48 protein-coding genes, 1 tRNA gene and 1 pseudogene (1 of these 50 only partly in view) are annotated in these 57,671 nt (G+C 69.8%); 12 read left to right on the top strand and 38 right to left on the bottom strand.

Annotation, left to right across the window (positions count from 1 at the left end):
• From ACYVK3_RS13980 to ACYVK3_RS13925, 12 genes are all read right to left on the bottom strand, one after another.
• A protein-coding gene (locus ACYVK3_RS13980) for a CTP synthase (RefSeq protein WP_460497942.1) crosses the window boundary here: on the bottom strand, window positions 1-66 show its 5' end (the start). 1,635 nt of this gene lie to the left of the window's left edge; only the first 66 of its 1,701 coding nucleotides appear in the window; the start codon lies at window positions 64-66; its stop codon lies beyond the left edge, outside the window.
• 91 nt (window positions 67-157) lie between these two features.
• A complete protein-coding gene (locus tag ACYVK3_RS13975; RefSeq protein ID WP_460497941.1) occupies window positions 158-2,386 on the bottom strand; it encodes a hypothetical protein in 2,229 nt (742 codons plus the stop codon).
• A 7-nt stretch (window positions 2,387-2,393) separates the two neighbouring features.
• Entirely contained in the window at window positions 2,394-3,491 is a 1,098-nt protein-coding gene (locus ACYVK3_RS13970; protein ID WP_460497940.1) for a glycosyltransferase family 4 protein, read from the bottom strand.
• Window positions 3,488-5,116 (bottom strand): murein biosynthesis integral membrane protein MurJ, encoded by a 1,629-nt coding sequence (murJ, locus tag ACYVK3_RS13965; RefSeq protein ID WP_460497939.1) that lies wholly within the window; start codon window positions 5,114-5,116, stop codon window positions 3,488-3,490. The genes ACYVK3_RS13970 and murJ overlap by 4 nt, the downstream gene beginning before the upstream one ends.
• A complete protein-coding gene (locus ACYVK3_RS13960; RefSeq protein WP_460497938.1) occupies window positions 5,113-5,997 on the bottom strand; it encodes a hypothetical protein in 885 nt (294 codons plus the stop codon). The genes murJ and ACYVK3_RS13960 overlap by 4 nt, the downstream gene beginning before the upstream one ends.
• A 10-nt stretch (window positions 5,998-6,007) precedes the next feature.
• Complete coding sequence (locus ACYVK3_RS13955; protein ID WP_460497937.1) at window positions 6,008-6,940, bottom strand: copper transporter; 933 nt, start codon at window positions 6,938-6,940, stop codon at window positions 6,008-6,010.
• Complete coding sequence (steA, locus tag ACYVK3_RS13950; protein ID WP_460497936.1) at window positions 6,937-8,133, bottom strand: putative cytokinetic ring protein SteA; 1,197 nt, start codon at window positions 8,131-8,133, stop codon at window positions 6,937-6,939. The genes ACYVK3_RS13955 and steA overlap by 4 nt, the downstream gene beginning before the upstream one ends.
• Before the next feature lie 98 nt (window positions 8,134-8,231).
• Window positions 8,232-9,968, bottom strand: a complete 1,737-nt coding sequence (gene recN / locus ACYVK3_RS13945) for a DNA repair protein RecN (protein WP_460497935.1) — start codon at window positions 9,966-9,968, stop codon at window positions 8,232-8,234.
• Between the two features lie 38 nt (window positions 9,969-10,006).
• Complete coding sequence (locus tag ACYVK3_RS13940; RefSeq protein ID WP_460497934.1) at window positions 10,007-10,900, bottom strand: diacylglycerol kinase catalytic domain-containing protein; 894 nt, start codon at window positions 10,898-10,900, stop codon at window positions 10,007-10,009.
• Window positions 10,901-10,918: 18 nt separating this feature from the next.
• Window positions 10,919-11,704: a TlyA family RNA methyltransferase gene (locus tag ACYVK3_RS13935; RefSeq protein WP_460497933.1), complete on the bottom strand. Its 786-nt coding sequence runs from the start codon at window positions 11,702-11,704 to the stop codon at window positions 10,919-10,921.
• A gap of 24 nt (window positions 11,705-11,728) precedes the next feature.
• Window positions 11,729-11,926 carry a hypothetical protein gene (locus tag ACYVK3_RS13930; protein ID WP_460497932.1) on the bottom strand — a complete coding sequence of 66 codons (198 nt, stop codon included), beginning with the start codon at window positions 11,924-11,926 and terminating at the stop codon, window positions 11,729-11,731.
• On the bottom strand, window positions 11,923-12,351 hold the full coding sequence (locus ACYVK3_RS13925) for a hypothetical protein (protein ID WP_460497931.1): 429 nt from the start codon (window positions 12,349-12,351) through the stop codon (window positions 11,923-11,925). Before ACYVK3_RS13925 ends, ACYVK3_RS13930 begins: the two co-directional genes overlap by 4 nt.
• Window positions 12,352-12,514: 163 nt before the next feature.
• Here ACYVK3_RS13925 and ACYVK3_RS13920 point away from each other — a divergent pair, with 163 nt between their 5' ends.
• Together ACYVK3_RS13920 and ACYVK3_RS13915 are read left to right on the top strand one after the other, a co-directional pair.
• A complete protein-coding gene (locus ACYVK3_RS13920) occupies window positions 12,515-12,853 on the top strand; it encodes an SCP2 sterol-binding domain-containing protein (protein WP_460497930.1) in 339 nt (112 codons plus the stop codon).
• Window positions 12,854-13,055: 202 nt separating this feature from the next.
• Window positions 13,056-13,403 carry an SCP2 sterol-binding domain-containing protein gene (locus ACYVK3_RS13915; protein WP_460497929.1) on the top strand — a complete coding sequence of 116 codons (348 nt, stop codon included), beginning with the start codon at window positions 13,056-13,058 and terminating at the stop codon, window positions 13,401-13,403.
• Between the two features lie 51 nt (window positions 13,404-13,454).
• Here ACYVK3_RS13915 and ACYVK3_RS13910 read toward each other — a convergent pair whose 3' ends face one another.
• From ACYVK3_RS13910 to ACYVK3_RS13875, 8 genes are all read right to left on the bottom strand, one after another.
• Window positions 13,455-14,486, bottom strand: coding sequence for an HAD-IIA family hydrolase (locus ACYVK3_RS13910; RefSeq protein WP_460497928.1), 1,032 nt, complete (start codon window positions 14,484-14,486; stop codon window positions 13,455-13,457).
• The gene (locus tag ACYVK3_RS13905; protein ID WP_460497927.1) at window positions 14,461-15,315 is read right to left on the bottom strand and encodes a tetratricopeptide repeat protein; all 855 of its coding nucleotides are present in this window, start codon (window positions 15,313-15,315) and stop codon (window positions 14,461-14,463) included. The genes ACYVK3_RS13910 and ACYVK3_RS13905 overlap by 26 nt, the downstream gene beginning before the upstream one ends.
• A 1,066-nt stretch (window positions 15,316-16,381) precedes the next feature.
• Window positions 16,382-17,638, bottom strand: coding sequence for a tyrosine--tRNA ligase (gene tyrS, locus ACYVK3_RS13900; protein ID WP_460497926.1), 1,257 nt, complete (start codon window positions 17,636-17,638; stop codon window positions 16,382-16,384).
• 160 nt (window positions 17,639-17,798) lie between these two features.
• On the bottom strand, window positions 17,799-19,649 hold the full coding sequence (locus ACYVK3_RS13895) for an RNB domain-containing ribonuclease (protein WP_460497925.1): 1,851 nt from the start codon (window positions 19,647-19,649) through the stop codon (window positions 17,799-17,801).
• Between the two features lie 56 nt (window positions 19,650-19,705).
• A complete protein-coding gene (locus ACYVK3_RS13890) occupies window positions 19,706-20,425 on the bottom strand; it encodes a cupin domain-containing protein (RefSeq protein WP_460497923.1) in 720 nt (239 codons plus the stop codon).
• 2 nt (window positions 20,426-20,427) lie between these two features.
• Window positions 20,428-21,342 (bottom strand): DUF6807 domain-containing protein, encoded by a 915-nt coding sequence (locus tag ACYVK3_RS13885; protein ID WP_460497922.1) that lies wholly within the window; start codon window positions 21,340-21,342, stop codon window positions 20,428-20,430.
• Between the two features lie 44 nt (window positions 21,343-21,386).
• Complete coding sequence (locus tag ACYVK3_RS13880) at window positions 21,387-22,484, bottom strand: Gfo/Idh/MocA family protein (protein WP_460497921.1); 1,098 nt, start codon at window positions 22,482-22,484, stop codon at window positions 21,387-21,389.
• 54 nt (window positions 22,485-22,538) lie between these two features.
• Window positions 22,539-24,848: a beta-glucosidase family protein gene (locus tag ACYVK3_RS13875; RefSeq protein WP_460497920.1), complete on the bottom strand. Its 2,310-nt coding sequence runs from the start codon at window positions 24,846-24,848 to the stop codon at window positions 22,539-22,541.
• A 272-nt stretch (window positions 24,849-25,120) separates the two neighbouring features.
• Between ACYVK3_RS13875 and ACYVK3_RS13870 the strand changes: the two genes are divergently transcribed.
• Window positions 25,121-26,149, top strand: coding sequence for a LacI family DNA-binding transcriptional regulator (locus tag ACYVK3_RS13870; RefSeq protein WP_460497919.1), 1,029 nt, complete (start codon window positions 25,121-25,123; stop codon window positions 26,147-26,149).
• Here the strand turns inward: ACYVK3_RS13870 and bioB are convergent.
• Entirely contained in the window at window positions 26,146-27,249 is a 1,104-nt protein-coding gene (gene bioB / locus ACYVK3_RS13865; protein WP_460497918.1) for a biotin synthase BioB, read from the bottom strand. The genes ACYVK3_RS13870 and bioB overlap by 4 nt on opposite strands.
• Before the next feature lie 221 nt (window positions 27,250-27,470).
• On the opposite strand from bioB, the gene ACYVK3_RS13860 reads away from it, so the two are divergent.
• The gene (locus ACYVK3_RS13860; protein ID WP_460497917.1) at window positions 27,471-28,418 is read left to right on the top strand and encodes an NlpC/P60 family protein; all 948 of its coding nucleotides are present in this window, start codon (window positions 27,471-27,473) and stop codon (window positions 28,416-28,418) included.
• On the opposite strand, the gene ACYVK3_RS13855 is transcribed toward ACYVK3_RS13860, so the two are convergent.
• Window positions 28,378-29,415: a TerC family protein gene (locus ACYVK3_RS13855; protein WP_460497916.1), complete on the bottom strand. Its 1,038-nt coding sequence runs from the start codon at window positions 29,413-29,415 to the stop codon at window positions 28,378-28,380. The two genes, ACYVK3_RS13860 and ACYVK3_RS13855, sit on opposite strands and share 41 nt — an antisense overlap.
• Window positions 29,416-29,686: 271 nt before the next feature.
• Between ACYVK3_RS13855 and ACYVK3_RS13850 the strand changes: the two genes are divergently transcribed.
• Window positions 29,687-29,977 carry an antibiotic biosynthesis monooxygenase family protein gene (locus tag ACYVK3_RS13850; protein ID WP_460497915.1) on the top strand — a complete coding sequence of 97 codons (291 nt, stop codon included), beginning with the start codon at window positions 29,687-29,689 and terminating at the stop codon, window positions 29,975-29,977.
• A gap of 27 nt (window positions 29,978-30,004) precedes the next feature.
• On the opposite strand, the gene ACYVK3_RS13845 is transcribed toward ACYVK3_RS13850, so the two are convergent.
• The gene (locus ACYVK3_RS13845; protein ID WP_460497914.1) at window positions 30,005-30,700 is read right to left on the bottom strand and encodes a hypothetical protein; all 696 of its coding nucleotides are present in this window, start codon (window positions 30,698-30,700) and stop codon (window positions 30,005-30,007) included.
• Between the two features lie 33 nt (window positions 30,701-30,733).
• Window positions 30,734-32,788, bottom strand: a complete 2,055-nt coding sequence (gene uvrB, locus ACYVK3_RS13840) for an excinuclease ABC subunit UvrB (RefSeq protein WP_460497913.1) — start codon at window positions 32,786-32,788, stop codon at window positions 30,734-30,736.
• A 78-nt stretch (window positions 32,789-32,866) separates the two neighbouring features.
• Between uvrB and ACYVK3_RS13835 the strand changes: the two genes are divergently transcribed.
• Window positions 32,867-34,267: a hypothetical protein gene (locus tag ACYVK3_RS13835; protein ID WP_460497912.1), complete on the top strand. Its 1,401-nt coding sequence runs from the start codon at window positions 32,867-32,869 to the stop codon at window positions 34,265-34,267.
• Window positions 34,268-34,327: 60 nt separating this feature from the next.
• Here ACYVK3_RS13835 and coaE read toward each other — a convergent pair whose 3' ends face one another.
• The 4 genes from coaE to ACYVK3_RS13815 all read right to left on the bottom strand — a co-directional run bounded on the left by coaE (window position 34,328) and on the right by ACYVK3_RS13815 (window position 40,781).
• Entirely contained in the window at window positions 34,328-35,518 is a 1,191-nt protein-coding gene (gene coaE, locus ACYVK3_RS13830; protein ID WP_460497911.1) for a dephospho-CoA kinase, read from the bottom strand.
• Window positions 35,519-35,586: 68 nt separating this feature from the next.
• Window positions 35,587-37,086 (bottom strand): 30S ribosomal protein S1, encoded by a 1,500-nt coding sequence (gene rpsA, locus ACYVK3_RS13825; RefSeq protein WP_460497910.1) that lies wholly within the window; start codon window positions 37,084-37,086, stop codon window positions 35,587-35,589.
• 250 nt (window positions 37,087-37,336) lie between these two features.
• Window positions 37,337-40,036, bottom strand: a complete 2,700-nt coding sequence (gene polA / locus ACYVK3_RS13820) for a DNA polymerase I (protein WP_460497909.1) — start codon at window positions 40,034-40,036, stop codon at window positions 37,337-37,339.
• A 127-nt stretch (window positions 40,037-40,163) separates the two neighbouring features.
• Window positions 40,164-40,781 (bottom strand): ANTAR domain-containing response regulator, encoded by a 618-nt coding sequence (locus tag ACYVK3_RS13815; RefSeq protein WP_460497908.1) that lies wholly within the window; start codon window positions 40,779-40,781, stop codon window positions 40,164-40,166.
• A 195-nt stretch (window positions 40,782-40,976) separates the two neighbouring features.
• Here ACYVK3_RS13815 and ACYVK3_RS13810 point away from each other — a divergent pair.
• From ACYVK3_RS13810 to ACYVK3_RS13800, 3 genes are all read left to right on the top strand, one after another.
• Window positions 40,977-41,050: transfer RNA gene (locus ACYVK3_RS13810), tRNA-Leu, on the top strand.
• A gap of 370 nt (window positions 41,051-41,420) precedes the next feature.
• Window positions 41,421-42,341, top strand: coding sequence for an NAD(P)-dependent alcohol dehydrogenase (locus tag ACYVK3_RS13805; protein ID WP_460497960.1), 921 nt, complete (start codon window positions 41,421-41,423; stop codon window positions 42,339-42,341).
• Window positions 42,342-42,516: 175 nt separating this feature from the next.
• The gene (locus ACYVK3_RS13800) at window positions 42,517-43,836 is read left to right on the top strand and encodes a jacalin-like lectin (RefSeq protein ID WP_460497907.1); all 1,320 of its coding nucleotides are present in this window, start codon (window positions 42,517-42,519) and stop codon (window positions 43,834-43,836) included.
• Window positions 43,837-43,906: 70 nt separating this feature from the next.
• On the opposite strand, the gene ACYVK3_RS13795 is transcribed toward ACYVK3_RS13800, so the two are convergent.
• Entirely contained in the window at window positions 43,907-45,850 is a 1,944-nt protein-coding gene (locus ACYVK3_RS13795) for an acid phosphatase (protein ID WP_460497906.1), read from the bottom strand.
• The gene (locus ACYVK3_RS13790; protein ID WP_460497905.1) at window positions 45,847-45,984 is read right to left on the bottom strand and encodes a hypothetical protein; all 138 of its coding nucleotides are present in this window, start codon (window positions 45,982-45,984) and stop codon (window positions 45,847-45,849) included. The genes ACYVK3_RS13795 and ACYVK3_RS13790 overlap by 4 nt, the downstream gene beginning before the upstream one ends.
• Before the next feature lie 70 nt (window positions 45,985-46,054).
• Between ACYVK3_RS13790 and ACYVK3_RS13785 the strand changes: the two genes are divergently transcribed.
• Window positions 46,055-46,798, top strand: a complete 744-nt coding sequence (locus ACYVK3_RS13785; RefSeq protein ID WP_460497904.1) for a class I SAM-dependent DNA methyltransferase — start codon at window positions 46,055-46,057, stop codon at window positions 46,796-46,798.
• Between the two features lie 44 nt (window positions 46,799-46,842).
• Here the strand turns inward: ACYVK3_RS13785 and ACYVK3_RS13780 are convergent, their stop codons facing one another.
• Together ACYVK3_RS13780 and ACYVK3_RS13775 are read right to left on the bottom strand one after the other, a co-directional pair.
• Window positions 46,843-47,808, bottom strand: coding sequence for an anti-sigma factor RsbA family regulatory protein (locus tag ACYVK3_RS13780; RefSeq protein ID WP_460497903.1), 966 nt, complete (start codon window positions 47,806-47,808; stop codon window positions 46,843-46,845).
• The gene (locus tag ACYVK3_RS13775; RefSeq protein ID WP_460497902.1) at window positions 47,805-48,212 is read right to left on the bottom strand and encodes an STAS domain-containing protein; all 408 of its coding nucleotides are present in this window, start codon (window positions 48,210-48,212) and stop codon (window positions 47,805-47,807) included. Before ACYVK3_RS13775 ends, ACYVK3_RS13780 begins: the two co-directional genes overlap by 4 nt.
• Before the next feature lie 684 nt (window positions 48,213-48,896).
• Here ACYVK3_RS13775 and ACYVK3_RS13770 point away from each other — a divergent pair.
• Window positions 48,897-50,456 (top strand): RICIN domain-containing protein, encoded by a 1,560-nt coding sequence (locus ACYVK3_RS13770; protein WP_460497901.1) that lies wholly within the window; start codon window positions 48,897-48,899, stop codon window positions 50,454-50,456.
• 50 nt (window positions 50,457-50,506) lie between these two features.
• Here the strand turns inward: ACYVK3_RS13770 and ACYVK3_RS13765 are convergent, their stop codons facing one another.
• On the bottom strand, window positions 50,507-50,794 hold the full coding sequence (locus ACYVK3_RS13765) for a hypothetical protein (protein ID WP_460497900.1): 288 nt from the start codon (window positions 50,792-50,794) through the stop codon (window positions 50,507-50,509).
• Window positions 50,795-50,846: 52 nt separating this feature from the next.
• Here ACYVK3_RS13765 and ACYVK3_RS13760 point away from each other — a divergent pair.
• A pseudogene (locus ACYVK3_RS13760) lies at window positions 50,847-51,089 on the top strand (winged helix-turn-helix transcriptional regulator); the annotation flags it as partial.
• Between the two features lie 50 nt (window positions 51,090-51,139).
• Here ACYVK3_RS13760 and ACYVK3_RS13755 read toward each other — a convergent pair.
• The 5 genes from ACYVK3_RS13755 to ACYVK3_RS13735 all read right to left on the bottom strand — a co-directional run.
• Complete coding sequence (locus ACYVK3_RS13755) at window positions 51,140-53,017, bottom strand: glycoside hydrolase family 127 protein (protein ID WP_460497899.1); 1,878 nt, start codon at window positions 53,015-53,017, stop codon at window positions 51,140-51,142.
• Entirely contained in the window at window positions 53,014-53,835 is an 822-nt protein-coding gene (locus ACYVK3_RS13750; protein WP_460497898.1) for a carbohydrate ABC transporter permease, read from the bottom strand. The genes ACYVK3_RS13755 and ACYVK3_RS13750 overlap by 4 nt, the downstream gene beginning before the upstream one ends.
• A complete protein-coding gene (locus ACYVK3_RS13745) occupies window positions 53,835-54,704 on the bottom strand; it encodes a carbohydrate ABC transporter permease (protein WP_460497897.1) in 870 nt (289 codons plus the stop codon). Before ACYVK3_RS13745 ends, ACYVK3_RS13750 begins: the two co-directional genes overlap by 1 nt.
• Before the next feature lie 28 nt (window positions 54,705-54,732).
• Window positions 54,733-56,040 carry an ABC transporter substrate-binding protein gene (locus ACYVK3_RS13740; RefSeq protein WP_460497896.1) on the bottom strand — a complete coding sequence of 436 codons (1,308 nt, stop codon included), beginning with the start codon at window positions 56,038-56,040 and terminating at the stop codon, window positions 54,733-54,735.
• Window positions 56,041-56,114: 74 nt separating this feature from the next.
• A partial coding sequence (locus tag ACYVK3_RS13735) for an Ig-like domain-containing protein (protein WP_460497895.1) occupies window positions 56,115-57,671 on the bottom strand: 1,557 nt, incomplete at its 5' end.

Raw genomic sequence — 57,671 nt, 5'->3', positions numbered from 1 at the left:
AGTGACCCCGCCGGTGACGAAAAGGTGCTTCGTGGAACGGACCTGACCGTTGGCGGCGCTGGCCAAAGCGAACTCCCGTGGTTATCGTGCCGATCGAGCGGTTGCCGGGCCGTTCTCTGGCTTGTGAGCCCTGGCCGACCACCGTCGGTGGATCGCATCATCCACGGGATTCCACACTAACACTTTCCCCGGTGTTGCCCTCGTCGACCCACGAAGGTGCGTCGACGATCATGGCCGAATATTCGCCGTCCTTGACGTGGGCGCGGGCGAGCACCCGGTGGCTGACGATGATCGCGAGCGGCACCATCACGGCCAGAGCGGAGCCGACGCTCATCAGGCCCTTGCCCAGCAGCAGGCCGGCGATGGCCGAGCCGACGACGGCGGCCGAGAACGCCGCCCGCAGCGGCGGGTAGAGCCCGAAGGCGCGCCGCAGGCCGCCGCCGGGGCGCAGGAGGATGAGCCAGCAGTACAGGCCGGCCATGACCGTCAGGAGGCTCAGCGGCGAGGTGAACACGGCGACGATGTTCGAGCCGACGCCGGAGCTGATGACGCCCCTGCTCTCGCCGGTGAGACCGGCCAGGAACGAGCCGAGCGCGCCACGTTCGGCCTCGGGCCGCTGATAGTCGATCAACGACAGGCCCAGCAGGACCGCGACGCCGGCCAGACCGGACCACGCCAGCCGCGCGAAGGTCACCCAGCCGCCGGTCGCCAGGGCCGCGGCCAGGCAGGTGCCGACGGTGAGGGCGACGGCGGCGGGGACGGAGTCGCCGAGGAAGCCGACGGAGACGACCAGGACGCCGAGCGCGCCGATCCCGGCCATGACCGGGGCCTGGAAGTGGCGCGGCAGGCTCCAGGCCGCGGCCGCGGCGAGCAGCCACAGCGAGGCGATGAACATGCCGGTGGCGACCGGGCCGAGCTCATTGGAGGCCGAGTCGGCGACGGTGTAGTCGCCCAGCAGCGTCCCCAGCGGCGCGGAGGCGTGGATGAGCATGGCCAGGAAGGTGACCAGCAGGCCGAACGCGGAGACGGTGACCATGAGTCCGGCGGGGCTGTGGCGGCGGGGCAGGATGATCGCGGCGATGGCGCAGACGACGCTGATCGCCAGCGCGGTCGCCGGGCCGACGATGCCCGGACTGGAGGCGGTCCACCATCCGAAGAAGTCGGCGAGGATGCCGGCGGCCACGAACAGGGCGCACACGAGCGCGAAGAGGATATTGGCGCGCATGAGCCACAGCGGCGGCGGTTTGACGCCCGGCTGCCCGGCACGGCGCAGCAGGTGCAGCAGCGGCCAGGCCACGAAGGTCAGCGCCAGGAACAGGAGCACTTGGAGCCACTGGGTGGCGGGCGCGGCGACGGCGGCGGCGAGGAGCCGCTGGTCGGTGTCGTCGAAGATCGCCTGGCGTTCGTCCAGCGGCATCGTGTCGGACACGGCCCCCGCCGAGATGCCGGTGACGTTCTCGGGGAGCGGGGCGTCCAGCAGCGTGAGGATCGTGGCGGTCAGGTCCGTCAGGCGCAGGTAGCCGGGCCGCTCGGTGGGCAGGTCCAGGAGGTTGTGCTGGTCCTGGCCGCCGAAATCAGCGACGGCGGCGAGGAGCCGGTTGGGCTCGACGGTCTGGCTGATGCCGGTGACGATGAGGGCCGAGTTCTCGGTGCGGGCTTCGCGGAGCTCCCCGATGGTCTCGTCCAGGTCGGCCAGGGCGGCCTCACGTTGTGACTCGTCGGCGGGCAGGATGCCGCCGTCGACGACCGTGAGAGGGCATTCGCCGAGGGTCTCGACGAGTTCCTCGCCTTCGGGGACGGTCGGCTCGTAGTCGGCTACATTGCCGACCGAGTTGGCGGTGGCGTAGGCGGCGCCGGGGCCGATCGCGGTGGCGCATGAGGTGCCGGCGGCGAGCATGCCGAGTTCGGTGCCCTCACCGAGGTCCCGGTTGAGCTGGACGAGCTCGGTGAGGCCACCGACGGTGGCGCTGTCGCCTTCGTCGATGATCTGGTCCGAGTCGACCGCGCCGCAGTCAGCGGTGTCGCCGAAGGTGGTGCTGACGGCGGGCGCCCCGGCCGAGAGGGTGAGCCAGCCGTCGAGGGTGCAGGTGAAGTTGCGGGCGGAGTTGGTGTTGAGTTCGGCGAGGGAACCGGTCGAGGCCAATTCGCTCAGGTTGGGCGTCGTCTCCTCGTCGATGTCGGTCCAGGTGAGCCCGCCGACGCCGACGACGGTGACCGACTCGACGGAGCTGGGGACGCGCTCCTCGGTGGGCGGAGGCAGGATCTGCCAGGCGGCTATCGCCGCGAGGACGGCGACGGCCGCCCAGGCGGCGACGGTGGCGCGGTGGCGCGCCACGAATCTGCGAAGCCGCCGGGCGAGGCGCCTGATCTCGAACTTCTCCAGCACAGGTCGACTATCTTCCGGTCAGTTCCATATAGAGCGCGTCGAGCGCATCGAGCATCTGCTCCTCGTTGGGCCAGGTCGCGGCCTTGGCTCGGCCGGCCTCGCTGAGCTCTCCGAGCCGTGCGGGCTCGGTCAGGAGGCCGCGGACGGCGGTGTCGAGCGCGTCGACATCGCCGACCTCGAACAGGACGGCGGCGTCGCCGACGAGTTCGGGGATGCCGCCGGTGCGGGAGGCGACCAGCGGGACGCCGGCCTGGAGGGCCTCCTGGGCGAACAGCTGGCGGGCCTCCCACTGGCTGGTGACGACGGCGAGGTCGGCGGCGGCGAGGAGGTCGGCGACGTCGGTGCGGTGGCCGAGCAGGCGCACGTCGGCGCCGGTCGCGTCGATGAGGTCCTGGAGACGGTCCCGTTCCGGGCCGTCCCCCGCGACAGCGACGACCGGTGCGGGATCGAGGTCGCTCCAGCGCCGCGCGGCGGCGATGAGGGTGTCGTAGTCCTTCTGGACGTGGAGGCGACCGACCGAGAGCACCAGCGGGCGCGAATCGAGGCCGAGTTCCGCGCGGATGGACGCGGCGTCGCCCTCGGCGCGGCGGGGCGGGGCGGCGACGGGCGCGAGTCGGGCGTCGGCCGCGCCGAGCGCGATGAGGTGGTCGTGGAGGTCGGAGGAGGCGGCGAGGGCGACGTCGACGCCTCGGGCCAGGCGCTTCTCGATCTGGTCGGCGAGCTTGCGTTTGGCCCCCGAGGTGATGAGCTGGTTGTGCCAGGTGGTGACGAGTGCGGCGTGGCGGGGGCGGGCGGCCAGCGCGGTGATCCCGGCCGTGAGGCCGTGGGCGTGGACGACGTCGACGCCGCGGCCGGTCGCGCCGCGCAGGGCTCCTCGCGCGGCCCACCAGGCGAGCGGGAGTTCGGGCGAGGGTTTGGCGGTGATCGGCGCGGGCGCGAAGCGCGCGCCACGGGAGCGGAAGCCGAAGCGCTCCTCCGTCTCCGGCGGGCCTATCACGAGGACGGCGTCGCCGCGTTCGACCAGGCCGGAGGCCATGGAGGCGACGTGCGTGCCGATGCCGCCGGTGGAGGGGCCCAGCACCAGTGCGATGCGTCGGTGGCTCACTGGTCTTCTCCGCTCTCTTCTGGTTCTTCGGTCGGTCGTATTCTGCCAGTGCCGCGTCTGAGCGCCCGGAGTATGTCGCGGCGGTCGACGGCGACCGCGACACCAACGTAGACCAGGACGGCGAGGGCGCCGACCCCGATGCCCTCGACCACGGCCGAGCCGATCGAGCCCGCCGGTCCCCACCAGGCGATGAGGCCGCGGGCGGCGGCGACGGCGGCCGCGGTGGCGCACAGCGCGGCGGCGAGCGCGCGGCCCAAGCCCTTGAGGCTGGCGGCGCCGGTGTTGACGCCGATGGCGACGGTGAGCGCGAGCCCGGTGACGGTCATACCGATCGACCAGCCGATGGCGAGCGCGAGCGTGCGATGCTCCACGGGCATGACCGCCGAGAGGACGACGGCGGCTATCGCCGCGGAACCCCACCCGGCGGCGGTCGCGCCCGCGGCGGCGTAGGCGCGGTCGACCGCGTACAGGCCGCGGGAGTAGACGGCGAACATCGAGTAGCCGAACAGGCCGAACGCGAGCCCGGCGAGCGTCATGCTGATGTCGCCCTTCGGGGCGGTGTCCTGGACGCGGTCGAGGACCGCCGCGATGGGCTCGGCCAGGCCGGCCAGCGCGGTGACGCCGAGACCAGACAGGACGAGCACGACGCGGCCGGTGCCGGCGATGGTGCGCTGGTAGACGCGGGTCTGCCCGAGCGCGTGCGCCTCGGACAGGTTGGGGTAGGCGGCGGTGGCGAAGGGGACGGCGAGGACGGCCCACGGCAGCAGGAAGAACGTCTGCGAGACGGTGAACACGACCACCGGGCCGTCGCCGGCGTTGTTCGCGAGGCGCAGCAGCACGAACTGGCACAGCTGCTGGGCGCCGAGCGTGATGATGCCGGCGATCGCGAGGGCCTTGACGCTGGCGGTGAGATGGGCGTCGAAGCGCCACGTCGGTTTGAGGCTCAGGCCGAGCCGCCGCAGCGGGATGAACAGGCACCCGGCGAGGACCGCGACGCCGAGGGTCGTGCCGAGCGCGAGGAGCAGCAGCTCGTTCTGGGTCACCCTGGACGCGTTGCCTTCGTGCCCCGAGATCGCGGCGTAGGCGACGTAGACGGCGATCATCGTGACGCTCGACAGTAGCGGCGCCAGCGCAGGCCAGGCGAACTTGCGGTGGGCCTGGAGGACGCCGGTGAGGACGACCGCGATGCCGTACAGCGGCAGCTGCGGCGCGAACAGCACGAGCATCTCGGTGCCGGTGTCGATCGTGGCGGGGGCGACCTCGTCGCCGGCGACGAGTTCGACCAGGGGCCTGGCGAGTAGCGCGACGGCGAGCGCGATCGGGATGAGGGCCGTGAGTGACCAGGTGAGCAGCGCCGAGGCGATCCGGTCGACCTGCTCGGGCTGGCGGCGGGCGAGCGGGGCCGACAGCAGCGGCACCGCCAGCGCGGCGAGCGCTCCCCCGGCGACGAGCTCGAAGATGAGGTTCGGGATGGTGTTGGCGCTCTGGTAGGCGGTGCCAAGCGTCACGTACCCGACGGCCCAGGTGAACACCAGCATCCGCCCGAACCCAGCCAGGCGGGAACCAATGGTGATCGCACCGATGAGGGTGGCGGCACGACCGACTTCTCGTCGGGTGTCGGTCACGCCTTGGTCCGGCCCAGCTCGTCCAGTCCCCGGAGCACCGGTGTGTCGGCGATGACCTTGGTGAAGCTGACGCGCTCGCTGGCGGCGATGAGCGCGCCGACGCCGGCGAGGGCGATGTGGCGGCCGACCGGGCCGGTGCGGGCGATGTAGGACAGCCCGAGGAGGGCGCCGAGGGCGTTCGCGCCGCAGTCGCCGAGCATCGTCTTGCCTTCGAGGTCGTCGCTCATCGCGGCCGCCGCGGCCGCCGACACGGCGATGGCCGTGTTGGCGCCGCTCGCGGCGGTGCCAGGCGCCTTCGGCCCCGGGGGGCGCGACAGCGGGGCGGAGACGACGGCGACGACTTTGAGCGCCCGCCCGGGACGCAGGTCGAACAGGTTGATGAGGTTGGCCGTGCCGGCGATGACGCCGCCGCCGACGCCGATGTTCCACAGCCGTGCGAGCCAGTGCGCCGGCCGCCGCTCGCTGACGGCGTCGACGAGTGCGGCGCTGGCGAGTCCGGCGGTACTGATGCCGACGACCTTGACGAATCCTGCGGAGACGCGGCCCTTGAGCAGGGCGGTGAGGTGGCCCTTGAAGCCTTTGGCCTTCTCGCCCTTGGTGTCGGCCATGTCGTCGTAGAGTCCGAGTCCGCCGGCGGCGAGCCCGGCGGTGGCCGCGGCGGCGGCGTAGGCCGGCGAGGTGGAGCCGGCTACCGCGGCCACGGTCGCGCCGACGGTGACGCCGGGTCCTTCGGCGAGGCTGACCGTGTCGCCCCGGTGGTTGACGCGGTCGAGGTGCTTCGACCATTTCGAACGACGGACGGCGCTGATCGCGGCGATGGTCCCTCCGGCGGCGACACCGCCGAGGAACGCCCGCCCAACGGTGCGGCTCAACTCGCTCATGGGCGGAATCCTAGGCCGCTTCCGGGAGCAGGCCTTCAGCGCCCTCCCCGGTGCCGAGGTGGTGCACCGTCCCCTCGGTGATGAGGTCGGACAGGGAGACGACGGCCGCGATCTGTCCCTGCGGCGTGTTGGCGTTGTCGACCGTGGAGATCGTGACCTCGGTGTCCTCGCCGCGAAGCACGGCGATCGGATTGCCGTCGCCGGCAGAGGAGGTCGTGGCGTAGACGGTGGGGTCGTCGGCGGCGAAGGCGCTCGCGATGCTGACCACGCCCTCGTTGCGCTCCTCGGCTTCGGAGTCGGTGGCGGTCGCCGAACCGAGGACGAGGACGGCCTCGGCGGCGCCGGTGGGCTCTTCCTCGACGGTGAGCATGCCGAGCTCTTCGAGGCCGGTGGTGACGGTGGTGATGTCGGCCGGAGTGACCTCGACGGGCTGGCCTTGCGAGCTGCCGGTGGTGACGGCGGCCAGGACGGTGCTCATGGCCTCGACGCCGTCGTAGGTCACGGGTGCCTCGATGGTGTCGGGGGTGACGGTGTCGACGAGGTTGGCGAGCGCGCCGTTGTTGGCCGGGTCGAGGTAGTCGTCGAGGAGGCTGATCTGCCCGGCGCTGGCCGCGCCCCCGTAGTCGAGCATCTGGTGGACGGACTCGACGACCTGGGTTTCGACGCCGGGCAGGACCACGACGAGGACCGGCCGGTCGGTGAGCATGCCGTCGAGGTAGGACGGGGCGATCTCGGAGGCGAACGACTGGTCGTCGTTGAGCTCTTCCTCCAGCTTCTCGATCTCCTCGCGCAGCGCGTTGTTGCTGTCCCGCAGGCTCTGGCTGTTGGCTTCGAGCACGGCCAGCGCCGGCTCGTTGAGGGCGGCGGTGCCGAGGATGAGGCCGACGGTGAGCGCCAGGAAGACCGCGGTGAGCGAGACGAGGTGGTACCGGAAGTTGATCACGAGAAGAGCCTTTGGATTTGGAAGAGCAGACCGTCCCACCAGTCGGCGATGACGTCGATGAAGGATCGTCCGACGGTGGAGATGGCGATGGCGGTCGCCATGGCGGCGAGGGCGGACACGATGAGCAGCAGGAGCGCCGAGATCGACATGTCCTGCCGGTAGAGGCGCGAGACGCCCTTGGCGTCGACGAGCTTGCCGCCGACGCGCAGACGGGTGAGGAACGTCGAAGCCATGCCGCCGCGCCCCTTGTCGAGGAATTCGACCATGGTGACGTGGGTGCCGACCGCGCAGATGAGCGAGGCGCCCTTCTCGTCGGCCATGAGCATGGCGATGTCCTCGGAGGTGGCGGCCGCGGGGAACGGGATGGCGGGCACGCCGAGTTTGTGCATGCGCTCCATGCCGGGGGCTCGTCCGTCGGCGTAGGCGTGCACGACGATTTCCGCGCCGCAGCGCAGGGCGTCGTCGGAGACCGAGTCCATGTCGCCGACGATCATGTCGGGCGTGTAGCCGGCCTCCAAGAGGGCGTCCGCACCGCCGTCGACGCCGACCAGGACGGGCTTGAACTCGCGGATGTAGGGGCGGAGGACGTCGATGTCCTCCTTGTAGTTGTAGCCGCGGATGACGATGAGGGCGTGGCGGCCGTTGAAGTCGGTCTTGACGTCGGGCACGCCGACGCCGTCGAGCAGGAGGTCCCGCTCGCGCTTGAGGTACTCCATGGTGTTGGCGGCGAACGCCTCCAACTGGACGGACAGGCCCTCGCGGGCGGCCTCCATGTCGGCGGCGACGCTCTCGGCGGTCTGGAGCGTGCCTGCGCCGATCTCCTCGTCGCCGAGGAGGATCCGGTTGCCGTCGACCGCCACGCTCCGACCCTCGCGGACCCGGTCGAAGATCTCGTCGCCGACGTCGTCGATGAGGACGATGCCGCCATTGATGAGAACCTCGGGGCCGAGGTTCGGGTAGCGACCGGAGATCGATTTGGAGGCGTTGACGACGACGGCCACGCCGGTGCCGACGAGCGAGTCGGCGGCGACCCGGTCGAGGTCGACGTGGTCGATTATGGCGACGTCGCCGGGTTCGAGGCGGCCGCACAACCGCTTCGTCCGGCGGTCGAGTCGGGCGGTGCCGACCAGCCGGTCGTCCCCGGGGGACGACTCCGGGTTACGGCCGGGCAAACGCAAGCTAGGTACACGCATCGTGCATCATCATGCCACTCGTCTTCCATCACGAGGCAGCGGCGCGCCCTCTGAGCGAGATCGGGCGGGGTAAATTCCGCCCGACGAGCCGAGGAGCGCTATGCCTTCATTTTCGCGGCTTCCGCCAGCAGTTCTTCGGCGTGGGCGACGCCCAGGTGGGAATCGGGCATTCCGGCGAGCATGCGAGCAAGCTCACGTGCCCGCTCGGCGTCGTCGACGACGCGGACGCCCGAGACGGTGACGGCCCCCGAGGTGTCCTTGCTGACGACCAGGTGGCGGTCGGCGAACGCCGCGACCTGTGGCAGGTGGGTGACGACGAGGACCTGATAGCGGCGGGCGAGCTTGGCCAGGCAGCGGCCGATCTCGACGGCGGCGCGGCCGCCGACGCCGGCGTCGACCTCGTCGAAGACGAGCACGGGCGGCCCGCCGATCTCCGCGAAGACCACTTCGATGGCGAGCATCACACGGGAGAGCTCGCCGCCGGAGGCGCCTTTGTGCAGCGCGGCGGGCACCGCGCCGGGGTGCGGCCGCAGGAGCAGCTCGACCTCATCGGCGCCGTCCTCGTTCGCGCCCGAGATCGCGGTCTCGATGACGAGGTCGACACCGCCTCGGCCGGCCGGGCGCGGCTGGACCGAGGCCGTGACCGAGGCATGCGGCATGGCCAGGCCCTTGAGCTCGGCCGAGACGGCATCGGAGAAGCGCTCGGCGGCGGCCAGGCGCGAGGCGCGCACCTGCGCGGCGAGATCGCCGGCGCGCGCCGACAGTTCGCCGTGGCGGGTCTCGAGTTCGGAGACCCGCTCATCGGAGACATCGAGCTCGCCGAGGCGTTTGCGGGCGTGCTCCGCCCAGGCGAGCACGCCCGGCAGGTCTTCGGCGTACTTGCGGTAGAGCGACTTCAGGGCCGCTTGGCGGCCGTAGATCTCCTCGAGTCGGGTCGGGTCGGCGTCGAGCTCGTCAAGGTAGCTGGAGAGGTCGACGGCGGCCTCCGACAGGAGCGCGCCCGCCTCCGACAGACGCTCGGCGAACTCGGCGAGCTTCGGGTCGTCGGCGGCGTCGTGCTCGAGGGCGCGGGCGGCGGCGCCGACGGTGTCGGACGCTCCCCCGTCACCGGTGGTCGGGTCCCCGGTGATCGCCGCGTGCGCGGTGGCGGCGGCCTGGCGAAGCGTCTCGGCGTTCTGCAGGCGCCGGGCCTCCTCGGCGAGCTCGCCGTCCTCGCCTTCCTGCGGGTCGACGGCGGTGATCTCCTCAAGCCCCAGGCGCAGCATGTCGGCCTCGCGGGCCATGTCGCGGGCGCTGGTGCGCAGGCGCGACAGCTCGGCGGCGCATTCGCCCAGTTCGGTGTAGGCGGCCTTGTAAGCGTCGAGGAGCTTGCCGTGATCGGCGCCGGCGAAGCGGTCGAGCGCGGCCCGCTGCTCGGCGGGCTGAAGCAGCCGCATCTGATCGGACTGGCCGTGGACCGAGATGGCCAGCTCGCCGAGTTCCGCGAGCACGCCGACGGGCGCGGCCCTGCCGCCGACCCAGGCCCGCGAGCGGCCCTCGGCCGACACGGACCTCGACAGCAGCAGCTCGCCGTCCTCGAGTTCGGCGCCGGCCTCGATCGCCCGTTCGCGCAGTTCGAGAGCGCCCTCACCCACCATGAAGCGGCCCTCCACAAGGGCCTTCGCAGTGCCGATGGGGGCGCGGGAGGCGCGGCCCCCGAAAAGGAGGCCGAGACCGGCGACGACCATGGTCTTCCCAGCGCCGGTCTCGCCGGTGATGCAGGTGAGGCCGGGAGCGAGCGGAAGCGTGGCATCGGCGATTACGCCCAGGTTCTGGATCCGAAGCTCGTCCAACACGTTCCCGAGCCTATCCGGTCGATCCGACACGCGCTGCCTTACATGCGGCCGTGACGCCAACCGTCTACGGGCAGAGAGAGTTTCGAGACCAGACGCGATGCGAAGGAGCGCGCGGACATGCGTACGAGCTTCACCGGCCGGGAAGATCGGCGGATCGTCACCGTCGCGCCGGCGGTCAAGCGCGTGATCTCCTTGCCGTCGGCGATAAGCGCCCCGGCCGTGCCGACCGACTCGACGCCGATGCGGATCTCCGAGGAGGAGTTGACGACCATCGGCTTGGCGAACACGGCGTGCGCGTTCATCGGGACGACCACGAGCGCGTCCACATCGGGCCACACCACCGGGCCGCCGGCCGACATGGCGTGCGCGGTCGAACCGGTCGGCGAGGCGCACAGCACGCCGTCGCAGCCGTAGCGGGAGATGCGGGCGCCGTCGATCTCGATGAAGAGCTCCAGCATGCGGGCCGGCTCGGCCTTCTCGACGGCGATGTCGTTGAACGCCCAGGAGGAGGCGCGCTCGCCGTCCGCGAGGGTCGCCTCGACCTCGAGTGTGGTGCGCTCCTCGACGGAGTACTCGCCGTCGAGCAGGTGCTGGACGACGGTCTCGAGTTCGCCGGTCTCGGCCTCGGCGAGGAAGCCGACCTTGCCGAAGTTCACGCCGAGCAGCGGAATGTCCGCCTCGGCGGCCATCTTCGCCGAGCGCAGGACCGTGCCGTCGCCGCCGAGGGCGAGCACGATGTCGGCCGCGCCGCTGCAGTCGTCGTCGGGGACCAGGATCGCGTCGGGACGGCACAGCGAGCGCACCTCACCGGACATGATCCGCGCGGCGACCCCGGCTTCCCGGAGGGCGGCGGCGATCTTCTCGGCGAGTTCGGCCACGTCCTTGCGCAGCGGGTGCGTCACCACCAGGACACGACTCGGCTTCTGCTGCACTCGGCTCGACCGCCTTCTCTACTCGGACGCCACGGCTTCGACGACGGCGCCATGGGCCAACGTATCCGCGCCGTGTCGCATACGGCAGAAGAACTCTACATTCCCCTTGGGGCCGGCCAGGGGGCTCGGGACCACGGCTGTGGTCCCCCACCCGAGTTCGCCGGCCGCGCGCACGACCTTCCAGACCGCCTCGGCCCGCTGAAGCGGATCGGTGACGACGCCGCCCGCACCGACTTGTCCCTTGCCGACCTCGAACTGGGGCTTCACCATCGGCAGCATCGTGCCGCTCGGGGCGGTGCAGGCCGCCAGCGCGGGCAGCACGAGCTCGAGCGAGATGAACGACAGGTCGCCGACGGTCAGGTCGACCGGGCCGCCGAGCTGCTCGGGCGTCAGGTGGCGGACGTTGGTGCGGTCGTGGACCCGCACCCGCTCGTCGGTCTGGAGCTTCCAGGCCAGCTGCCCGTAGCCGACGTCGACCGCGCGGACCTCGGCCGCGCCGCGGCGCAGCAGGACGTCCGTGAAGCCGCCGGTGGAGGCCCCGGCGTCGAGGCAGCGCATGCCGGTCGGATCGACGCCGAACGCGTCGAGCGCGCCGATGAGCTTGTGGGCGCCGCGCGAGACGTAGTCGTCGAGGTCGCCGACGAGGCGGATCGAGTCGTCGCCGGTGACACCAGTGGCGGCCTTCGTGGCGGGGATGCCGCGCAGGTGGATGCGACCGGCCGCGATCAATTCGCGGGCGTGCTCGCGGGAGCGGGCGATCTTGCGGCGGACGAGTTCGACGTCGAGTCGTTTGCGGGCGGGCATGCGGCGGCGGCGGTCTCTCTCGGTTCAGGCGTCGTCGACGTCGCTGAGGATGTCCGAGAGGCGCTGCTGGACGCCCTCGAAGACGGCGACGTGGTCGGTCACGGCCAGGTCGGGCAGCGTCTCGAGCTGCCCGAGGGCGGTCTCGACCTCCTGCTCGACCTCTTCGGCGTCGCCGCCGCTCAGTCTCGCCGACAGGTTCGCCGGCGTCGGCGCGTCGCTCATGGGCGCTCGTCGCCGCTCGGCTCGCCGGTGGACGGCATTGGGACTTCGGCGGGTTCGGCCGCGACCGGCGCGGGGGTCCTGGCGGCGCGGGCCTCCGCTTCGGCCAGGCGCATCCGCAGGTCCCGGATCTCCTCCTCGGAGTGCTCGAGGCGGAGGTTGATGTCGTCGAGGTCGGCCTGGGTGGCGACGCCGAGGCGCGTGAGGCCGGCGTCGACCTCGGCGCGGACGAGGCGGCCGATGTCGGTGACGGTGCGCGAGCCCTGGCTGCGGAACTGCTCGGCGCCCGACCGGACGTCGGTGCGGAGCCGCTCGGCGCCGGACCGGAGGTCTTCTCGAACCCTCCCGGCGAATTCGCGGGCTCGCTGGCCGGAGTCCCCGGCCATGCTGAAGACGGTGTCGAAGTAGCCGCGAGTGGTGTCTGACATGGCGCTACTCCCTCCTACTCTGATGGTGGGGGTCCGGACGTGCCATTGCAACGGTACTGCCAAGTTACCTGAGGCGGGCCGCCGCGCCGGAGCTCTACCGGCCGGTAACCTTCTGGTGGGGCGCACTGCCGCGTCCTCGCTCGATTTCGAACAGGAGGGCACCATGGCCACCGTCGACGAATGCCGGACCGCTTTGGAGCAGTTCGCCGCCAATCTCGCCTCGAACCCGAAGTCCGTACGCAAGCTGACCGGTTTCCAGCGGACGCTGGCGTGCGACATCACCGACTTGGACGTGTCCTTCCACGGAAGGTTCGACGGCGGCAAGTTGGTCGACATCACCGACGGGGACGAGCCGGACGCGCAGATCCGCATGATCACGTCCTCGGACGACCTGGTGAAGCTGGTCGACGGCGAACTGGACTTCATGAAGGCGTTCCAGTCCGGGCGCGTGAAGATCAAGGCGAACATGATGGACCTGATGAAGCTGCGCGGGGTGCTCTAGACCGTTCCGCGTCGACCGCCGAGCCGGCCGCCGCATGGCGTGCCGGCTCGGTCCGTCCTGTCCTCATTGGCCCGGTGCCGATCGTCACCCTCCGTCGTCGGATTGTTGACTCCCGGTCGGGCGCAAGGGCTTACCGCGCACGTTGTAATCTTCTGCCAGCCGAGCCCATCGCGCTGAAACTGAACTAACTCGGGAGGACCGTATGGCCACTGTTGACGAATGCCGCAACGTACTGGAGAAGCTGGCGGGCAAGGTCGCCAAGAAGTCGGGCGACTTCGACGGACTTGACGGGTTCGAACGCACGCTGGCCTGCGATATCACCGATCTCGACACGTCGTTCAACGCGAAGATCTCGGGCGGCAAGCTCACCGATCTCATGGACGGGGACAACCCGGACGCCGAGGTCCGCGTCTCGGTCGCCTCGGACGACCTCGTCGCGCTCTCGAAGAAGGAGCTCAAGCCCGCCAAGGCGTTCCTGACCGGCAAGATCAAGGTCAAGGCGAGCGTCAAGGACCTCGCGAAGCTGCGCAAGGCCCTCAAGGTCGACTAGCGAGCAATGCGATTCGAGCCCGGGCCCGCCCTTCGCGGCCCGGGCTCTTCGCTATTTCAGGAGCTTCTCGGCGGCCGGGCCGAGCGGCTTCGGCGGGCTGGACGGGTCGCACTGGCGCATGTCGGTTGCGGCCCAAGTCAGCTCGCAGAGCGCACGCCACCCGTCCAATTCGGCGCCTTCGCCGCTGAGCGTGACGCCGCCACCGTCGAGGGCCGCCGTCCAGCCGCCGCACTCGGCGCGGTCGACCTCCTCGTTCCATTGCGGCTCGAGGTGGGTCTCGGTCAGTGCCGCGAGGCTCCAGCCGAGGTAGTCGGGCCGCTGCTCGGGCGGGAGCGTCAGCGCGTCACGCGGTGAGCAGACGCCGGTGAACACCAACAGCGAGTCGATGCCGGCGCGGTTGGCGCCCGCGATGTCCGAGTCGGGGCGGTCGCCGACCATGATCGCGCGACCGCCCGGCTTGCGGGACAGGGCGGCTTCGTAGATCGGCTGTTCGGGCTTGCCGGCGACGAGGTCGGGCCCGCGCCCGAGCGCGGTGGCGACGGCATGGGCGAGCGCACCCATGCCGGGCAGCGGACCGTCGGGGGTCGGCAGGGTGGCGTCGAGGTTGGCTACGGCCCAGAACGCGCCCTGGCGGGCCGCGATCGTCACCGCGGCGAGGTCGCGCCAGGTGGTGTCGGGGGTGTACCCGAACGCCACGGCCTCGGCCTCGCGCGGCTCCTCGGTGAGGGCGAGACCTTCGGCCTGCACGGCGGCGCGCAGCGCCGGAGAGCCGGTCGACAGGACGGTGCCGCCCTCGCCGATGTGCTGGACGATGGCGGAGGCCACCACCTGCGCGGAGGTGAGCACCTCACTCGCCTCGGCCGGGATGTCCATGCCGCGCAGGGCTTCGGCGACGGTCTCGGGGCTGCGCGAGGCGTTGTTCGTGACGAACACCGGCCGGCAGCGCAGGCCCGGGAGCGCGCCGACGGTTGCGGCGGCCTCGGGGATCGGCTGATGGAGCAGGTAGACGACGCCGTCGAGGTCGAGCAGCGCCAGATCGTATGCGGCGGCGAGCGCCTCAGTCGCGGCGTTCAGTCGCGTCATCGGACTCCTTCGGGGCGGGGATGGCGTCTCCCTCGTCTTCTTCCACGTCCTCGTCATCTTCGTCGAGGTCGTCTTCTTCGTGTTCGTCCCGGTCGCTGTCGAACTCCTCGTCGAGTTCGTCTTCGAGCTCGTCGAAGTCGACGCCTTCGAGTTCGAGCAGGCGCTCGGCGGCGCCGGTCTCCCCCGTGACGTCGGCGGCGACGGCCTTGGAGAGCCACTCGCGGGCCTCGTCCGGGCGCCCGTCGGCCAGCAGGCCTTCGGCGTAGGCGTAGCGCAGGCGCGCGACCCATGGCTCGGTCTTCGGGGAGTTGAGGGCGGCGACCTTGAGCATCGCGGTGGCGGCCTCGCCCATGCCCATGTCCCGGCGGGCGCCGGAGGCGACGATGAGCAGTTCGACGCGGACCTCGGGGTCGATGCTCTTGTCCTCCCCGAATTCGCGGTAGAGGTCGATGGCGCGGTCAGGATGGCCGGCGGCGCGCTCGCAGTCGGCGATCATCGCGACGTGGTCGCGGGTCCCGCCGAGCCGCTGGGCGGCGCGGAGCTCGTTCATGGCCAGCTGCCATTCGCCCGCGCCATAGGCGGCGACACCGGTGACCTCGCGGACGATGGCGACGCGGGAGGCCTTTCGGCGGGCGTAGCGGGCCTGTTCGAGGGCGCCTTCGATGTCGTCCTCTGCCAGGAGCGCGGCCGCGGCGATGAGCCGGTTGCCGACGGCCTCGGCGAGCTGCTTGTTCAGGCTGCGCAGGCCGGCCTTCGTCTCCTTGTCGAGCTGGTCGAAGCCATACTCGATGCCCTCGGGGAGGTCGGGGGCCTGCTCGCTCTCGCCCATGCGGATCGGTCCTTCATGGCCCGCCTCGCGCTCCTCGAGCGGACGCAGGGAGTCCTTGCCGCGGCGGGGCCTGCCGTCGCGGCCGATCTCGTCTCGGGAGCGGGCCCGGTCGTCGCGCCTTGGGCGGTCGTCGCGCCGGGGGCGGTCGTCGCGCCTTGGGCGGTCGTCGCCGCCCCGGTAGCCACCGCTCCGGCCGCCGCGGTCGTCGTTGTAGCGCTTGGGACGGTCATCGCCGTCACGGCGGGGACGGTCGTCGCGGTTGTAGCGCGGACGGTCGTCGCGGCGGTCGAACTGGCGACGGTCACCGCGGTCGTCACGATCCCGGTTGGAGCGGTCGTCCCGGTTCTCGTACCGCCTGGGACGGTCATCACGGTTGTCATAACGGCGAGGACGGTCGTCGCCGCCACGATAGCCACCGCTCCGGCCACCACGGTCGTCGCCGCCACGGTAACCACCGCTCCGGCCACCACGGTCATCGCCACCCCGGTAACCACCACTCCGGCCGCCGCGGTCGTCGCCGCCACGGTAACCACCACTCCGGCCACCACGGTCATCGCCACCCCGGTAACCACCACTCCGGCCACCACGGTCGTCGTTGTAGCGCTTGGGACGGTCGTCGCGGCGGTCGAACTGGCGACGGTCACCGCGGTCGTCGCGATCTCGGCTGGGGCGATCGTCCCGGTTCTCGTACCGCCTGGGACGGTCATCACGGTTGTCATAACGGCGAGGACGATCGTCGCCCCCCCGGTAACCACCGCTCCGGCCACCACGGTCGTCGTTGTAGCGCTTGGGACGGTCATCGCCGTCACGGCGGGGACGGTCGTCGTACCGGCCGCGTCCATCGCCGCTGCGAGGACGGTCGTCGCGGTTGTAGCCGCGATTCGGGCGCCCCTCGCGGTCGCCGGACCGACGCTCGCCGCCACGACCCTGCCGGTCGCCGCCCTCCTGGCGTCCGTAGCCGCCGGGGCCACCCCGTCGGTCGTCTTCGCCCCTGCGGGCGCGGCCCTCGTCAGCCACGTCGTCCTCCCCCTATGTTCACTTCGGCAAAACCAATCAAGTGTATGCCTCAGGCGAAGACTTCCACTCCGGCGACGGTCTTTTTTCCGCGCCGGATCACTGCGTAGCGGCCGTGCAGCAGGTCAGCGGGGTCGATCGCCGCGGCAGGGTCGGTCACGCGGACGTTGTTGACGTACGCACCGCCCTCCTTGGCGGCCCGGCGGGCCTCGCCGAGGCTGGCGACGACGCCGGACTCCTTCATCGCCTCGGCGACGGTCACCTCGGGCTTGTGGATCTCGGCCAGCCCGGCCTCGACCAGCGCGGCGCGCAGCGTCGGCTCGGGCAGCTCACCGAGCTCACCGCGCCCGAACAGGGCCTGAGACGCGGCGATGACGTGCCCGGTCTCGTCCGCGCCGTGGAGCAGCGTGGTGAGCTCCTCGGCCAGCGCCCTCTGGGCGAGACGGGCGGCGGGCTTTTCGGCAGTGGCCTGTGCCAATTCCTCGATCTCCTCGTGGCTCTTGAACGAGAAGTACTTCAGGAAGTTGACGATGTCGCGGTCATCGACGTTGTACCAGTACTGGTAGAACGCGTACGGGCTGGTGAGCTCGCCGTCGAGCCAGATGGCACCGCCGGCCGTCTTGCCGAACTTGGTCCCGTCCGCCTTGGTGACCAATGGGGTCACGAAGGCGTGGACCTGCTCTCCGGCGCGGCGCCGAAGGAAATCGACCCCGGCGGTGATGTTGCCCCACTGGTCCGATCCTCCGAACTGGAGAGTACATCCGTGGCGGCGGTGAAGCTCGAAGAAGTCGTTCGACTGGAGCAGCTGGTAGGAGAACTCGGTGAATGAGATGCCCGACTCCAACCGGGCCTTGACGACCTCCCGAGCGAGCATCTTCGAGACCGGGAAGTGCTTGCCGACATCGCGCAGGAAGTCGATCACATTGAGCTCGCCGGTCCAGTCGAGGTTGTTGACCGCGACTGCGGCGTTCTCGCCGTCGTAGGTCACGAACGGAGCCAGCTGCGCGCGGATCTTCTCGACCCATCCGGCGACGACTTCCGGCGGGTTCAGGACGCGCTCACTCGTCTCGCGGGGGTCCCCGATCTGGCCCGTGGCGCCGCCGACGAGCAGCAGCGGCCGCAACCCGGCCCGCTGGAGCCTACGGGCGGTGAGCACCTGCATGAGGTGGCCGTGGTGCAGACTCGCCGCAGTCGGGTCGAATCCGACGTAGAACGTCACCTGTCCCGAGTCCAGGTGCTCGCGCAGAGCGTCGAGGTCGGTCGAGTCTTGGATGAGGCCGCGCCATGCGAAGTCGTCGAGAATATGCACGTCCCCATTGTGCCTTAGCGCCCATACCGAATTTTTCGTCGTCGGCTCCCCGACCGGGCGGCCCGCTCGATCGTCGTGGCCTCTGTCCGCGCGCGGCGAGGTCCGGTACCGCTTCGCACTCGACATGTCCGACCTGCCGCGACGAGGCGCTGATTCGCGGTCAGCCGCCTTCCGCGCTCATGGTCCCTCTCATGCGGATCGCGGCCTCGATGTGCACGCGCGTGGCCTCGGCGGCGGCATGCTTGGCGGCCTGCTTGGTCGGGCCGGTGCCCTTGGCGGCGACACGGACGCCGCTGGCATCGAGCTTGGCCGAGGCCTCGCAGGTGAAGAGCCGTTCGTGCGAAGGGCCTTCGGCCTGGAACTCCCATTGGAGGCCGCGGACGACGCCGCGGGCGGCGTAGATCTGGACGGCTTCGACCGGGTTGAGGTCCGGGTCGACGAGGACCGTTCTGGGCCGTTCGCTCGCGGTCGGGACGGGCGCGTCGTCGCCTGAGACGTCGGGCAACTCGGCGAGCGCCGCGGCGAGGGCGAGCGCGGCATGGTTGCGAGCGTCCTTCTTGGTGCGCTGCGTGCGTTCGGGCGAGCGGCGTGCCTCGCCGTTGAAGCGGATCTCGAGGGTGGCGGTGAAGGCGGGCGCGCCGACGCCGCCGGCCGGCCGCAGCTCCCAGATCATGTTCTCCGGCCCGATGGGGCCGCCGAGGCGGTCCTGGAGGTACTTGTTGACCAGCGAGATCGCCTGGTGCGGTTCCTTGGCCAGGCGCCGGTTCAGGCGGCCCCGGAGCGGGGCGAAGCCGTCGGCCTTGGCGTAGAAGTAGATCTCGCCGAACTCGCGCAGCTGAAGTTCCTCTGCTTTGAAGCGGCGTTCGGCGTCGTCGGCGAGCCCGGCGGGGGCCTCGCCGCGTTCGACGGCGACGCGCAAGACCTTCGCGAACTCCGGGTAGGTCAGGGCGGCGAAGTCGGCCTGTTCGAGACGCCGCTCGGCTTCCTCCTTGGCGCGTTTGCGGAAGTGCTCGGAGACGAGTTCGCGTTCTTCGGCGATGCGCCGATTGAGCTCCTCGGCCAGCGCGGCGAGTTCCTCGGGCGTGTACGGGCTCGGCTCTCCGGCGACGGCGGCCAGGAGGATCCGCTGCGTGACCAGGTCGGGGTAGCGGCGGATCGGGCTGGTCGCGTGGGTGTAGACGGGCAGCTGGAGGCCGTGGTGGCCGTGGACGGTGGGCCCGTAGGTGGCGGAGCGGGCGACCATGCGCATGCGGGAGCGGAGCATTTCGAACGCGGCGGTGTCGGCCGTGGCGGCGACGGCGTCGAGCTCCTCGCGCAGTTCGGCCGGGTCGCCGGCGACGGCGGCGAGCCGGTGGTTGCGGAACAGGATCGGCAGGTCCCGCCCGGCGGCCCAGGCCGCGATCTGCGCGTTGGCGGCGACCATGAACTCCTGGACGATGATGTAGCCGGAGTTGCGCTCGGCGGTCTGGAGCCGCACGAGATGGCCCTCTTCGTCGGTGGCGAAGCCGCTGAGCAGGTCGTAGAAGGCGAGGGCGCCGGTGGCGCGTCGGGCGGCGAGCGTGGTCTGGGCGAAGCGCAGGGCGAGGGCGAGCGTCGAGTGGAGCGGGTGGGCCGGGTCGGCGGCGGCTTCGGCGGCCTGCCCGTGGGTGAGCGCCCAGGAGCGGGTCAGGCGGCCGGGCCCGAGCTCGACGTCGAGGACGCGTCCTTCGGCGTCGACGTGGAGGTGGACGGCGAAGGTCTCGTTGACGCGGCCCGCTTCCAGGGAGGCGAGGTCCTCGACGGGCTTGGGCAGCATGCGCTTGGTGTGGTCGGCGCGATAGCGGGTGTGGACCCGGTTGCGTGCCTCCAGGTCGGCGCGGCGTCCGGTCGGGACGTGGTCGGCGACGCGGGCGATGTGGACCCAGACGTCGTAGCCGTCGCCGCGTGGTTCGATCCAGATGGCGTCGTCGCGGTCGACGGTGGTCTCGGCGTCGATCATCACGCCGGTCTCGGCTGGGCTGTAGTCGGCCAACTGCGCTCCTTCGGTGTCCAGCGACGATGGTAGTCGCCGCCGGACACCGAGTGTGATCACGGGCGCAGGTCCCACGCCTCCAGTCGTCCGCACATGCCCCAGCGGCGCGCCGGCGTGCCCGCGTCGGAGACGTGCGCGTCGCACAGGTGCGTCGCGTCTGCCGCGGCCAGCGCGGTCAGGTGGGCGCCGGTCGCGTCGGCCTGTGCCTTCGGCCCGGCCTCCCAGAGCCCGCGCCAGGTGTCGACGCGCCCGGACACGAGTGCGGCGGCGGAGGCCCACAGTGGCTCCATCGCGGACGCGCCTTGGGACTTGACCCGTTCGCGCAGTTCCAGGTAGCCCTCCACGGCGAGGTCGCGGCGGCGGCGTGCGGCCGCCTCGCGTTCGACGTCGGTGAGCCCTTCGGCGGCGGGCGCGCCGGTGACGGCGGCGTAGGCTTCGGGGTCGCCGAGCGTGTCGGGCGGAACGGTGAGGACGGCGTCCCCGGCTTCGGGGATGCCGGCGTTCTGCATGACGACGGTGACCTCGAGGTCGCCCGAGCCGTTGATGAGCCGGTGGACCGTCCCGGGTGTGAACCACAGGATGGTGCCGCGGGCGAGCTCGCGGCGTTCGAAGCCGTCGCGAGAGAGCGTCTCGACCGCGCCCGTGCCGCGCGTGACCACATAGCCCTCGGTGGAGGCGGTGTGGAGGTGCGGCGAGCCGCCGGCCTGGTCGTCGACGGTCGGCCAGTCGTAGACGGTGACGATGGAGACGGCGGTGCCGCCGGGGAAGCCGCTCATGGCTATCCCAGTTTGGCGAGTTCGGCGCTCGCGGTCTCGGCGGCCTTGGCCGCGCCTTCGACGCCGGTGTCGCCGTTGCAGACGGCGACGGCGTGGCGCAGCGTGACGGTCTGGCCCGGTTCCATCGGCAGCTCGGTGTCGAAGAACGGGGCCGGGCAGACCGCGGCGAACGGCGTCGATCGCACGAACCACTTGACGGGCGCGCCGGGGTTCTCGGCGTGGTCGGTGAAGACGAGCGTGGAGGCGGCGCTGGTCTCGTCGTGCTGGCCGCGGAAGGCGAGCCAGTCGCCGCGCACGCCCATCAGCTCGTCGCCGCCCTCGCCGTCGGCGGTGTAGACCCGGCCGTCGGTGAAGGAGCGGGGGCCGCGCCAGAAGAATCCGCCGTAGCCGGCGTTCTCGCGGCCCTCCGTGGTGGGGCTGCCCATGACGACGACCTGGTCGGTGTCGTTGGTGAACGCGGTGGAGAAGGACATCACCCAGGTGTCGTCGGAGGTGACGGTGGCGGCGAAGGAGCGCTGCTCGCTGAAGAAGTGCCGCCCGTCCTCGGTGATCCACTCCAGGTCCTCGTCGGCGCGGACCGTCTCGCCCTCGGTCTGGAGTGCGGTGAACCGCCGGTGTTCCATCGAGCCGTCGTTCTTCTCGTCGACGTAGCCCTTGCCGCGCCGAAAGGTGCGACCGCCCCAGAAGTTCTCGGGGCCGGCGTTCGGCAGCGACAGCGCGATGCCCTTGTGCCAGACGTGGTCGTGCGGCCGGTAGAGGCTCACCCGGTGGCCGGCGAGGTCGCGGATCGGCTCGAAGTAGGGCCGGGGCGACTCGAACTGGTCGTTGTCGGGACGGTAGACGTAGCGCAGGAGCTCGAGCTCGCCGTGGGTGATCGAGAGTTCCTTGTCCTGGACGTCGTTGAGTTGCAGCGTCATCGGTGTTCTCTCCGGTTGGTCTGGTGTTCGGAAGCTCGGGATCGTCACTTGCGGTCCGGCCAAGGAGTGCCGGTGCCGTCCATGCGTTGATAGTACGGAGAGGTCGGGTCGATGTCGCCGGCTCGGACGGGCCTGCCGGTGAACGCCGAGGCGTACATCGCGGTGATGAGTTCGAGGGTGCGGCGGGCGTCCTCGGCGGTGACCGGCGGCGCGGCCTTCTTGTCGAGCGCGTCGGCGACGGCGGCGAACTGGGCGCCGTGGCCTGAGGGGACGCCGCGCGGTTTGGAGTACCAGGCCTGCATGACCTCTTCGACGTGCTCCTCGAGCGGACTGACGGTCCAGTGCTGCTCGCCGTAGCCGTAGAGGTGGTCCAGCTCGACGGTGGCGCAGTCGAAGTCGAGGCGGATCTGGGAGGTCTCACGGGGGCTCAGCAGGGAGTTGGTGATCGAGACGCTCGCGCCGTTCTCCAGGGTGACGATGGCGTGCGAGACGTCCTCGGTGTTGGTGGCCCTGCGGTGCCGGTGCGCGGTGGCGACGACCTCGGACCAGGGACCGACCATCGACAGGAGCGTGTCGATCTGGTGGATGCCGTGGCCCATCGTGGGTCCACCGCCCTCGGTCTCCCAGCGGCCGCGCCATTCGACCGCGAAGTACTCCTCGGGGCGGTACCAGAGCGTGTCGCACTTGGCGACGGCGAGGGAGCCGAGCACGCCGGAGGCCATCATGTTGCGCACGCGCTGGGCGGCCGAGCCGAAGCGGTGCTGGGAGATCACGGCGAAGTCCCCGTCCGAGACGGCTGCGGCGGCCGCGATGCGGTCGAACTCGGCGAGGCTCAGCGCCGGGGGCTTCTCGCAGACGACGCCGACGCCGGCCTTGAGTGCGGTCACGGCGCCGTCGGCGTGGACGCCGGGCGGGCTGCACAGGTCCACCAGGTCGAGTTCCTCGGCGGCGAGGAGTTCCTCGAGGGAGGCGTAGCCGCGCTCGAGGCCGAACTTGGCGGTGAACGCCTCCAGGCGCTCGGCGTCGGGGTCGACCGCGGCGACCAGTTCGATGCGGTCGGCGACGTGCGCGCGGAGATTCTCCGCGTGGAGGTGGGCGATGCCGCCGGTGCCGACGATCGCGAGGCGGTAGGTGGAGGACACAGCAGAGCTCCTCTATGAGTCTTGTGTAAGCGTTTTCTTGCCATCTAGAGCATACTAACGGACTGTGGCCTCGGTCTCCAGGCGGCGGGTCCCGGGCTCGAGGCGGCGCGCCTCGGTCACCTCGACCGACACGGTCCCGGCGATGTCGGCCGCCGACCGCGCCAGGCGCAGTTCGAGCGTCCCGGCCTCGACGATCCACTGCTCGTCGACGCCGATGAGCGCGGCCAGGTCGACGGGCATGGCGAAGCGCACCTCGCGGGCCTCGCCCGGTGCGAGCCGGAGTTTCGTGAAGCCCACCAGCCGCTGCACGGGCCGTACGGTGGAGGCCACGGGGTCGTGAAGGTACAGCTGCACGACCTCGACGCCGGAGCGATCGCCGGAGTTGCTCACCTCGACGGCCACCTCGACGACGCCGTCGGGGCCGACCTCGGGCTCGGAGAGCAGTCGGGGCTCGCCCCAGGTGAACTCGGTGTACGAAAGGCCGTGCCCGAACTGGAACAGCGGGGTCGGATCCACCGAGGAGACCTCGCTGCGCCGCGCCAGTTTGGGCGTCAGGTAGGTCGCCGAAGGCGAGTCGGGCCGCGCCGGGATGCCGACGGGGAGCCGGCCCTCGGGATCGGTCGCGCCGGTGAGCACCTCGCTGATCGCGACGGCGCCGTTCTCACCGGGCAGGAACGCCTGCACGATCGCGGCCGCCCCCTCGGCGGCCGCGCCGAGCGCGTACGGGCGGCCGGAGATCACCACGACCACGGTGGGCGTGCCGGTGGCGATGACGGCCTCGAGCAGTTCGGTCTGGCGTCCGGGCAGGGCGTGCGAGGGCGCGTCGCAGCCCTCGCCGGAGGTGCCCTTTCCGAACATCCCCGCCCGATCGCCGACGGCGACGAGCGCCAACTCGGCGCGGGCGGCGGCGTGGACCGCGGCCTCGATGTCGACGTTCTCGGCGTCGAGGACGGTGCCTCCCGCGGCGTGCTCGATCTCCGTGCCGGGCAGATCGGCGCGGAGCCGCTCGAGGAGGGTCGGGACCTCGATGCCCATGTCGATGTACGGGTAGCGGTCGTCGGGGCCGCGCGACTCGGCGTCGGGACGGGCGTGGTGATTCGGGAAGGAGTAGCAGCCGAGCATGACGGCCTTGTCGTCGGCCACCGGCCCGACGACCGCGATCCGCTGCGGCGTCCGGAGCGGCAGGACCCCCTCGTTCGACAGCAGCACGATCGAGCGGCGGGCGACCTCGGCGGCCAGCTCGCGTCCTTCGGGCGGGTCGAGGTCGATCTCGGTGGGCGGCTCGAGCTGATCGTCGAGCAGTCCCAGCTCGATCTTCTGCGTCAGGACGCGCTCGGCGGCGCGGTCGACGACGTCCTCCTCGAGGGTGCCGGAGCGCACCGCCTGGAGGAGGGGATCGCCGTAGCAGTCCATTTGGGGCAGTTCCACGTCGACGCCGGCCGACAGCGACAGGCGCGCCGCTTCGGCGCGGTCGGCGGCGACGCCGTGCAGTGAGTTGAGGAAGTTGACACCGAAGTAGTCGCCGACGACGGTGCCCTCGAAGCCCCACTCCTCGCGGAGGATGCCGGTGACCAGGCGGTGGTTGGCGTGGGAGGGGACGCCGTCATTGGCCGCGTAGGAGGGCATGACGGACTTGGCGCGGCCGATGCGCACGGCCATTTCGAAGGGCGTCAGATAGGTCTCGGCGAACTGCCGCTGCCCCATGTAGACCGGTCCGAAGTTGCGGCCCGCGAGCGAGGCGGAGTACCCGGCGAAGTGCTTGAGGGTGGCCACGATGCCGGCTTCCTGCATGCCCACGACGTAAGCGGTGCCGACCGCGCCGGTGAGATAGGGGTCTTCGCCGATGGTCTCCTCCGTGCGGCCCCAGCGGGAGTCGGAGACGACGTCGAGGACCGGCGCGAGACCCTGGTGAATGCCGAGGCCCCGCATGGTCGAGCCGATCTGGTGGGACATCGCGCGCACCAGCTCCGGATCGAAGGTCGCGCCCCAGGCCAGCGCCGTGGGAAAGACGGTGGCACCATAGGCCATGAGACCGGCGAGGCACTCATCGTGGACGAGCGCGGGGATGCCGAACCTGCTGGATTCCCTGATGTGCCGCTGGCGGGCCGCGAGACGGGCGGCACCCTCGACCGGATCGACCGCCGCCGATCCGAAGGGGCGGGTCAACTGGCCGATCCCGTGCGCGATGACCTCGGCGTCGGAGACGGCCGTGTTCTGCTCGCTCTGGTGGGGCGCCATGTCCCCGGCGTCCGTGTCGACGCCACGCCACAGGCTCGCCAATTGCGCGCATTTCTCCTCGAGCGTCATCCGCTTGACGAGCCCGGCCGCGCGCTCGGCCGCCTCTTGGGGGGTGTCGGTGTCCATGCCACTCCACTCAACGACCCGCATGGTGCTACCTTGGGGGGCTACTCCGGGCCGATAGTTTCTGAAAATTTTCTGATCGATTTCGATGCAGATTTGGACACCATAACATTGATTACGCGGGAGTTCTAGCGCTTGCCAGCGCTTGAAATCCGCAGTTTTCGCGTTGAACAGGGCAGGACCGCTCCGAAAGTTTCGGGCGGTCCAGGGAGGGTCCGGGCCTCGCTATAGGATGTCGGCGACTACCTTGGAAGGTACCGACCACGGGAGGACCCTTGACTGAAGCCGAACACGGGCGCGTCACGATCCGTGCCATAGCCGATGAGGCCGGCGTCAGCGTGCCCACGGTCTCCCGCGTCATCAACGGCCGATCCGACGTCGCCCCCGAGACGCGCAAGCGCGTCGAGGAGCTGCTGACCGAGCGCGGTTACCAGCGCCGCCGCTCCACGCGCTCGGCCAACCGCAACGCGCGACTGGTCGACCTCGTCTTCAACGAGCTCGACAGCCCCTGGGCCGTCGAGATCATCAGAGGCGTCGAAGACGCGGCCCACTCCGCGGGGGTCGGCACCGTCGTCTCCGCGGTCCACCGCCGCCGCGCCTCCACCGAGCAGTGGCTGGACAACCTGCGCACGCGCGCCTCCGACGGCGTCATCCTGGTGGTCTCCCAATTGTCCTCCCCCATTCTGGAGCAGCTGCGGCACCTGCGCGTGCCGATGGTCGTGCTCGATCCGGCCGGTGGACCGACGATGGACGCGCCCACCATCGGGGCCACCAACTGGGCCGGCGGCCTGGCCGCCACCGAGCACCTCATCGAGTTGGGCCATCGGCGCATCGGATTCGTCCACGGCCCCAAGCAGGTCTTGTGTTCCAGAGCCCGCTTCGACGGCTACCGCGCCGCCCTGGAGGCCGCCGACATCCCGTTCGACCCGGCGCTGGTATACAACGGCGACTTCTACCACCAGTCCGGCTTCGACGCCGCCAAGGAGCTGCTCGGTCTCAACGACGCGCCCACGGCGATCTTCGCGTCCTCCGACCAGATGGCGTTCGGGGCCTATGAGGCGATCCGGCAGCGCGGGATGCGCATTCCCGAGCACGTCAGCGTGGTCGGCTTCGACGATCTGCCCGAGTCGCGCTGGACCTCCCCGCCGCTGACGACGGTGCGCCAGCCGCTCTCGGAGATGGGTTCGCTGGCCGCGCGCACGGTGCTCGACATGGCCGCCGGCAACGACGTCGACTCGCCGAGGCTGGAGCTGGCCACCGAGATGGTGGCGCGGGAGTCGACCGCTCCCCCTGGCCGAAGCTAGGCGTTCGGCGCCTGGTCGGTGCCCGCGCCGCGGCGGCGGACCTTGACCGCCTCGCGCACCGGCTCGGGCCGGTCGAGGGCGCCGCGGGCGTCGCCGTGATCGGGCGCCTCGTCCAGGCCGAGCGGCACCATGCCGGCGTCGGCGATGAGCGCCAGGTCGTCCTTCGCGGCCTGTCCTTCGCTGGTGAGGTAGTCGCCGAGGAAGATCGAGTTGACGATCTGGAGCGCCAAGGCCTGCATGTGCCGCAGGTGGACCTCGCGTCCGGCGGCGAGCCTGACCTCGGCGGCCGGGTTGGCGAGCCGCACCATGGCGAGGATGCGCAGGCACCGGCGCGGATCGAGCTCCCAGGTCCCTTCGAGCGGGGTCCCGTCGAACGGCAGCAGGAAGTTCACCGGGATCGAGTCGGAGCCGATCTCGCGCAGGCCCAGCGCGACCGACACCAGGTCGGCGTCGGACTCCCCCATGCCCGCGATGAGCCCCGAGCACGGCGACATGCCGGCCTCGCGGGCCGAGTTGACCGTGTCGACCCGGTCGGCGAAGGTGTGCGTCGAGCAGATCTCGGCGTACGTCTCCTCCGAGGTGTTCAGGTTGTGGTTGTAGGCGTCGGCGCCGAGCTCGGCGAGCCGAGAGGCCTGGCCGTCGCCCAGCAGTCCCAGGCAGGCGCAGACTTCCACGCCCGGGCTGGCGTTCTTGACCGCGGCGATGGTCTTGCCGACCCGCTCGACGTCCATATCGGTGGGTCCCCGCCCGCTGGCGACCAGGCACACCCGCGAGGCGCCGCCCGCCACGCCCGCGGCGGCCTGCCCGGCGGCCTCCTCAGGGGACAGCCACGTGTACTTGAGCACCTCGGCCTTCGAGCCGAGCCGCTGCGAGCAGTAGTTGCAGTCCTCGGGGCACAGTCCGCTCTTGAGGTTGACGAGGTAGTTGAGCTTGACTCGATTCCCGAAGTGCCGGAAGCGAAGCCGGGCGGCGGCGGCCACCACGTCCATCAGCTCGGCGTCCGTGCTGGCCAGGACCGCTTCGAGGTCGGCGGCGGCCGGAGACGCCCCGGCGTCGGCGGCGGCTGCGAGGCGGTCGAGAGCGGCGGTGACTGCTGGCATGGCAAGATCCTGCCATATCCGCGCCGGCGGTGTTCTCCGGCCGCTTTGGCGGCCGCCGCGCCGATGCTCCCGCGAAGGACTCCGTGAGGCCGAGCCCTCCCGTTCCCCGCCGTCTTGCTACATTGGTGAGTCGGTGCTGCGAAGAACGCGGCGGGCTGGTGGAGATCCCCCTGCTCGCGTCTTGACAAGTCAACCGTCCGACCATTCCGGAGAGAACCAACGTGCCGATCGCACCAGGACAACCGGCGTTGATCGCCGTGGCAGTCGCCACCCTCTGGGCCGGGTCCTCGGCCCCCGGCCCCGACGACCGGCTGGCGCTCGGCGTCCCGTCGGCCATCAGGGAGTGGGTGGCCCGGCTGACCAGCGACGTGCGCGCCCACGGACTCAAGGGCCGCGCCCGCACCCAGTGCCTCTTGGGCACCGAGGTCCACGTCGAACGCATCGAGGACCGCTGGGCCGAGGTCGTCTGCCCCGCACAGGAGACGTCCGGTTGGGTGCCGCTCGACCAGCTCGTGAATCCGGCCGAGGGCGATGCCAAGGGCCCCGAGCACCTCGTCAGCGCCACGGCCACGGCCATCCGCGATGAGCCCGGGGGCGACGTCGCGATTCCCGGCGTGACGCTCGGGACACGGCTGCGCGTGGTCGGCCCCGGTTACCGCGGGTGGCTGCCGGTGGCGCTCCCGGGTCCGCAGCAGCCCGGGTGGGTGCCGCAGCGCGACCTGAGCTCCGAGCCGATCGGACTCCGCGAGGACGGGCCGCCGGCCACCACGATGATCGCCGGCGGCCTGGACGCGGTGAAGCTCGCGCAGCAGCTGCTGGAGGTTCCTTACCTGCACGGCGGCATCAGCGCCTACGGGATCGACGCGCCCGGCCTGGTGTGGATCGTCTACCGCCAGTTGGGCATGGAGACGCCCCGGTTCAACGAGAAGCTCATCGAGACCGGCGAGCAGATCGAGTTCGACTCCGTGCTGCCAGGCGACCTCGTGTTCCTCGAGCACGGCGGCGACCCGCGCACGCCGGCCATCGTGGCCGAGCGCGGGCGGGCCGACCTCCCCGAGGTGATCTTCTCCTCGCCGGTCTACGGCAAGGTCGTTATGGAGTCCATCAAGGACTCCGAACTCGGTCAGATCACTGCTTGCCGGCGCTTGCCGTCTCGGGCTCCGGCGTAGTCGACGACTCGGCGAACAGCTCCGCCCACGTGCGTCCCTGACGGCGCAGCATGATCCAGTTGGCGCACACCACCGCCGACAGCACGGCGGCGATGAAGCCCAGTGACAGCCACGTCGGGATGTGCGGCAGGTGGAGCGGCTCGCCCGAGTTGATGAACGGCAGCCGGTTCTCGATCAGGCCCTCGAAGACGAGCTTGACACCGATCCAGCCGAGGATGGTGGCCAGGCCCAGCGCCAGGAATTGCAGGTGGCGCAGCAGCGCCGCGAGCAGGAAGTAGAGCTGGCGCAGGCCGAACAGTGCGAAGATCGTGGCCGTCCACACCAGGTACGGCTCCTGCGTGAGCCCGAAGATCGCCGGGATCGAGTCGAGCGCGAACAGGATGTCGGTGGAGCCGATGGCGAGCATCGCCAGCAGCAGCGGCGTCACGAAGCGGCGGCCGTCGACGCGGGTGAGCAGGTGGCCGCCGTGGAAGTCGGGCGTGACGCGCAGCCGGGACTGGGCCCAGCGCATGAAGCGGCTCGGCTCGTACTCCTCTTCTTCGCCGCTGCCGCGCAACAGCCCCCAGGCGGTCCAGATGAGGATCGCGCCGAAGATCAGGAACACCCAGCTGAACCGCGCGATCAGCAGCGCTCCGAAGCCGATGAAGACGCTTCGCAGGACGATCGACAGGACGATGCCGACCAGCAGGACGCGCGACTGGAGCGCGTCGGGCACGCGGAAGGCCTGGATGATCAGGAGGAAGACGAAGAGGTTGTCGACCGAGAGCGCCTTCTCGGTGAGGAAGCCCGCGAGGAACTCACCGCCGAAGGTGGCTCCTTGGGTCAAGAAGATCACTCCGGCGAAGACGAAGGCCGAGGCGATGTAGACGCTGGACCAGATGGCCGCTTCGCGCATGCTGGGACGGTGGGGGTTCCTGATGGCGTGCGTGAGATCCAGGATGACCACGGCCGCCAAGACCGCGATGGTGAGGACCCAGACCCATGCTGGGAGTTCCAATGTGTTGCCTTCCTTGTTGATGGAGGGTCACATGGTCTCTCCCGATCCGGCCGGATCAGCGCCACCGGAGACCGACTGCGGTCTCGTGTATTGACGACGACGCTAACAACGCTACAGAACGCTGCGGGATACTCCCCATATACCAATTTTGGTTCGCCGGGGCTAATTATGCACGCGGTAACCCGACATGTCATCAGTCGGGTATGTGACTTGTCTCTCGACCGTATGTCGGAAATCGAGTAGGGTCAAGCGCCCGTGCGAGGCTCCGGTCGTGGTTCTCGAAGTCGCAGAAATCAACGTCATCCCCGGCCAGGAGGCCGCCTTCGCCGAAGCGTACCGCGCGGCCAGGGAGTTCGTCGCCGTCTCTCCGGGCCTGCGCTCGATGCGCATGACCCAGGGCGTGGAGTCGCCGAGCCGGTTCGTGCTCCTCATCGAGTGGGATTCGGTGGAGGCCCATGAGCAGGGCTTCCGCGAGACCGACCGCTTCGGGAAGTGGCGCGAGGCCATCGGCCCGTACTTCGCGAAGGCACCCGTGGTGGAGCACTTCGGCGACGTCGAATAGCCGAACGGCAGCGAAGACTGTCACGGCTCAGTCGCGCAGCCCGTCGGGCAGTGTGCCGAGGCCCGCGAGCAGCTCGAGCCGCTCGGATTCGGACAGCGCCTCGTAGATCGGCGCGTCCCTCCGGTCGGTCTCGTCCTCGATGCGCTGCCGCAGCGGACCGTCGGCGAGCTCACGGAGCTTCTCCACGGTGAGGCCCTCGGCCGTCCAGGCGGCGCGGTGCGCGTCGCCCCGGTGGTGGCGCAGCGCTCCGAGGCGCGAGATCAGGCGCAGCGCCTCCGAGCCTTCCGGCGGCTCGAACGGCGGGGCCATCGCCGCGAACGCCGGCCCGCCCGTGGCGGCCCCGGCCTCCAAGAGCCTGCCGACGAGCGCGTTCAGCCGCGGCAGCGCCCCCAGACCCGGCATCGTCGCGATCGGGCGCGCCGACCACAGCCGCTCGGCGGCCTCGCCGACCGCCCGCTGGACCGCCAGCGCCGCTGAGCGTCCCGCGTCCGTCAGGTGCCACTCGCCGTCGACGCGGGCGAGCGTCCCCCGCTCATGGCCCCGGTTGCCGTCGGCGAGCATGTACACCGTCGTGGCCGCGAACGCTTCATCGCTCATAGGGCGCGCGAGCAGCCCGAAATTGAAGTTGTTCTCGAACCCCGGCTCGAGTCCCGACTCGTCGTAGATCACTCGCACCCGCGGTCGCGCCGCCACGCGGGCCGAGATGTATACGCGGTCGATCACCGGCCGCACGGCACGTTCGAAGCCCGTCATCGCTCAGGCGCCCGCCTCGTCGAGCTGGCGCAGTTCGCGTTTGAGGTCCGCGATCTCGTCGCGGTAGGCCGCGGCCAGCTCGAAGCGCAGCTCCCTCGCCGCGGCGAGCATCTGCTCGTTGCGCTCCTCCATCTGCTGGACGATCTCGGAGCGGACCCGGGCCACGCCCTTCTCCTGCTTCGGGCCGCGGTCGGGCCTGGTCTCCTTGACGAAGTGCTCGGTGTCGGCCGCGGTGTCGTAGAGGTCCTCCATGATGTCCGCGATGCGTTTGCGCAGCGGCTGCGGGTCGACCCCGTGCTCGAGGTTGTACGCGACCTGCTTCTCGCGGCGACGGTCCGTCTCGTCCAGCGCCGCCTTCATCGAGTCGGTGAGGTTGTCGGCGTACATGAGCACCGTGCCGGACAGGTTCCGGGCCGCGCGACCGATCGTCTGGATCAGCGAGGTCGACGAGCGCAGGAAGCCCTCCTTGTCGGCGTCCAGGATCGCCACGAGCGAGACCTCCGGCAGGTCGAGGCCCTCTCGCAGCAGGTTGATGCCGACCAGGACGTCGAAGTCGCCGCGCCGCAGCTCCCCCAGCAGCTCGACGCGCCGCAGGGTCTCCACCTCCGAGTGCAGGTACTGCACCCGGATGCCGTTGTCGAGGAAGTAGTCGGTGAGGTCCTCGGCCATCTTCTTGGTGAGCGTGGTGACCAGGACCCGCTCGTTCTTGGCCGCGCGCTCCCTGATCTCGTACATCAAGTCGTCGATCTGGCCCTTCGTGGGCCGGACCTCCACCTGCGGGTCGACCAGGCCGGTGGGGCGGATGACCTGTTCGACGAACTCGCCGCCGGTCTGTTTCATCTCCCAGGGACCCGGAGTGGCCGACAGGTACACCGTCTGGCCGACGCGCTCGCGGAACTCGTCGAACCGCAGCGGCCGGTTGTCCTGGGCGCTGGGCAGGCGGAAGCCGTGCTCGACGAGGTTGCGCTTGCGGGAGGCGTCGCCCTCGGACATCGCGCCGATCTGCGGGACGGTCTGGTGGGACTCGTCGAGGATCGTGACGAAGTCCGAGGGGAAGTAGTCGAGGAGCGTGTGGGGCGGGGACCCGGCGGGGCGGCCGTCGATGTGCCGCGAGTAGTTCTCGATGCCGTTGCACGTGCCGGTCTGCTTCATGTTCTCCAGGTCGAAGACCGTGCGCATGCGCAGGCGCTGGGCCTCCAGGAGCTTGCCCTGGGCCTCGAGCTCGCTCAGGCGCTCCTCGAGCTCGTCCTCGATGTCGCGGATGGCCCGGGCCATCCGCTCGTCGCCGGTGGCGTAGTGCGACCCGGGGAAGATCAGGACGCGGTCGACCTCGCGGATCGCCTCGCCGGTGATCGGATGCAGGTAGTAGAGCCGGTCGATCTCGTCGCCGAACATCTCGATGCGGATCGCCAGCTCCTCATAGGCCGGGATGATCTCGATCGTGTCGCCGCGGACGCGGAAGGTGCCGCGAGTGAAGGCGATGTCGTTGCGGGCGTATTGGACGTCGACCAGGCGCCGCAGGAGCTTGTCGCGGTCCCATTCCTGGCCGACGGCGACCTCGGTGGCCTGTTCGAGGTACTCGGCGGGGGTGGCCAGGCCGTAGATCGCCGACACGGTGGCGACCACGACGACGTCGCGGCGCGTCAGGAGCGAATAGGTGGCGCGGTGGCGCAGCCGCTCGACCTCCTCGTTGATCGAGGCGTCCTTCTCGATGTAGGTGTCGGTCTGCGCGACGTAGGCCTCGGGCTGGTAGTAGTCGTAGTACGAGACGTAGTACTCGACCGCGTTGTTCGGCAGCAGCTCGCGGAACTCCTTGGCCAGCTGCGCGGCGAGGGTCTTGTTGTGAGCCATGACCAGGGCGGGCCGCTGGAGCTTCTCGACGAGCCACGCGGACGTGGCGGACTTGCCGGTGCCGGTGGCGCCCAGGAGCACCACGTCGCGCTGCCCGGCCTCGATGCGTTCGGCCAGTTCCGCGATCGCCGTAGGCTGGTCGCCGGCCGGCTCGTACTCGCTGACGACTGCAAAGTGCCCGTCGGCGCGGGGAATATCGAATGCCACGGACCAACGGTAGCCCGGACCACCGACATAGACCGGCGGCGCCGGTGACTTTTCGGGCACTGGCTCGTTGGTCACTCCGTGAGCACCACTACTGCGACACCTCTGAAGTCCGCCCTCCTGTGGGCCTTGGCCATCATCCTCGCGATAGGCGCCGCCGGCTGGCTCGCCGTCTCGTGCGGAGCCGACCGGGTCGGCGCCGAGCGGCCCGTCACCGAGGAGGAGGCCGAGACGCTGGCGGCGCTGCGCTACCGCAACTACACGTCCGAACCGGTCGCGGTGCGGATGCAGTTCGCGGCGGACGGCGAAGCGATCCTCGTGGACGGCTACCTCGACTGGCGGCAGCCGCTGCTGTACGCGCGCGTCCCGGACGCCGAGGGCGGCCACCGACTGGTGCAGGCGATTCCGGGCCTGGCGGCGACGCACGCCGACGACGAGGCGTTCGAGGAGGCGAAGGCCCCCGCTTCGGACTGGAGCCCGCGCCAGATGCTCAGCGGCGGCGCGCTCCCGGCGGAGACCGCGTTCGACGTGCTGGTCTCCGCGATGTTCAGCCTGACCGCCGACAAGGGCGACGACGCGGCCCTCCTGGCGGAGCACGCCACCTGGCGCGAGGACGGCGTCATCGACGGCGAGCCGGTCGACACGTTCCGGGCGCCGCTCATGGTCGAGTCGAACGATCCGGCCGCGGGACGCCCCGAAGCGCTGTACTCGCTCGACCGCCACGGCGACATCCGCCGATTCCAGGTCAACACCGGCGGTTCCGAGCTGGCCACGGTCGACTTCCTGCGCGAGGCCGAGTTCGACGCTTCGAACCTGGAGGCGGTCGACCTGCTCGGCGGCGGCTCGATCGAGCCGACCGAGGTCGACGAGGATCTGGCCGAGACGCTCGCACAGGTGCGCTCGGCGAACTGGTCGGAGTCGGCGACGGTGGCGATGTCGGTGCCGATCGCCGACGGCCAGGTCGCGCACGGGCACGGCTACATCGACTGGCGCACCATGACGGCGTACTTGAACATCGCGGACGCCGACGGGCATCGGCTGTTCCTGGCTCGGCCCGGCGGCCTGGCGAGCATCGGCACCGATTCGGACGAGCTGCCCCAGACGCTGCCCGACGAGGGCTGGGAGACGCACGCGCTCACCGACGAGGCGATCGCGGAACGCTTCGGGCCGGTGGAGACGCTGACATACCGGCTCCTGGAGATGAGCGCCGAAGAGGCCGCGGACGCCGACGAGATGGCGTCCGAGGCGGTGCTGCTGCGCGTCGACGGCGAGGGCGAGCAGGCGACGCACGTCGTCGAGTTCCCCGTCGCGGGCGACGCCGACGCCGCCGAGGGCGAGTCCGCGTTCCGCTACCACATCGAGGCCGATCGGCTGAGCGAGGTCGAATTGATGACGTTCTTCGGCGTGGCCAGTGCCGAACTGGAGCACGAGGACTATCCGATGATCGCGATCCCGTGGACCGTCAACGAGAAGATCGGCTGACGCCGCCGGAGTTACCGATGGATCTGGCCCCTCGGCCAGATCCATCGTCCATCACCTCCGCTAACACACCGGAGGGTGCCAGCCTGTGGCTTCGGCCCACTTGTTCGCGCGAGGCCATCCCTCGCGGAGGAACCAGGGCTCCTTCGCCTCGACGTAGGCCTTGGTCGAGTCGACCTTGGCGGCGAGCTCGCCTTTGGCCTGGGCGTAGTCGGCGCGGGCCCGGGCGTCGGCTCGCAGCCAGTCGCGGAACAGCAGCGCGAACCGCTGACCGGGGCTGTCGATCGGCCGGAAGTGGATGTGAGCGATATTACCCGGGTCGGCGTAGCCGTAGAAGCGCTTCTCCCATTCGGCCACGTCGGGGCGGTCGGGCTTGGGTTCGTCGAAGGCCCGGCGGCCGAAGAATCCCGCCTCGCCGAGTGCGTCCTCGAGCATGTCGACGGCCCGGAGGGTCACGACGGTGACCTGGATGTCGATGACGTCCTTGGCCGGCAGTCCCGCCACGGCGGAGGAGCCGACGTGGTCGATGCGGACCGCGCTGGGGCCCATGACGCGGCGCAGACGCGCCGCCAGGTGTTCGAAGCGCCTGGGCCAGGCCGGGTCGGACTCCACGAACTGGAGTTTGTCGGGGCGGTCTTGCTTGCGCCCCAAGTGAAGGTTCTCGGAGAAGGGGACGATGCGCTCGTCCCACAGCATGGTCACTCGTCGTTCGATGTCGGCACGGCCGTCCCGGTTGTAGAGCACGACGTCACAGACCTCGCGGCGTTCCGCGTCACTGGCCTGGGCATCGATTCGTCGTAGGGCGTCGTCGCGGTCCATGCCGCGTTCGACGAGCCGTTCGAGCCGGAGCTCTCGCGGCGCTTCCACATCGATGGCGAGGTGGAAACTCGGTGCTTGGCCGGTCTCGGCCAGCAAGGGAATGTCCTGGACGACGATGGTGTCGTCCGGTTGGGCTGCGGTGAGCTCTCGGGCTCGCAGACGGACTCGCGGATGCACGATCGCTTCGAGTTCGGCGCGCGCGTGCGCGTCGTCGAAGACGATTCGGGCGAGTCGGGCACGGTCGAGTGCGCCGTCGGCGTCGAGGATGTCAGGGCCGAAACGGGAGACCACCGCGGCGAGGCCTTCGGTGTCCGGGGCGACCACTGCTCGGGCTAGGGCGTCGGCGTCGATCACGAATGCGCCCAATTGCGCCAGCTTCGCCGCGACCGTGCTCTTACCGGCTCCGATGCCACCGGTCAATGCGACTTTTAGCACATGTAAAACACTACCCGCCCCAGGCGAACAACCTGGGACGGGTAGTGGTCTGTCAGCTTAAGGAGTGACTAGCTCCCGGCGAGCTTCTCGCGCAGTGCGGCGAGGGCCTCGTCGGTGGCCAGCGTTCCCGAAGGCTCGGCCGGGGCCGCCTTCTTCTCGGAGGTCTGCTTCTTCGCGCCCTTTTCGCCCTTCGGGGCGGCTTCGCCCTCGGCGGGCTTGGCGGGCGGTTCGGAAATGGTGCGCTCCGAGATCTGCTTGCCGTGCTCTTCCCAGCGGGTGCGGGCCTCGGCGTACTGACGCTCCCACTCTTCGCGGGCCTCGTCGTAGCCTTCCATCCACTCGCCGGTCTCCGAGTCGAAGCCCTCCGGGTAGATGTAGTTGCCCTGGTCGTCGTACTGCGCGGCCATGCCGTACAGCGTCGGGTCGAACTGCTCCTCGTTCTCGACGAAGGCCTCGTTGGCCTGCTTGAGCGACAGGGAGATCCGGCGGCGGTCCAGGTCGATGTCGATGACCTTGACCATGGCGTCGGAGCCGACCTTGACGACCTGCTCGGGAACCTCCACGTGACGCTCGGCCAGCTCGGAGATGTGAACCAGGCCCTCGATGCCGTCCTCGACGCGGACGAACGCGCCGAACGGAACCAGCTTGGTGACCTTGCCCGGCACGATCTGGCCGATCGCGTGGGTGCGGGCGAACTGGCGCCACGGGTCTTCCTGAGTGGCCTTCAGCGACAGGGAGACGCGCTCGCGATCCAGGTCGACCTCGAGCACCTCGACCTCGACCGGCTGGCCGACCTCGACGACCTCGCTGGGGTGGTCGATGTGCTTCCAGGACAGCTCCGAGACGTGAACCAGGCCGTCGACCCCGCCGAGATCGACGAAGGCGCCGAAGTTGACGATCGAGGAGACCGTGCCCTTGCGAACCTGGCCCTTGGCGAGCTGGTGCAGGAACTCGGTGCGGACCTCGGACTGGGTCTGCTCCAGCCAGGCGCGACGCGACAGGACCACGTTGTTGCGGTTCTTGTCGAGCTCGATGATCTTGGCTTCGAGCTCACGGCCGACGTACGGCTGGAGGTCGCGCACGCGGCGCATCTCCACCAGGGACGCCGGCAGGAAGCCGCGGAGGCCGATGTCGAGGATGAGACCGCCCTTGACCACTTCGATGACCGAGCCGCGGACGACGCCGTCCTCGTCCTTGATCTTCTCGATCGTGCCCCAGGCGCGCTCGTACTGGGCACGCTTCTTGGACAGGATCAGGCGGCCTTCCTTGTCCTCCTTCTGGAGGACGAGGGCCTCAACGTGATCGCCCACAGCGACGACGTCTTCAGGATCCACGTCGTGTTTGATCGACAGCTCGCGCGAGGGGATGACGCCCTCGGTCTTGTAGCCGATGTCGAGCAGGACTTCGTCCCGGTCGACCTTGACGACGGTACCTTCGACGATATCGCCGTCGTTGAAGTATTTGATGGTCGCGTCGATCGCGGCAAGGAGATCCTCGTCAGAGGCGAATTCGTCGACCGTGGTGCTGTTCTCAGCGTTGCTCGAGGTGGCCTCGATGCTGCTCGTCATGTGGGCTGGTGCTCCGGATACGTTCAGAATTGTGGGCTCGCGCCCGCGTCCCGCAAAAATACGGTTCCGCACGCGTCGTAGTGACGCGCGAGACGCGAATGCTCGCAGTTACAGTGCGCCCGGCCGTCTTGCCGTTGCCGGCTCGTGTCCTGCTCCCTTCTGAGGACACAGACATGCCTAGGCCAGTCCAGGTTACCGTGCGCGATATCCCCACGCCAGTCCGGGCCGGATTCGGTGTTCACGAACACCGCTAATGGGCGGCGGCTTCCCACGAATCGCCGAACCCGGCGGAGACCGTGAGCGGCACCGCGAGCTCGGCGGCGCCCGACATCTGCTCGCTCACGAGCCGCTCGAGCTGCTGCGCCTCCCCGGGCGCGACCTCGCACACGAGCTCGTCGTGGACCTGCAGGATCACGCGGGACTCGAGCCGGTGCGCGCGCAATTCGCGGTCGACGCCGAGCATCGCGGTCTTCATGATGTCGGCGGCGCTGCCCTGGATCGGGGCGTTGAGCGCGGCACGCTCGGCCATCTCGCGGCGCTGGCGGTTGTCGGAGGTCAGATCCGGGAAGTAGCGGCGCCGGCCCATGATCGTCTCGGTGTAGCCGGTCTTGCGGGCCTGTTCGACGACGGTGTGCAGGTAGTCGCGGACCTTCCCGAAGCGGTCGAAGTAGTCGTTCGCCAGCTGCTGCGCCTCCTCGGTGGAGATCCCCAACTGCTGGCTGAGCCCGTACGTGGACAGGCCGTAGGCCAGGCCGTAGGACATGGCCTTGATCTTGCGGCGGTGTTCGGCGGTGACCTCGGCGGGAGCGACCCCGAAGACCTTCGCGGCGACGGCCCGGTGGATGTCCTCGCCGGACTTGAACGCGTCGATCAGACCCTCGTCGCCGGTGAGGCTCGCCATGATGCGCATCTCGATCTGGCTGTAGTCCATGGTCATCAGCGACTCGTAACCGTCGCTGACGACGAACCCGGCTCGGATGTCGCGCCCCGCCTCGCTGCGCACCGGGATGTTCTGAAGGTTCGGATCCGAGGACGACAGGCGCCCGGTGGCGGCCACGGTCTGGTGGAAGGTGGTGTGGATGCGCCCGTCCGGCTGGATGGTGGCGCGGAGGGTCGCCACGATCTGCTTGAGCTTCTCGACATCGCGATAGCGCAGCAACTGCGCCAGCAGCGGGTGCTGCGTCTTCGTGTACAGCTGTTGGAGCGCCTCGGCGTTGGTGGTGTACCCGGTCTTGGTGCGCTTGGTCTTCGGCATCTTCAGCTCCTCGAACAGGATCTCCTGGAGCTGCTTGGGCGATCCGACGTTGAACTGGCGGCCGACGATCGTGTGGGCCTCGTCCGTGGCGTCCTTCGCCTTGGCCGCGAAGCTCGCCTCGATGTCGGCGAAGTGGCCCTCGTCGGCGGCGATGCCGACGATCTCCATGCGCGCCAGGACGCCGGTGAGCGGATACTCCATCTCCTCGGCGAGTCGGGCCTGCTGGCGCTCGGCGAGCCGCTCGGTCTCGGCCGCGGCGAGATCGGCGACGATGCCCGCGGCGGCGCAGTCGGCCTCGAAGCGGGACTTGTCGTCGGCCATGGCCGCGTCGAGTCCGACGAGCGTGCCCTCGCCCGACTGCTGGGCGGTGGTCTCGAGCTCCCGGCCGAGGTACTGCATGGCCAGGTCGCCCAGGGCGTAGGTGCGCTGCTCGGGCTTGAGCAGATAGGCGCCGATGACGGTGTCGGCCTTCAGACCGGCCGGCTCGGGCCAGCCGGCGGCATCGGCGCCCCAGTTGAAGCCCTTGACGTCGTGGACGAACTTGCCGCGCTCGCCGTCGGCCAGCCACCTGGTCCAGGCCTTGTCGTCCTCGGCGTCGAGTTGGGAGGGGTCGAACCACAGCGCCTCACCGCCCTCGGCCAGCGCGATCGAGTCGAACGAGCCGGCGCCGGACTCGAAGGTGCCGGTGTAGGCCACGGCGACGTCACCTTGGTGCGCGTCGAGCCAGGCCTGCATGCCGCCCGGTTCGAGCTTGGCGGCGCGGAGGTCGTCGACCGCCGCCCGCTTCGGGGCGGCCTCACCGAGGGCTTTGTCGCCGAGGCTCGCGTTGATGCGTTCGCCGAGGGTGCGGAACTGGAGGGCGTCGAACAGCTCGTTGGTCTCCTCGACCGACCAGCCCTCCCAGGCGAGGCCGTCGATGTCCTCGGGCAGTTCGAGGTCGCGGACGAGCCCGTTGAGCCGGTGGTTGCGCAGGACGTCGTCGAGGTGATCGCGCAGGTTCTGGCCGGCCTTGCCGCCGATCTCGTCGATCTTCTCGACCAGGCCGTCCAGGGAGCCGTACTTGACGATCCACTTCGCCGCGGTCTTGGGGCCGACGCCGGGGACGCCGGGCAGGTTGTCGGACTTCTCCCCCACCAGCGCGGCCAGGTCGCGGTAGCGGTCGGGGGCGACGCCGTACTTCGCCTCGACCAGGTCGGGGGTGTAACGGGCGAGGTCGGTGACGCCCTTGACCGGATACAGCAGCGTGACCGCCCCATTGACCAGCTGGATGGTGTCGCGGTCCCCCGAGGAGATGAGGGTGTGCGCACCGTGCTGCTCGCCCTGGGCGGCGAGGGTGGCGATGATGTCGTCGGCCTCGTAGTTCTGCTTGGTGAGCCACTTGATGCCGAGGACTCCCAGGAGCTCCTGGATGATCGGGATCTGGCTCTTGAACTCCTCGGGCGTGTCGGCGCGGCCGTCCTTGTACTCGGCGTACTCCTCGGTGCGGAAAGAGCGGCGTGAGACGTCGAAGGCCACGGCGACGTGCGTCGGCTTCTCGTCCCTGAGCAGGTTGATGAGCATGGACGCGAAGCCGTAGACGGCGTTGGTCACCTGGCCGTCGTCGGTCGAGAACTTCTCAGCGGGGAGCGCGAAGAACGCGCGGAAGGCCATCGAATGGCCATCGATCAGCAGCAGACGAGATTGCGAAGCGGTCACGCCTCAGAGCCTATCGAGTGCCTCCGACAAGCGGGGAGATGGCCGAATCGGCATGTCCGATCCGGGCCTGGAAGACGGATCGGCCCGCGAACCTGCTGGTTCGCGGGCCGCAGGCCTGAGCGGGCGCCTACTCGGCGTCCTGGGCTTCCTTCTCCTTGGCTTCGTCGATGACGCGGTTGGCGACGTCCCGCATCGACAGGCGGTGGTCCATCGCGGCGCGCTGGATCCAGCGGAAGGCGTCGGGCTCGGGCATGCCGTACTGGGTCATGAGCAGCCCCTTGGCGCGATCGACGAGCTTGCGGACCTCGAGGCGCTCGGTGAGGTTCGCGACCTCTTTCTCGAGGGCGGTCATCTCGGCGAAGCGGGTGAGCGAGAGCTCGATGGCCGGCACCAGGTCGGACTTCTGGAACGGTTTGACGAGGTAGGCCATCGCGCCGGCGGACTGGGCGCGATTGATGAGATCGCGTTGGCTGAACGCGGTGAGAATCACCACGGGAGCGATGCGCGCGGACACGATCTTCTCGGCCGCCTGGAGGCCGTCCATGATCGGCATCTGGATATCGCAGATCACCAGGTCGGGCTGGTGCTCCTGGGCGAGCCGGACAGCGGCCTCGCCGTCGGCAGCCTCGGCTACGACCTCGTAGCCCTCCTCGGTGAGCATCTCGGCCAGGTCGAGGCGGATGAGCCCCTCGTCTTCGGCGATGAGCACGCGCTTGCGCGGCTCCTCGGCGGCCTTGCTCGTCATGCGTGTCCGTACCTTTCATGCGCGTCTGGTCGGTCGGCGTGCGGCATTGACGGCACACCAGGCACTCAGCTTATCCGGCGTGGCCCGCCGATGCAGCTCCCTATGTCGAGCGTTTCGGACAGGCGGGCCCAACTGTCACCCTCCGCACCCCGGGGGTATCATATGCTGCGGTCCGAACTTGACGGCTCGGAGCCCGGCCCGGTATTCCAATTGGCAGAGAAGACGGATTCAAAACCCGTACAGTGTGGGTTCGAGTCCCACCCGGGCTACTTTTCTCACCCCAGGTCAGACAGCCGGATCGTCATCGACCTGGGGTTTCCTGTGCTTCTGCTTCGTCGTCAGCGGTTGTAGGCCGGTGTGCGCGAGCCTCTTCCCCACGATTCCCCCACCGAGATCGATTCCCGCACCAAAGCATTCGACTACGAGGCCTGCCGCCGCCAAGCGCACCAAGGGGCAGCAGGCCGCCCACATGCTCCGGCGGCTCCCGGCCGGCCGCCGCCGCGACCAGCCCGAACCATGAACCTCACGAATCGAGGACGGAGCACTTGCCACCGAACCGGATCGGCATGAAGTTCTACTGCGTTCCTTGCAGGTACGATGAATTCCATTCACCCTCATTGACGAGAGGCCCCTGTGACGATGCGAGCGGCCGTGTGCATGCAATACGGACCACCTGAAGGTCTCGAACTGCGAGCATTGGCGAAGCCGGAGCCGGCGCCCGGCGAGGTGCTCATCAAGGTGTTCGCGACGACGGCGCACGTCGGAGACACCCGGATCAGGCGAGCGGACCCGTTCCTGGTGAGACTGGCGTACGGGCCGTTGAAACCGCGGAAGGCTCTCGTGCTCGGACTGGAGATCTCCGGTGTCGTCGAAGCCGTCGGGCGCAAGGTCACGTCGTTCACCGCCGGCGATGCGGTGTTCGCCTTCACCGGATTCGGGCTGGGCGGATACGCCGAGTACCGGTGCCTGGCCGCCGCGGACACCGGGCGCCCCGGGCGGACGGGACTGGTGGCCCACAAGCCCGCGAACCTGGCCCATGAGGAGGCGGCCGCTGTCCCGGCGGGAGGACTCACGGCCCTGAAGAATCTGCAGAAAGCGCGCATCCGGCCCGGCCACAAGATCCTTGTCAACGGCGCTTCAGGCAGCCTGGGAACGTACGCCGTCCAGCTCGCCAAACACCACGGCGCCGAAGTCACCGCCGTCTGCGGCACTGGGAACCGCGATCTGGTCGCCTCCCTCGGTGCCGACACGGTCATCGACTACACCGAAGAAGACTTCACCCAGGGCCAGGGAGCGTATGACATCGTGTACGACGCCGTCATGAAGACGACCGCGGCACGCTGTCGACGAATCCTGAACCACGGGGGCGTGTTCGTCGGCAATTCCCGCCTGCCGCGGATGGAGCATGCGGACCTGGTGTTCCTGAGGGACCTGATCGAACAAGGGCGCCTGCGACCTGTCATCGACAGGACGTACTCGTTGGACGAGATCGTCGAGGCGCACCGATACGTCGACCAGGGGCACAAGAAGGGGAACGTCCCCGTCACCGTATCCGCGTAGCGACACCGTCTCTTCTCGATCGCCTGTCGCCCAAAGTCTCTGACAGCGGAACTCATTCACGGCACGAGCGCCTCCGTGTAAACCGCAGGTCTCGAACAGGTCACGTCCATCGGCCAGTCTGGGCGACGACCGCCGGCGAATCCGCGTCGGCGCCCGTGACGACTGGAGCAAGCACATGCGAATACTTCGGGCACTGGCCGCGTTCATCCCGATCGCCGCGACGATCGGCCTCGCCGCCCCGGCATCGGCGCAGGAAGTCCCCAGTGGATCGTTCTCGGTCCTCAGCTACAACGTCGCCGGGCTCCCGCTCGGGCTCGGCGACGGTGACCCCGAGAGGAACACGCCGATCATCGGGTCGCGCCTGGACCCGTATGACATCGTTCACGTCCAGGAGGACTTCAACTACCACGCCGCGCTGTACGCGGCCGACGACCATGCGCACCGGACGCCGACGAGCGGCGGCGTGCCCTTCGGCGACGGCCTCAACACGCTCTCGCACCTGCCGTTCGAGGACTTCGAGCGCGTCCGCTGGGACGAGTGCTCCAGCGGCTCGGGCGACTGCCTGACGCCCAAGGGTTTCACGTTCATGCGGGCGCGGCTGGCGGAGGGCGTGTGGGTGGACCTGTACAACCTGCACACCGACGCCGGCGTCGAGCCGGGCGACCTGGAGGCACGGCGCGCGAACCTCGATCAAGTCTCGGCGTTCATGCGGACGCACTCGGCGGGGAACGCGGTGATCGTTTACGGCGACACCAACACGCGATACACGCGAGCAGGCGACGACATCGCCGGGTTCGCGGCGGCCAACAGGCTGTCGGACCCGTGGGTCGACCTGGTGCGCGGCGGCGACGCGCCCGACAAGGGCGATGAGGCGATCGTCTGCGACGACGCGAACGTGACCGACTCGTGCGAGGTCGTCGACAAGATCCTGTACCGCGGCGGCGATTACGTGCGCCTGGAAGCGGTGGAATACCGCAACGACGACACCGCCTTCCGCGATGCGAACGACGAGCCGCTCTCGGACCACTACCCGATCACGGCCGAGTTCGACTGGTCGGTGGACTCGCGATTTCGGATGAGCGACCAGTTCGGCGGGCCCCACGGGACCTCCTTCACCGACATCGACGACATCGGCGCGGGTGCCGAAGCGACGGAGCTGCGACTGCGCGGCGGATCGCGGATCGACCGCGTCGGGATGACGCTGGCGGACGGAACGAAGCTGGACCACGGCGGCAGCGGCGGCACGCTCGCCACACTGGAGTTGCGTTCCGGGGAGCATCCGGTCGAGCTGTTCGTGTGCCGGGGTGAGCACGAGGGCCGCACCCGAATCTTCTACGCCCGCTTCACGACCGATGACGGACGGACACTGGCAGCCGGCGCCCCGACAGGCGACTGCGCCACGTACACCGCGCCGTCGGGCTGGCAGATCGCCGGCTTCCACGGCCGCGCGGGAGACGAGCTCGACAAGGTCGGCGTGATCTACACGCGACGCTGACCATCCGCTCGCGGGGCCGGCCGCGTGCGGCAGGTCCCGCGAGCGGATTCGGTGCCGACAGGAAGGAGCCTCAGTCGATGCGGATCGTGATGGTCTTCTTGGTGTAGGTCGCGGTGGCGCTGCGGCCCTCCAGCTCCAGTTCGATCGCGTCGAATGCGCCCTCGATCTTCTTCGCCTTGACGAGCGGCACGTCGACGCCGCGGATCGGCGGGCGCTGGAGGTCGAGCCTGACGCGCAGGACGCTTCCGGTCTCGAGCCTGAGGGTGCCGGCGACTTCGAGCATCGGCTCGTCGCCGTCGTCGGCGGTGACTTCGAGGACCGCTCCGGCCTGCGTGCAGTCCCCGTGCATGTCGACGTGGTCGGCATCGAGGACCAGCGCGCCGCCCTTGACTTGGACGTCACCGGTGCCGAGGGCGGTGGCCGACGCTGCGGTGAGCGTCCCCGACTCGACGTAGGTGCCGCCCGAATAGGCGTTGTCCCCGGTGAGGGCGAGTGAGCCGGAGCCGGCCTTGTGCAGCTTGCCGGAACCGCCGATGTCGTTGCGCCACACATCGCGCGCGTGGAAGCCGCCGAGACCGGCGTCCATGACCACGCGGACGTCGCCGTCGAATCGGCCGTAGCCGTCGGCGGCGGCGAACAGGTCCAGCCGTCCCCACTGCTCGGGGCCGTCCAGGATCGGGTAACCGGAGGGCAGGGCGGTGGTGCGCAGGACCTCCCGGCGCTCCTCGGCGCCCAGGTACGGCAGCCGGGTCTCCAGGATCGCCTCGGCTCCCTTGGGGACGGTCATGTCTGTCTTGTCGCCGCTGCTCTCCAGCGTGTAGGTCAAGGCCGATTCGACGATCACCCGGTTGGCCTCGCGATCGGCGTACTGGTCGGTGTCCGTTCCCTCTCGGTGGGCGTAGGAGTACAGCTCGCGTGTGCCGGTCTGGGCCGTGAAGTAGGCGAGGGCCTGCTCGCGGGCGGCGGCCCGCAGCTCGGCGTACCGGGAGTCGTAGAGGACCGCGGCGGCCAGCGCGGTGCCGAGCACCCGCCCGCCGATGACGTCGACCGGCGAGTGCATCCCGGAGACGATGCGGTTGTCGGACAAGTCCGCGGCGCGGGCGATGAGCTCCTGGAAGCGTTCGGGGATGGCGTACGCGAGTGCGATCGAGGCCAGCCAGTGGGCGTTGGTGTGGCCGCTCGGGAAGCCGCCGTCCTTGTCCGGTTCGGTCGACCGCTGGCGCAGCAGCTCCGCCGCGACGTCGACTTCGGATTCGTACGCGGGGTGGCCGAGTGGGGACACCGCACCGGTCTCGACGACCTCGCTGTCGCGGTTGAGCCGCCAGGGACGCGGGTATTGGAAGGTGTATTTGCTGGGGTTGGAGGAGGCGTGCGGGCCGCGCACGGTGTTGACGAGTTCCACGACCTTGCCGAGGTCGGAGTCGGTGGCGCCGGCGCCGGTGGCGGAGCCCGCGGGGGCGTCGTCGGGGACGGAGTCGCTGAACTTGCCGTCGGGGGTGCCCTCGGGCGCGCTGGTGATGGAGGTGACGGCCTTGGCTCCGGCCTTGTAGACCGCCTCGAGCGGGCCGAGGCCGGCCAAGGCGCTGTAGCTCTGGTGCTGGCGGTCGGAGATGAAGGCTGCCTTGGCTTCGGCGTCGGTCCGCTGGGCGGTGGTCTCGACGCTGTAGTCGATGTTGGCCTGCAGCGTCTTCGTGTCGACGACGAGCCCGTTGTCCCATTCCGATCCGGTCTGCCAGAGCTGCTCGAAGCCGCTGAGGATGCGGACGGCGGCGTTGGTGTCGGCGGAAAGGTTGTCGGTGGTGTTGGTGAGGTAGTCGTCGACGAACGCGGTGCCCGCCCATTGGGCCGGGGCCGCCGGTGCCGGAGCGGCTGCCTTCGCGAAGACGGCGGGGGCCTCCGGGGTCTTGGCGACCGCGCCTTCCGCGACGGCGGTCGAGGCGGCGGCGCCGGCGGCGAGAGCGGCGGAGCCGAGCAGGAGGCGGCGACGGTCGATCGTGTGCTGTTGAGCGGTCATGTTGTCTCTTCCAGAAGCCCGGGGTTATCGGTAACGCCATCACTGTCGCCGTGATCGGTGAACTCGCCCTCGACGATGCGTGAACCCGCGGTGGACGAGTACTGACGCTTGCCGATCGGAACGATGCGCCGCATGGCGCGCCGAAGGCGGGAGCCCGGGCAAAACCGGTGGCGCGCCGCCGGCCGCTGCCGATAGCCTCCGCGGATGAGCAATCCCGCGGACTACTTCAGCGGCGAGGCCGCCGACAGCTACGACCAGAGTTCGGCCGAGATGTTCGCGTCCGATCGGATCGACCCCGTCGTCGACGTGCTGGCCGAGCTCGCCGGCGAGGGCCGGGCGCTCGAGTTCGCCTCCGGCACCGGCCGAATCGCCCTGCCGCTGGCCGAGCGCGGCGTCCCGGTGAGCGGCATCGATCTGTCCGCCGACATGACCGCGCTCCTGCGGGCCAAGCCTGGAGGCGACGCCGTCGACGTCACCGTCGGCGACATCGCGACCACCCGCGTCCAGGGCTCCTTCCGCGTGGTCTACCTCGTGTTCAACACCATCGGCAATCTGACCACGCAGGACGCTCAGGTGGCGTGTTTTGCGAACGCCGCGGCGCACCTCGAAGCCGGTGGCCGCTTCGTCATCGAGACCGGCGTTCCGGAGCTGCGCCGACTCCCGCCCGGGCAACGCGCCGTGCCGTTCCAGACCGCGCCGGACCGTTGGGCCTTCGACCTCTACGACTGCGCCACGCAGCAGATGAGCTCGAATTACGTGACCGTGCTCGACGACGGATCCGGCCGCGAACGCTCCATCCCCTTCAGGTACGTCTGGCCGTCCGAGCTGGACCTCATGGCCCGCATCGCCGGCATGAGGCTGCGACACCGCTGGGCCGACTGGCACCGCACCCCGTTCGACCATGAGAGCGGGGCCCACGTCTCGATCTGGGAGAAACCTGCCGCATAGCGCGGCCCGGCCGCCGAGCTCCCGCGTCGGCGATTCGGCGTGCGTCAGGCGAGCGGGTCTCGGTAGGTGGGCAGTCGCAGGTAGATCCGCACCGTGGTGCCGCTCGGGCTGGTGTGCATACGGACGAGGTCGACGATCTGATTCACCAGCACCAGGCCACGACCGTGCCGCTTCGTCTCGTCGGTCGGCAGCCGTCCGGCGAGCGGATCGGTGATCTGGCCCGAGTCGCTGACCTCCCAGACGAGGTGGGTCTCGTCGGTCCACACGCGGAAGGTGCCGACGCCGCCGCCGTGGTAAATGCTGTTCGTGAGCAGCTCGGTGACGGCGATCTCGAGATCGACGAGCTGGTTCATGGTCAGGCCGACACTCCGGCCGTACGAGGTGATGAACCATCGCGCGTTGTCGAGGGTGCCCCGATCGGCGTTCCGTTCGATGGCCCGCGTCGGAGCCGGGGCCAGGGGCCGGTTGTAGTCGGTGAGGATGCGGTCGGGGTCGTACTGCTCGCTGGGGTGGCGGCCGGAGCGGTCGATGAGGACCGGGTGGGTGGCTCTCGCGTCGGCGATGGCCTGCGGAGCGAGCCCTTGGGTGTCGTAGGGGCACAGTTTGGTCACAGCGCGGCCGTTGAACGCGAGGTTCAGCAGCGCCTCGTGCTGGACGCAGGCCGGGTACTCGACCTCGGTGCGGCCGGGCCAGATCGGTTCACCGATGATGCGCACCCGGCGGCCCTTGTGGGCGTCGATGAACGAGCGCAGCACGCCGGGGATGATCCTCCCCGGGTTGGCGCCGGCGTCGGTCATGTCGATCAGCAGGACCCGATCGGCGGCGGCTCCGAGAGCGCCGCGGATGGATTCGAGATTGTGTTCGGGGACGGCGGCGGCCACCGGCTCGTCAGCGGTCAGCGCGGCGTCGATGAAAGGGACCGTACCGGCAAGGTATTCCTCCGAGGAGGAGTAGAAGAGCGCCGGATGGTCGAACCCGTCCTCCGTCTCTTGGACGGTCGCAGCGGTCATTGTTCTCCCTTGATCGTGATCGCGGCCGCACCATCCGGCCACAAGACCTGCATCACGCGTTGCAGGCCGGGGGGCGCCCCGTAAACCACGATCCGTTGCCCGTCGTTCAATTGGCTTGCGATGTCCACCAGCAAGGTGACGCCGCGAACATCGATGAAGGTCAGCTCGGTCAGGTCCAGATGGATCTCTTCACCCTGACCCGCCACCTGTCGCAGCGCCCGTTCCCAGGCACGGTGACCATTCAAATCTATCTCGCCGACGGCCCGGAGGGTGACCCCATGGCAGTCGCAGTGGGTGATTTGCAGCGGATCATCCGCATTGCCCTGGTCGGCCGATAGCTTGCAGGGAGGCGACTGTGAGGGCGGGCGCGCCCCCGAGGCTCCGCCGACTGCGCGCTCTGCCATCACGGCACCTCCCAATGGTCACTGCGTCCTGGTGAAACTCACGGGAGCTGTCGCTCCACTGACTGCCTTATGGGTCCACACGTTGAACGGCGGAGTTGGGATGCATCGAAATCCGCTTCCGACCTGGGGCCGGACACATCTGTCGAATGAGGGTTCGACTGGATGTGGTCACGAATGGTATCACCGGGAATCGGGCTGTCGCCGGGTTCGCGCCGCCGATAGTTACCAAGGACTCGGCGCTCGCGACAGCACGGGCGGCGGCGGTCGGGCCGATCGGTTCTCGTCCCGCCACGGCCGCAAGCACAATCGGTGGCCGCCGGGGCGGCGTGGGCCGGCTCGGTGTCATCGCCGGAGCAGTCCCGAGTGTGACGCGCTCGGGCCACTGCGGGGGCCGCGGCGCTGCGGAGCGTGCGGCCGTTTCGTCGAACACCAGTAGGTCTCGTTCGGCCGTCCCCGCAAATCGGGACGAAACCCACCGGCGCCGTCGACGGCGGGCCGCGCCCGTCGTCCGGGCAGGCCACGCGGGCGTTCACCGCCCCGGCTTGTGTTAGCGATAACTTTGCTCTATTCTTTAGCCAAGTTGATATCGACACCAATAAATTCCTCGATTGCTGAGGGCTTACCCGGCATATCTCAGCGGTCGGGCGGGCGGCCTTCCGCCCGTGGAACACTTGGAGTTCAAACATGCAGAACAACGCCACGACGAGCCTGCCGAGAGGCGACTCCGAACCCGCCCCGCCGAGCCGGCGCAAGCGCCGCCTCATCGCCATGCTCGCGGTGGTCACCGCCGCACTCGTGACCGCCGCCTCATTCCTACTCGCCACGACCACTGCGCAGGCCGCGATCGCGCCGGGCACGTGGTACACGATCACCTCCCGCCACTCCGGGCTCGTCCTCGGCATCGAGGGCGCGTCCACCGACACAGGAGCTCAACTCGTCCAGTACTCCGCCACCGGCGCGACGAATCAGCAGTTCCGGTTCATCGACGCCGGGGGCGGCTACTGGAGAATCCAGGCGCGGCACTCCGACCTCGTGCTCGACGTCTACGACTGGAACGCCGACGACGGCGCCACCATCGCTCAGTGGACCGACCTCGGCGGCACCAACCAGCAGTGGACGGCCACCGAGGACTCGGCCGGCTACTACACCTTCACCAACCGCTTCTCCGGCAAGAACCTCGATGTCTGGGAGCACTCCACCACGTCGGGAGCCAGGATCTCCCAGTACGAGCCGACCGGCACCGCGAACCAGCAGTGGCAGCTCACTCCCGCGGGCTCCACACCGACCGACCCGCCGACCGGAGAGCCCGCCGACGAGTGCGGCAACCCGCCGAGCCAGCCGTCGAACCTTGGCGGCGACCTCGGCACGCACGACCCGGCGCTGTGGGCCGGCTGCGCCGGCGAGCCGTGGTACGTCTTCGCCACGGGCGACGGACGGTTCAACGACGGCAACATCCCGATCCGTACCTCGACCGACGGCGGGCGGACCTGGCGGAGCCTCGGCGCCGTCTGGAACACCAAACCCGCATGGATCTCCCAGCAGATCCCCGGCGTCGACAACCTGTGGGCCCCGGAGATCTTCCACGACGCGCAGCAGGGCAAGTACTACCTTTACTACTCGGCCTCGACGTTCGGATCGCAGCGCTCGCTGATCGGTCTCGCCACCAATACGACGCTCGACCCCTCCGCACCCGGATACCGCTGGGTCGACGAGGGCGTCGTGTTCCAGTCGTACGAGGGCAATGCGTACAACGCGATCGACCCGAACATCATCGTCGACTCCAGCGGCAGGCACTTCATGGTGTTCGGGTCCTGGTGGGAGGGCATCCACGTCGTCGAGCTGGCGTGGCCCTCCGGCAAGCCCGCCGCGGGCGCGTCGCCGATCAGACTGGCCACCAAGGGCGGCGGCATCGAGGGACCGTCGATGATGAAGCGCGGCGACTACTACTACCTCTTCGTCTCGCTGGGCAAGTGCTGCGCCGGCGCCGACTCGACGTACCAGATCGCCGTAGGCCGCTCGACCTCGCCGACGGGGCCGTTCGTGGACGCGAACGGCGTCGACATGCGCAACGGCGGCGGGACGGTGGTCCTCGGACGCCACGGGAGCTTCGTGGCCTCCGGCGGCCAATCACTGCATAGAGGGCTGATGGCCTACCACTCGTACGGCTCGAACGGCGGCTTCGCCCTCGGCATCGAGCAGATCCAGTGGAACGCGGCGGGCTGGCCCGTCCTCGACGGCAACTGACACCTCGCCCATCGGGCGCCCCTCGACGGGGCGCCCGATGGGCGAGGAACTCAAGCCGCCGTCTCGACCCGCTCCTCGAGCGGCTCGACCTTGCGGACCCTGAGCATCGACGCGGCGACGACGAGGCCGAGGGCTGCGAAGGCGGCGGCGAAGACGAAGCCGAGCCGGTAGCCGCCGGTCATGGCCTCGGCCGCCGAGGCGCCGTCGTCGAGCAGCGACCGTGTCCTCGCGGCGACCACCGTGCTCAGCACCGCCAGACCGACCGCGCCGCCGACCTGCTGGGCGGTGTTGAACAGCCCCGAGGTGACCCCGGCGTCCTCGGGGCGCGAGTCCGACATGCCCAGCGACATCAAAGCCGGCATGGTCAGGCCGAACCCGAGCGGCGCGACCAGCATCCCGGGCATCAGCCGCCGGATGCTCACCTTGACGCTGCGCAACCTCGAACGCGATGGTCTGCTCACCCGGACCGTGTACCCGACCGTGCCGCCGAAGGTGGAGTACGCGGCCACCGACAGCGCGCGCGAGCTCTACGCGCACCTCAACGGCCTGCTCGAATGGGCCGAGCGCCACCAGCCCGACATCATCGAGGCACGCCGCGACTACGACCGCGAGCGCGGTCTGAGCGCGGTCTGAGACGTCGAGGAGGGCGGCACGGCTCTCGACGTGCCGCCCTCTCCCTCGCGCTAAGCGGTCGGAAGCCAGACCCGCATGGTCGCCGGGCCGCGCGTGGCCCGCAAGTGGAATGGGATGAGGCCGATATCGGCGGCCTCGCGTTCCTCTTCGGGGTCCGGATCGGGACCGTACGGCCAGGCGTCGGCATTGCGGTGAACGTGGCCGGCGACGGTCACCGTGCCGTTCTGGACGACCGGGTCCTTGCCCGGGTCGACGGTCAGGTCGATCACGTCGGCGCCGCCGGGCGCATCGATCGACTCGGCGCACAGCACCAGCGGGCCCCGCTCGACGGCGACGCAGCCGCGCACCGCGTCGATCCGCGGGTCCGGACTGGTCCACCTCGGGGCCACCGGCAGTTCCAGCCGCACCACGTCGCCGGCGGCGAAATCGTGCGTGAGGCCGACGGAGCCGGGCTCGACCGTGCGGCACCTCCCCGACGGTTCGGTCAGGATCGCGTACTCGGCCCAGGAAGGCACTCTCAGGCTCAGCGTCCACGGTCCGGCCTCATTGCGCTCGATGCGCACGGCGATCGCGCCGCTGTCGGGGTAGTCCGACTCGACCGAGACCTCGATCGGGCCGCCGGCGAGGTCGGTGGCGATGCTCGCGGGCATGTACTGGTGGATCTGAAGGCCCTCGTCGTCGACGGTGGCGATGTATGCCGCGAGCGAGGCGAAGGTGCGCGCCAGGTTCGTCGGGCAGCAGGAGACGTCGAACCACGGCGCGCGTCGCCCGCGGGCGGCTTGGTGCGGCAGGGCGCGGTCGGCCGGGGGCTCCGGATCCGCGGTGCGCACCTGGAGCGGGTTGGCGTAGAAGAACGACGTCCCGTTCGGGTCGACGGCACCGGCCAGGACGTTCCAGGCGACGCGCTCGATCATGTCACCGTAGGAGGACTCGCCGGTGGCCAGGAGCAGCCGCCACGCGGTCATCACGGCGGCGACTCCCGCGCACGATTCGGCGTAGGCCCGGTCCGGGGACAGCGCGAAGTCCTCGCCGAAGGCCTCGTCGGTGTAGCGCGAGCCCATGCCGCCGGTGAGGTGGGTGCGCCGGGCCAGTGCGCGTCGCCATTGGCGCTCGACTGCTTCGCGCAGCTCGCCGTCGCCCGTGTCGGCGGCGACGTCGAGCGCGCCGGCCGAGAGGTAGAGCGCGCGGACCGCGTGGCCGCGCAGCACTTCGGCCTCGCGCACGGGCACGTCGTCCTGGTAGTACTGCCCGGCGTCGGCGAGCGTGTGCCGCCCGTGGCGTTCGATGAACAGCCGCGCCTGCTCCAGATAGCGCCGTTCGCCGGTGGCGCGGGCGAATTCGGCCAGCGCGACCTCGATCTCGGCGTGTCCGCAGATGCGCTCGATGCCGCCGGGGCCGAAGGTCTCGCAGACGTGGTCGGCGACCTTGCGCGCCATGCGGACGAAGTCGTCCTCGCCGTGGGTGCGCAATCGGGCGACGGCGGCCTGGATGAGGTGGCCGTAGCAGTACAGCTCGTGGCCCCATTCGAGGTCGGAATAGCGGGGCCGCTGTCCGGGATTGCCGAACATGGTGCTGAGGTAGCCGTCGCTCTGCTGGGCCGCGGCGATCCGCTCGGTGAGCCGGACGAACCGCTCCTCCATTTCGGGCGAGCCGGAGCGCCCGATCTCCCAGGCCATGGCCTCGGCGAGCTTGTAGATCTCCGAGTCGGAGAACTCGCGGCCGGCGCGCTCGAACGGCTCCCCCGCGGCGGCCTTCTCGAAGTTGGCGATCCAGCCGAGTTCTTCAAGCCAGTGGAGGCAGTGCCGGATGGTGGCCTCGGCATTGATCTGCTGCCTGCGGCCCCAGTACCCTCCGGTGATCCGGACCTCGTCGAGTCCCAGCGGGCGCAGGGCGCTCCGAGAGGGCAGCACGGGTGTGGACTTGGTCATCCTTTGATCGCTCCTGACATGAATCCTCGGACATAGTGACGTTGCAGCAGCGCGAAGAGCACCAGGCACGGCAGGGCCATGACGACCACGCCGGCCTGGGTCGCTCCGAAGTCGACGGCGCCCATCGACTGCTGGCGAAGGTTGGCGATTGCCACCGGCAGCACGGCCTTGTCGGCCTCGCTGACGAGAATGAGCGGTGCGATGAAGTCGTTCCAGGCGGCCAGGAACGAGAACAGGCCGACGGTGATCAGGCCGGGCCACACGGCGAACAGCATGACACGGGTGAGCACGCGCATGGATCCGCAGCCGTCGACCATGGCCGACTCCTCGATCTCCTTCGGCACCGCTTCGAAGGAGATGCGCATCATGAACACTGCGAACGGCAGCTGGTAGAGCGTGAGCACCAGCGCGAGTCCGAACAGGGAGTTGCGCAGCCCCAGATCGCCCAGCTGCGTGTAGAGCGGGATCAGCAGGGTGCTGTAGGGCACCATGAGGATCGCGATGGTGAGCAGGAACAGCGTGTCGCGGCCGAAGAACTTGAACCGCGCGAAGGCGTAGCCGCCCAGGAACGACAGCAGGAGCGTGAAGGCGACGGTGAGCAGCGACACGTAGGTGCTGTTCCACAGGTAGCGCAGCAGTCCGGCGTCGTATTCGAGCAGGGTCGCGTAGTTGCCGAAGCCGAAGCCGTCCTGCTGGTTCGTCGCCCCGTGCGGCGCGACCGAGGCGTAGCCGGTCCACACCAGCGGGAACAGGAACAGCACGGCCAGGCCGCCGGCGAGCACGTAGTAGGAGGTCCTCCCCCAGGTACCGGGCCGCATCAGTGGTCCCTCCTCAATGCGCGGAACTGCACGATGTTGAGCACCAGCAGCGCGATGAGCACCACCACGGAGATCGCCGCGGCGGCCCCGAGATCGAAGCGCTGGAACGCCTCTCGGTAGATCAGCTGCACGACGGTGACGGTGCTGTTGTCCGGCCCGCCCTTGGTGAGGATGAAGAACTGGTCGAACGCCAGCAGCGATCCGGTGATGGACAGGATGAGCACCAGGCCGAGGGCCGGGCGCAGCAGCGGCACGGTGACGTGCAGGAAGGCCTGCCAGCGGCTGGCGCCGTCGAGCCGGGCCGCCTCGTAGACCTCCGTCGGGATCGCCTGGAGGCCCACCAGCAGGATGATCATGAAGAACCCGGCGAACTTCCAGACGATGAGCACGACGGTGGAGAACAGCGCCATGTTCGGCGTGCCGAGCCACGAGATCGGCTCGTCGGTGATGCCGAGCCCCTGCAGGATCGGGTCGAGCGGGCCGATGGAGGGGCTGTAGAAGCCGAAGAACAGCAGTGAGGCGGAGGCCAGGCCGAGGGTGGTCGGCAGGAAGTAGGCGGTGCGGAAGAAGCCGCTGCTCCGCCCGGGGTTCTGCACGATCAGTGCGAGCAGGAGCGAGAGCCCGACCAGGAGCACCACGACGATGCCGGTGTACTTCAGGGTGAAGCCGACGGCGGGCCAGAACAGCCGGTTCTCGCCGATCGACTCGTAGTTCTCCGGGAGGTTGACGCCCTGGTAGCCGGCCAGCAGCGGCCAGTCGGACGCGGACATGCGCCCGACCAGCAGCAGCGGCGCGACGAAGAAGACCAGCACGAACAGCGCTACGGGTGCCGCGTAGGCCGCGCCGATCAGCTTGCGCGAATGTCGCATATGGAGTCTTTCCTTGTCGACCGGGATCTCAGCTGCTCAGCGATGCCGTGACGGCCTCGTTGAGCTCGGCGAGGTCGGCGTTCGGGTCGCCGTAGACGGCCTCCCTGACCAGCGGCAGCCACGGACCCTGGGGGTCGTTGAAGGTCTGCCCGAAGTTCAGCGAGTAGGGGGTGCGGCCGACGGCGACGAGGTCGTTCATGATGACGGCGTTCGGGTTGTCGGAGTAGTGCTCGTTGTCGGCCAGGTCGGTGCGAGCCATGACATCGCCGTTGGCGGCGAGGAGTTCGACCTGCTGCTGCTCCTCCAGGCTCCAGCGCAGGAAGTCCCACGCCTGGTTCGGGTGCTCGGAGTTGGCGCTGATGCCGATCGAGTCGCCGCCGACGAAGGTGGACTCGCCGCCGGTCAGACCGGGGATGGGTGCGACGCCCATGTCGAGGTCCTCGGGCATGAGGCCGAGCATCGTGGAGGGCATGGGCATGGCCCCGATGTTGCCTTCCGGAAACAGTGACACCCAGGTGGTGCCCGTCTCCTCCTCGTGGCCGGGAGCGACGGCGCCGTCCTCGACCAGGCCGCGCCAGATCGAGTAGACCTCCTGCGCCTCCGGGGAGTCGAGGAGGGACTCGGTGCCGTCCTCGTTCATGACCTCGGCGCCTTCGGCCCAGATGGAGGGCCACCAGGTGAAGACGTAGCAGCCGCCGCAGTTGCCGCCGAAGAAGGTGCCGTTGACGTCGCCGCCGAGGGCGTCGATCGCGCGGGCGTGCTCGGCGAATTCGTCCAGCGTCGTCGGCGGCTGCTCGGGGTCGAGCCCGGCCTGCTCGTAGAGGTCCTTGTTGTAGAACAGGACCGACAGGTCGAGGGTGTGCGGCACCAGGTACTTCCTGTCGTCGACCGTGCCCACCTCGATGTGGGAGGGGGCGAGGGCGTCGGCGAAGTCGAGCGCGTCGATCCGGTCGGTGATGTCCAGGTAGGCCCCCGCCGAGGTGAAGTTCGGCGCGAAGACCACGTCGAGCGCGAACAGGTCGGGCAGCTCCTGGTTGCCGGCGGCCGTGCCCACGCGGGTCTGGTAGTCGTCGGTGGGAATGACGGACAGTTCGACCTGGTTCTCGTGGGAGGCGTTGTACGCGTCCACGAGCGCCTGGGACTGCGCCTCGGTGGCGGCCCGGGTCCACATGGTGAGGGTGGTGCCGTCGTCGACGCCCTCGAGGACGACCTCCTGTTCGGAGCCGCCTCCTCCCCTGCCGTCGCCGCAGGCCGCCGCCGCCAGGACGGCGGCGGTGCCCGCCGCGACGACCGCTGCGGCGCGCCGGCTCCTCCTCGGACGTTCGTCGATGCTCATTGCCTGTGCTCCTAACACTAGGGATCAAAGGGGTTGGGCGAACGGCTCGCGCCGCCGCCGGTGCGGGTGCGAGTTCAGCTCGGTTCGATGACGGTGACGACCGCTTCGGCCTCCAGGGAAGTGCCTTCGATGGCGCCGCCGACGGTGAAGGCGCCTGGTTCGGCGTACTCCGAGGGGTCGATGTCGTCCCAGGTGACGGTGGTGGTGACGTTGTCCTTGGAGCCGTCGTTGTAGACGGCGGTGACCGTGACGGGCAGCGACGGCGCCTTGCCCGCGGTCGTGGTGACCTCCTCGGTCTCCAGCGCGGTGATCTCGACGTCGCCATGGAGTCTGACGTGGACGGTGGCGCTCGCGGGCATCGCGAGGCCGGTGACCAGTCCGTTCACGTCGGTGCTCGTGGCCGGCTCGGCGACGTCCTCCTCGGTGATCTGCCCCCACACGACCGGCAGGTCGAGCCGCGTGCCGTCGGCGAAGACGCCGGTGACGGTGTCGGGCAGTTCGGGGACGGCCCCGGCGACGGTGGGCTGGTGGATGTGGCGCACCGATTCGGGGGCCTCGGCGTAGGCCTTCCATTCGAGGACGCCGACCGAGGCCGCGTCGCTTTGGAGCACGGCTCGCAGGCCGGTGGTGGTCACCGGGGCGAAGGCCACCGGGTTGTACTGGTTCGCGGCGGTGCCGAAGGCGGCTTCGGCTTCGGCTTCGACATCGACCCATTCCTCGCCGTCGCGGTACTGGATGGTCCACGAGGCGGGGACGCGCACGCCGCCGCCGTCGTCGAAGAAGTACATGTCCGTAGAGGACACCCGGACCGGGTCCTCCCAGTCCAACTGGACCCACTGCTCGCCCGCTTCGGGCCAGGTGCCCCAGCGGGGGTTGGCGGAGTCGTTGGAGCGGGCCGGGTCGATGCCGTCGTTGATCGCGGTGACGTTCTCCCACGGGGAGGTGTAGGACGCCGAGGGCTCGGCGAACAGGGCGGCGTTGGTGCGCTCGTCGGGTTCGGCGATCTCGACGGCGACGGTGGCGGCACTCTGGAGTTCGCCGTCGTCGGCGGTCAGTTCGAGCGTGTACGCGCCCGGCGCGGTGAAGGTGGCGACGGTGGTCGCCGCGGCGTCGTCGTCGAAGACGACCGATCCGGGGCCGTCCACCAGCGACCACTGGACGGCCAGGTCGCCGTCGAGCGGGAGCCCGTCGTCCTTGACGGTGCCGGTGAGCTCCGCCTGCATGGCCTGCCGGAACGACGGGTCGTGGCGGGCGACGACGTAGGGCGCGGCGTTCTCGGCGGCCGGCGCGTCGTGCTTGGTGCGGAGTGCCTGGAACTCCTTGAGGCCGGTGGCGTGGCCCGACTGGTGTTCCATCACGACGCGGATGCGGTCGGTCTTGACGTCGTCGAAGGTGACCGCGTTGTAATTGGCGCGCGGGACGGCCGGTTCGGCGGCCTGGCCGGGGACGGGCAGCCATTCGGCGCCGTCGTGGTATTCGATGCGGTAAGTCGACGGTTCGAGCAGACCGTCGTCGGTGCGGTCGCGGTAGAAGTACAGGCGCACCTCGTCGACGTGCTCGGGTTTGTCGAACGCCACCTCGTACCAGTCGGTGTCGTTGCCCGAGCCGGCACTGCTCCAGTACGGCGCGTT

The organism is Glycomyces tarimensis (assembly GCF_054776215.1).
Note: the sequence above shows the minus strand (reverse complement) of the source record. Positions and strands in the feature narration are given on the sequence as shown.

Excerpts from the sequence above, each read along its gene's own strand:
- ACYVK3_RS13960 (WP_460497938.1), bottom strand. The coding sequence starts at position 5,997 with ATGAGCGAGTTGAGCCGCACCGTTGGGCGGGCGTTCCTCGGCGGTGTC.
- steA (WP_460497936.1), bottom strand. The coding sequence starts at position 8,133 with ATGCGTGTACCTAGCTTGCGTTTGCCCGGCCGTAACCCGGAGTCGTCC.
- ACYVK3_RS13935 (WP_460497933.1), bottom strand. The coding sequence starts at position 11,704 with ATGCCCGCCCGCAAACGACTCGACGTCGAACTCGTCCGCCGCAAGATC.
- ACYVK3_RS13930 (WP_460497932.1), bottom strand. The coding sequence starts at position 11,926 with ATGAGCGACGCGCCGACGCCGGCGAACCTGTCGGCGAGACTGAGCGGC.
- ACYVK3_RS13925 (WP_460497931.1), bottom strand. The coding sequence starts at position 12,351 with ATGTCAGACACCACTCGCGGCTACTTCGACACCGTCTTCAGCATGGCC.
- ACYVK3_RS13920 (WP_460497930.1), top strand. The coding sequence starts at position 12,515 with ATGGCCACCGTCGACGAATGCCGGACCGCTTTGGAGCAGTTCGCCGCC.
- ACYVK3_RS13915 (WP_460497929.1), top strand. The coding sequence starts at position 13,056 with ATGGCCACTGTTGACGAATGCCGCAACGTACTGGAGAAGCTGGCGGGC.
- ACYVK3_RS13910 (WP_460497928.1), bottom strand. The coding sequence starts at position 14,486 with ATGACGCGACTGAACGCCGCGACTGAGGCGCTCGCCGCCGCATACGAT.
- ACYVK3_RS13905 (WP_460497927.1), bottom strand. The coding sequence starts at position 15,315 with ATGGGCGAGAGCGAGCAGGCCCCCGACCTCCCCGAGGGCATCGAGTAT.
- ACYVK3_RS13890 (WP_460497923.1), bottom strand. The coding sequence starts at position 20,425 with ATGAGCGGCTTCCCCGGCGGCACCGCCGTCTCCATCGTCACCGTCTAC.
- ACYVK3_RS13885 (WP_460497922.1), bottom strand. The coding sequence starts at position 21,342 with ATGACGCTGCAACTCAACGACGTCCAGGACAAGGAACTCTCGATCACC.
- ACYVK3_RS13875 (WP_460497920.1), bottom strand. The coding sequence starts at position 24,848 with ATGGACACCGACACCCCCCAAGAGGCGGCCGAGCGCGCGGCCGGGCTC.
- bioB (WP_460497918.1), bottom strand. The coding sequence starts at position 27,249 with ATGCCAGCAGTCACCGCCGCTCTCGACCGCCTCGCAGCCGCCGCCGAC.
- rpsA (WP_460497910.1), bottom strand. The coding sequence starts at position 37,086 with ATGACGAGCAGCATCGAGGCCACCTCGAGCAACGCTGAGAACAGCACC.
- ACYVK3_RS13815 (WP_460497908.1), bottom strand. The coding sequence starts at position 40,781 with ATGACGAGCAAGGCCGCCGAGGAGCCGCGCAAGCGCGTGCTCATCGCC.
- ACYVK3_RS13805 (WP_460497960.1), top strand. The coding sequence starts at position 41,421 with ATGCGAGCGGCCGTGTGCATGCAATACGGACCACCTGAAGGTCTCGAA.
- ACYVK3_RS13800 (WP_460497907.1), top strand. The coding sequence starts at position 42,517 with ATGCGAATACTTCGGGCACTGGCCGCGTTCATCCCGATCGCCGCGACG.
- ACYVK3_RS13795 (WP_460497906.1), bottom strand. The coding sequence starts at position 45,850 with ATGACCGCTCAACAGCACACGATCGACCGTCGCCGCCTCCTGCTCGGC.
- ACYVK3_RS13790 (WP_460497905.1), bottom strand. The coding sequence starts at position 45,984 with ATGCGGCGCATCGTTCCGATCGGCAAGCGTCAGTACTCGTCCACCGCG.
- ACYVK3_RS13785 (WP_460497904.1), top strand. The coding sequence starts at position 46,055 with ATGAGCAATCCCGCGGACTACTTCAGCGGCGAGGCCGCCGACAGCTAC.
- ACYVK3_RS13780 (WP_460497903.1), bottom strand. The coding sequence starts at position 47,808 with ATGACCGCTGCGACCGTCCAAGAGACGGAGGACGGGTTCGACCATCCG.
- ACYVK3_RS13775 (WP_460497902.1), bottom strand. The coding sequence starts at position 48,212 with ATGGCAGAGCGCGCAGTCGGCGGAGCCTCGGGGGCGCGCCCGCCCTCA.
- ACYVK3_RS13770 (WP_460497901.1), top strand. The coding sequence starts at position 48,897 with ATGCAGAACAACGCCACGACGAGCCTGCCGAGAGGCGACTCCGAACCC.
- ACYVK3_RS13765 (WP_460497900.1), bottom strand. The coding sequence starts at position 50,794 with ATGTCGGACTCGCGCCCCGAGGACGCCGGGGTCACCTCGGGGCTGTTC.
- ACYVK3_RS13755 (WP_460497899.1), bottom strand. The coding sequence starts at position 53,017 with ATGACCAAGTCCACACCCGTGCTGCCCTCTCGGAGCGCCCTGCGCCCG.
- ACYVK3_RS13750 (WP_460497898.1), bottom strand. The coding sequence starts at position 53,835 with ATGCGGCCCGGTACCTGGGGGAGGACCTCCTACTACGTGCTCGCCGGC.
- ACYVK3_RS13745 (WP_460497897.1), bottom strand. The coding sequence starts at position 54,704 with ATGCGACATTCGCGCAAGCTGATCGGCGCGGCCTACGCGGCACCCGTA.
- ACYVK3_RS13740 (WP_460497896.1), bottom strand. The coding sequence starts at position 56,040 with ATGAGCATCGACGAACGTCCGAGGAGGAGCCGGCGCGCCGCAGCGGTC.